The organism is Parahaemophilus parainfluenzae (genome assembly GCF_001055095.1).
Taxonomy (GTDB): domain Bacteria; phylum Pseudomonadota; class Gammaproteobacteria; order Enterobacterales; family Pasteurellaceae; genus Haemophilus_D; species Haemophilus_D parainfluenzae_Z.
The window spans coordinates 1-52,357 of record NZ_JVHG01000018.1; the positions used below are offsets into that span (position 1 = coordinate 1).

General features: G+C 40.2%; 45 protein-coding genes and 4 tRNA genes. 23 read left to right on the forward strand and 26 right to left on the reverse strand.

What is annotated here, in order from left to right; genetic code table 11:
• The 3 genes from ADA56_RS05170 to ADA56_RS05180 all read left to right on the forward strand — a co-directional run.
• On the forward strand, window positions 1-606 hold a 606-nt coding region (locus tag ADA56_RS05170), incomplete at its 5' end, for an Imm49 family immunity protein (RefSeq protein ID WP_049369603.1).
• 181 nt (window positions 607-787) lie between these two features.
• The gene (locus tag ADA56_RS05175) at window positions 788-1,237 is read left to right on the forward strand and encodes a hypothetical protein (RefSeq protein WP_049369670.1); all 450 of its coding nucleotides are present in this window, start codon (window positions 788-790) and stop codon (window positions 1,235-1,237) included.
• 152 nt (window positions 1,238-1,389) lie between these two features.
• Window positions 1,390-1,890, forward strand: a complete 501-nt coding sequence (locus tag ADA56_RS05180) for an SMI1/KNR4 family protein (RefSeq protein WP_049369672.1) — start codon at window positions 1,390-1,392, stop codon at window positions 1,888-1,890.
• A 180-nt stretch (window positions 1,891-2,070) separates the two neighbouring features.
• Here the strand turns inward: ADA56_RS05180 and purT are convergent, their stop codons facing one another.
• The 4 genes from purT to ADA56_RS05200 form a co-directional block, all read right to left on the reverse strand.
• Window positions 2,071-3,252, reverse strand: a complete 1,182-nt coding sequence (gene purT, locus ADA56_RS05185; RefSeq protein ID WP_049369675.1) for a formate-dependent phosphoribosylglycinamide formyltransferase — start codon at window positions 3,250-3,252, stop codon at window positions 2,071-2,073.
• Between the two features lie 9 nt (window positions 3,253-3,261).
• Entirely contained in the window at window positions 3,262-3,765 is a 504-nt protein-coding gene (luxS, locus tag ADA56_RS05190) for an S-ribosylhomocysteine lyase (RefSeq protein WP_049369677.1), read from the reverse strand.
• Between the two features lie 256 nt (window positions 3,766-4,021).
• Complete coding sequence (locus ADA56_RS05195) at window positions 4,022-4,501, reverse strand: YqaA family protein (protein ID WP_049369679.1); 480 nt, start codon at window positions 4,499-4,501, stop codon at window positions 4,022-4,024.
• Window positions 4,501-5,100 (reverse strand): beta-phosphoglucomutase family hydrolase, encoded by a 600-nt coding sequence (locus ADA56_RS05200; RefSeq protein WP_049369681.1) that lies wholly within the window; start codon window positions 5,098-5,100, stop codon window positions 4,501-4,503. Before ADA56_RS05200 ends, ADA56_RS05195 begins: the two co-directional genes overlap by 1 nt.
• A gap of 111 nt (window positions 5,101-5,211) precedes the next feature.
• Between ADA56_RS05200 and ADA56_RS05205 the strand changes: the two genes are divergently transcribed.
• Complete coding sequence (locus ADA56_RS05205; RefSeq protein WP_049369683.1) at window positions 5,212-5,577, forward strand: hypothetical protein; 366 nt, start codon at window positions 5,212-5,214, stop codon at window positions 5,575-5,577.
• Between the two features lie 22 nt (window positions 5,578-5,599).
• Here ADA56_RS05205 and ppx read toward each other — a convergent pair whose 3' ends face one another.
• The 7 genes from ppx to ADA56_RS05240 all read right to left on the reverse strand — a co-directional run bounded on the left by ppx (window position 5,600) and on the right by ADA56_RS05240 (window position 15,376).
• Window positions 5,600-7,144, reverse strand: coding sequence for an exopolyphosphatase (ppx, locus tag ADA56_RS05210; protein WP_049369685.1), 1,545 nt, complete (start codon window positions 7,142-7,144; stop codon window positions 5,600-5,602).
• Between the two features lie 8 nt (window positions 7,145-7,152).
• On the reverse strand, window positions 7,153-11,052 hold the full coding sequence (locus tag ADA56_RS05215) for a translocation/assembly module TamB domain-containing protein (RefSeq protein ID WP_049369687.1): 3,900 nt from the start codon (window positions 11,050-11,052) through the stop codon (window positions 7,153-7,155).
• Window positions 11,053-11,055: 3 nt separating this feature from the next.
• The gene (locus tag ADA56_RS05220; RefSeq protein ID WP_049369689.1) at window positions 11,056-12,792 is read right to left on the reverse strand and encodes an autotransporter assembly complex protein TamA; all 1,737 of its coding nucleotides are present in this window, start codon (window positions 12,790-12,792) and stop codon (window positions 11,056-11,058) included.
• 188 nt (window positions 12,793-12,980) lie between these two features.
• Window positions 12,981-13,415 carry a D-aminoacyl-tRNA deacylase gene (gene dtd, locus ADA56_RS05225; protein ID WP_049369691.1) on the reverse strand — a complete coding sequence of 145 codons (435 nt, stop codon included), beginning with the start codon at window positions 13,413-13,415 and terminating at the stop codon, window positions 12,981-12,983.
• A complete protein-coding gene (locus ADA56_RS05230; RefSeq protein ID WP_049369692.1) occupies window positions 13,412-14,236 on the reverse strand; it encodes a virulence factor BrkB family protein in 825 nt (274 codons plus the stop codon). The genes dtd and ADA56_RS05230 overlap by 4 nt, the downstream gene beginning before the upstream one ends.
• A complete protein-coding gene (locus tag ADA56_RS05235; protein WP_005697987.1) occupies window positions 14,236-14,709 on the reverse strand; it encodes a YchJ family protein in 474 nt (157 codons plus the stop codon). Before ADA56_RS05235 ends, ADA56_RS05230 begins: the two co-directional genes overlap by 1 nt.
• Window position 14,710: 1 nt before the next feature.
• On the reverse strand, window positions 14,711-15,376 hold the full coding sequence (locus ADA56_RS05240) for an MOSC domain-containing protein (RefSeq protein WP_049369695.1): 666 nt from the start codon (window positions 15,374-15,376) through the stop codon (window positions 14,711-14,713).
• A gap of 122 nt (window positions 15,377-15,498) precedes the next feature.
• On the opposite strand from ADA56_RS05240, the gene ADA56_RS05245 reads away from it, so the two are divergent.
• A complete protein-coding gene (locus tag ADA56_RS05245) occupies window positions 15,499-16,998 on the forward strand; it encodes a helicase HerA-like C-terminal domain-containing protein (RefSeq protein ID WP_049369698.1) in 1,500 nt (499 codons plus the stop codon).
• 49 nt (window positions 16,999-17,047) lie between these two features.
• Entirely contained in the window at window positions 17,048-17,806 is a 759-nt protein-coding gene (gene udp / locus ADA56_RS05250) for a uridine phosphorylase (protein WP_049369700.1), read from the forward strand.
• 47 nt (window positions 17,807-17,853) lie between these two features.
• Here the strand turns inward: udp and ADA56_RS05255 are convergent, their stop codons facing one another.
• Genes ADA56_RS05255 through ADA56_RS05275 form a run of 5 tightly spaced genes read right to left on the reverse strand, consistent with a single transcriptional unit; the run spans window position 17,854 to window position 21,512 of the window.
• On the reverse strand, window positions 17,854-18,669 hold the full coding sequence (locus ADA56_RS05255; protein WP_049369703.1) for a shikimate 5-dehydrogenase: 816 nt from the start codon (window positions 18,667-18,669) through the stop codon (window positions 17,854-17,856).
• 9 nt (window positions 18,670-18,678) lie between these two features.
• Window positions 18,679-19,476: a serine O-acetyltransferase gene (gene cysE / locus ADA56_RS05260; RefSeq protein ID WP_005695011.1), complete on the reverse strand. Its 798-nt coding sequence runs from the start codon at window positions 19,474-19,476 to the stop codon at window positions 18,679-18,681.
• Between the two features lie 9 nt (window positions 19,477-19,485).
• Entirely contained in the window at window positions 19,486-20,493 is a 1,008-nt protein-coding gene (gpsA, locus tag ADA56_RS05265; RefSeq protein WP_049369704.1) for an NAD(P)H-dependent glycerol-3-phosphate dehydrogenase, read from the reverse strand.
• Between the two features lie 53 nt (window positions 20,494-20,546).
• Entirely contained in the window at window positions 20,547-21,056 is a 510-nt protein-coding gene (gene secB / locus ADA56_RS05270) for a protein-export chaperone SecB (RefSeq protein ID WP_005695013.1), read from the reverse strand.
• A gap of 9 nt (window positions 21,057-21,065) precedes the next feature.
• Entirely contained in the window at window positions 21,066-21,512 is a 447-nt protein-coding gene (locus tag ADA56_RS05275; protein WP_049369706.1) for a rhodanese-like domain-containing protein, read from the reverse strand.
• A 249-nt stretch (window positions 21,513-21,761) separates the two neighbouring features.
• On the opposite strand from ADA56_RS05275, the gene ansB reads away from it, so the two are divergent.
• The 3 genes from ansB to ADA56_RS05290 all read left to right on the forward strand — a co-directional run bounded on the left by ansB (window position 21,762) and on the right by ADA56_RS05290 (window position 25,029).
• A complete protein-coding gene (ansB, locus tag ADA56_RS05280) occupies window positions 21,762-22,811 on the forward strand; it encodes an L-asparaginase 2 (protein WP_049369709.1) in 1,050 nt (349 codons plus the stop codon).
• Window positions 22,812-22,966: 155 nt separating this feature from the next.
• Entirely contained in the window at window positions 22,967-24,268 is a 1,302-nt protein-coding gene (locus tag ADA56_RS05285; RefSeq protein WP_049365060.1) for an anaerobic C4-dicarboxylate transporter, read from the forward strand.
• A 125-nt stretch (window positions 24,269-24,393) separates the two neighbouring features.
• Window positions 24,394-25,029 carry a hypothetical protein gene (locus ADA56_RS05290; protein WP_049369711.1) on the forward strand — a complete coding sequence of 212 codons (636 nt, stop codon included), beginning with the start codon at window positions 24,394-24,396 and terminating at the stop codon, window positions 25,027-25,029.
• 54 nt (window positions 25,030-25,083) lie between these two features.
• On the opposite strand, the gene ADA56_RS05295 is transcribed toward ADA56_RS05290, so the two are convergent.
• Together ADA56_RS05295 and ADA56_RS05300 are read right to left on the reverse strand one after the other, a co-directional pair.
• Window positions 25,084-26,607, reverse strand: a complete 1,524-nt coding sequence (locus tag ADA56_RS05295) for a YfcC family protein (RefSeq protein WP_049369713.1) — start codon at window positions 26,605-26,607, stop codon at window positions 25,084-25,086.
• Window positions 26,608-26,778: 171 nt separating this feature from the next.
• A complete protein-coding gene (locus ADA56_RS05300; protein WP_049369715.1) occupies window positions 26,779-27,657 on the reverse strand; it encodes a VirK/YbjX family protein in 879 nt (292 codons plus the stop codon).
• Between the two features lie 235 nt (window positions 27,658-27,892).
• Between ADA56_RS05300 and lon the strand changes: the two genes are divergently transcribed.
• The 4 genes from lon (at window position 27,893) to serA (ending at window position 33,528) form a co-directional block, all read left to right on the forward strand.
• Complete coding sequence (gene lon / locus ADA56_RS05305) at window positions 27,893-30,310, forward strand: endopeptidase La (RefSeq protein WP_049369718.1); 2,418 nt, start codon at window positions 27,893-27,895, stop codon at window positions 30,308-30,310.
• Window positions 30,311-30,358: 48 nt separating this feature from the next.
• Window positions 30,359-31,507 carry a radical SAM family heme chaperone HemW gene (gene hemW, locus ADA56_RS05310; protein WP_049369720.1) on the forward strand — a complete coding sequence of 383 codons (1,149 nt, stop codon included), beginning with the start codon at window positions 30,359-30,361 and terminating at the stop codon, window positions 31,505-31,507.
• 109 nt (window positions 31,508-31,616) lie between these two features.
• The gene (gene rpiA / locus ADA56_RS05315) at window positions 31,617-32,276 is read left to right on the forward strand and encodes a ribose-5-phosphate isomerase RpiA (protein ID WP_049369722.1); all 660 of its coding nucleotides are present in this window, start codon (window positions 31,617-31,619) and stop codon (window positions 32,274-32,276) included.
• Window positions 32,277-32,295: 19 nt separating this feature from the next.
• A complete protein-coding gene (serA, locus tag ADA56_RS05320; protein WP_049369724.1) occupies window positions 32,296-33,528 on the forward strand; it encodes a phosphoglycerate dehydrogenase in 1,233 nt (410 codons plus the stop codon).
• A 110-nt stretch (window positions 33,529-33,638) separates the two neighbouring features.
• On the opposite strand, the gene hybE is transcribed toward serA, so the two are convergent.
• The 6 genes from hybE to hybO form a co-directional block, all read right to left on the reverse strand.
• Entirely contained in the window at window positions 33,639-34,148 is a 510-nt protein-coding gene (hybE, locus tag ADA56_RS05325) for a hydrogenase-2 assembly chaperone (RefSeq protein ID WP_049369726.1), read from the reverse strand.
• Window positions 34,149-34,288: 140 nt separating this feature from the next.
• Window positions 34,289-34,768 (reverse strand): HyaD/HybD family hydrogenase maturation endopeptidase, encoded by a 480-nt coding sequence (locus tag ADA56_RS05330; RefSeq protein WP_049369728.1) that lies wholly within the window; start codon window positions 34,766-34,768, stop codon window positions 34,289-34,291.
• On the reverse strand, window positions 34,768-36,477 hold the full coding sequence (gene hybC, locus ADA56_RS05335; protein WP_049369729.1) for a hydrogenase 2 large subunit: 1,710 nt from the start codon (window positions 36,475-36,477) through the stop codon (window positions 34,768-34,770). Before hybC ends, ADA56_RS05330 begins: the two co-directional genes overlap by 1 nt.
• On the reverse strand, window positions 36,477-37,703 hold the full coding sequence (gene hybB, locus ADA56_RS05340; protein ID WP_005695037.1) for a Ni/Fe-hydrogenase cytochrome b subunit: 1,227 nt from the start codon (window positions 37,701-37,703) through the stop codon (window positions 36,477-36,479). The genes hybC and hybB overlap by 1 nt, the downstream gene beginning before the upstream one ends.
• Window positions 37,696-38,736, reverse strand: a complete 1,041-nt coding sequence (hybA, locus tag ADA56_RS05345; protein ID WP_049369731.1) for a hydrogenase 2 operon protein HybA — start codon at window positions 38,734-38,736, stop codon at window positions 37,696-37,698. Before hybA ends, hybB begins: the two co-directional genes overlap by 8 nt.
• A 2-nt stretch (window positions 38,737-38,738) precedes the next feature.
• On the reverse strand, window positions 38,739-39,887 hold the full coding sequence (gene hybO, locus ADA56_RS05350) for a hydrogenase 2 small subunit (protein ID WP_049369733.1): 1,149 nt from the start codon (window positions 39,885-39,887) through the stop codon (window positions 38,739-38,741).
• Window positions 39,888-40,291: 404 nt separating this feature from the next.
• On the opposite strand from hybO, the gene ADA56_RS05355 reads away from it, so the two are divergent.
• Both ADA56_RS05355 and ADA56_RS05360 read left to right on the forward strand, forming a co-directional pair.
• Window positions 40,292-40,849, forward strand: coding sequence for a LemA family protein (locus ADA56_RS05355; RefSeq protein WP_232086147.1), 558 nt, complete (start codon window positions 40,292-40,294; stop codon window positions 40,847-40,849).
• Between the two features lie 11 nt (window positions 40,850-40,860).
• Complete coding sequence (locus ADA56_RS05360; RefSeq protein ID WP_049369735.1) at window positions 40,861-41,748, forward strand: DUF3137 domain-containing protein; 888 nt, start codon at window positions 40,861-40,863, stop codon at window positions 41,746-41,748.
• Window positions 41,749-41,812: 64 nt separating this feature from the next.
• On the opposite strand, the gene ADA56_RS05365 is transcribed toward ADA56_RS05360, so the two are convergent.
• A complete protein-coding gene (locus ADA56_RS05365) occupies window positions 41,813-43,168 on the reverse strand; it encodes an MFS transporter (RefSeq protein WP_049369737.1) in 1,356 nt (451 codons plus the stop codon).
• 196 nt (window positions 43,169-43,364) lie between these two features.
• Between ADA56_RS05365 and gyrB the strand changes: the two genes are divergently transcribed.
• The 3 genes from gyrB to ADA56_RS05380 all read left to right on the forward strand — a co-directional run bounded on the left by gyrB (window position 43,365) and on the right by ADA56_RS05380 (window position 49,440).
• Window positions 43,365-45,791 carry a DNA topoisomerase (ATP-hydrolyzing) subunit B gene (gene gyrB / locus ADA56_RS05370; RefSeq protein ID WP_049369739.1) on the forward strand — a complete coding sequence of 809 codons (2,427 nt, stop codon included), beginning with the start codon at window positions 43,365-43,367 and terminating at the stop codon, window positions 45,789-45,791.
• A gap of 252 nt (window positions 45,792-46,043) precedes the next feature.
• Window positions 46,044-47,789, forward strand: a complete 1,746-nt coding sequence (locus tag ADA56_RS05375) for an ABC transporter ATP-binding protein/permease (protein WP_049369741.1) — start codon at window positions 46,044-46,046, stop codon at window positions 47,787-47,789.
• The gene (locus ADA56_RS05380; RefSeq protein WP_049369743.1) at window positions 47,782-49,440 is read left to right on the forward strand and encodes an ABC transporter ATP-binding protein; all 1,659 of its coding nucleotides are present in this window, start codon (window positions 47,782-47,784) and stop codon (window positions 49,438-49,440) included. The genes ADA56_RS05375 and ADA56_RS05380 overlap by 8 nt, the downstream gene beginning before the upstream one ends.
• A 39-nt stretch (window positions 49,441-49,479) precedes the next feature.
• On the opposite strand, the gene coaA is transcribed toward ADA56_RS05380, so the two are convergent.
• Window positions 49,480-50,415 (reverse strand): type I pantothenate kinase, encoded by a 936-nt coding sequence (gene coaA, locus ADA56_RS05385; RefSeq protein ID WP_005695046.1) that lies wholly within the window; start codon window positions 50,413-50,415, stop codon window positions 49,480-49,482.
• Window positions 50,416-50,630: 215 nt separating this feature from the next.
• Here coaA and ADA56_RS05390 point away from each other — a divergent pair.
• The 5 genes from ADA56_RS05390 (at window position 50,631) to tuf (ending at window position 52,305) form a co-directional block, all read left to right on the forward strand.
• A tRNA-Thr gene (locus ADA56_RS05390) sits at window positions 50,631-50,706 on the forward strand.
• Between the two features lie 30 nt (window positions 50,707-50,736).
• A tRNA-Tyr gene (locus ADA56_RS05395) sits at window positions 50,737-50,821 on the forward strand.
• Window positions 50,822-50,862: 41 nt separating this feature from the next.
• A tRNA-Gly gene (locus ADA56_RS05400) sits at window positions 50,863-50,937 on the forward strand.
• A 3-nt stretch (window positions 50,938-50,940) separates the two neighbouring features.
• A tRNA-Thr gene (locus tag ADA56_RS05405) sits at window positions 50,941-51,016 on the forward strand.
• A gap of 104 nt (window positions 51,017-51,120) precedes the next feature.
• On the forward strand, window positions 51,121-52,305 hold the full coding sequence (gene tuf / locus ADA56_RS05410) for an elongation factor Tu (protein WP_005635637.1): 1,185 nt from the start codon (window positions 51,121-51,123) through the stop codon (window positions 52,303-52,305).
• Window positions 52,306-52,357: the final 52 nt, after the last annotated feature.

The following is a 52,357-nucleotide window of genomic DNA, read 5'->3' on the forward strand; positions in this document are numbered from 1 at the left end:
CTTTCAGATAATCAAAAGTTGATTGATTATTTAATTAAACATCGTGATGAAATTGTGGATATTTCAGTCCCTTATAAACGAACTGATATCAGACCTTTTTTTAATGCGAACACTTTATTGGCGTTAAGTGGCGATTGGCAATTATTAAAAGAGCGCGCACTCACGTTCTTAAATGATGAGAAAAAAGCCCGTAGCGATTTAAAGCGCATTCCCGATCATGAATTTTATGTGGCACTAGCAGATAAAAATATAAAAGGAATGCAAGAAGCTTTAGATAAATTACTCGAACTTAAGCTTGCTAAACGAGCAGCAAAAGGAACACTTTTACATTTTGATTTTTACTTGCAACCGCAAGTTTTAATGTATGCCAAAATCGCAGCAATCCACGGTTTTGATTTGGGTATTGATAGTCCTATAGCACCCAAAGAATTGATTGATATAAATCCATTAGCGGAATATAAAATTCCTTATGATTTTATGAAATCATTTGATTTTGATGCGCCCCATCAAGTTTGGGTAAATTATGTCAAACAAAGAATGGAAGAAGCGAAGCAAAAGAAAGTTGAAAATAAAAAAGGATTTTGGGCTTCGCTGTTTGGTAGATAAATCAGAAATAAGCATTAAAGTGCGGTCAAAAACACAAGCGATTTTGACCGCACTTTTGTATTTTAAATGATGGTGATATTAATCATATGAGAAAATCTTTAATAGATAAAGGTTATGATTCTTTGGCGGTTGAAGAGGCAATAAATGAAATTATTATAAGAAATAAAAGTAGAGGAATTAAATGAAAAAATTTGTGGGTGATATAAATATTTTTTTAAATGCTTTGGGTGAAAAACAAGGTAGTAACTTAATATTAAAAGCTATTTCTATTGTGGCTACGGATTTTGAAGTGGAGTATTTTGAATGCGATAATATTCAACATACTTATTTTCACTTTTTTAAAAGAGGAGTTGACTTTGTTTTTTCTAAAAATAATAATGATGGTGAGTTTTGGGAATCTATATTTTTTTATGTAAATAAATATAACAATGAGTATTATGAGTACCCTTTTTTAGAACAGCTTTTTTTGGAGTTAGATAATAAATTTACTCAAAATGATCTAATTGTGAAATTTGGAAAGCCTGAAGCTTATTCTGATAATTGGATTAGGTATAGTATTAATAATAAGTATGTTCATTTTGAATTTAATGAGTTAAAGGAGCTTTCTCAAATAACATTGTTTATTAAATGAGGTACTCAATATCTCAGGTCTACTGAGGTGTGCTTATATCTAACTAAAAATAAACAAACTGAAATTATTCATAAAAATAGTGAAAATCTGAATCAAATGAAATTGATGTTTAGGCTCGCGTTGGGAAACGCGCGCCATCGTTGGAGCATTAAGTGAAGGACGTTAAAGAAAAGTTTAGAAATATTGATATTTGGTCTTTTGATGGAAAAGGAGATATAAATAATATATTGAAATTTGAATCTATATTTAACATTACTCTTTCAAATACTTATAAAGAATTAATGACTAGGTATAATAATCCTAAGTTTGAACAAGATACTTTTAATTTCTATGATCCCTATCATGAACGAGAATCTTTAGCATCATTTGGATTTGATGGGTTTAATTCCCAATATGAGAATATTTACAATCAATTTATTTATTCAGATGAAGATGGATATGAAAATGTGTATTCATTTGCTCATACATCTGAAGGAAACTGGTTATGTTTTGATTATAGAGATTGCCCCACAACATCAGAACCAAAGATCTCTTTAGTTATTCATGATGAATATAACGATGAAATAGGAAAATGGCTTATTTTACCTGTGGCAAATAATTTTGATGATTTTCTAGATAGTCTTTACGATTTTAATGAGCGCTATCCTGATTAGCAAGGAGCAGCAGTGTTTCTCTAAAAAAATAAATGGTGAAAGCGTCTAAGCTTGTACTAATTAAGAAAGCGATTTAATTAACGCAGTTAAAAGTGCGGTCAATTTTCAAAGGGTTTTAAAACCTCTCAAAAAATGACCGCACTTTTCGTTGTTTTCAACGATGCTTATGTTAAACAAACCTTATAATTTCACATCCAACTTCGCGTAAGCGCGCTCTACCTTTTTCAATGCTTTTTCCACAGAAATATCACGAGCGAGTAAGACACCTAAACGGCGATGACCATTGACTTCGCCTTTGCCGAAAATGCGAATATTGGTGTGTGGTTCAGCCAATACTTCGGCGATATTGCCAAATTGCACGTTTTTCGATTGACCTTCTACCACAATGGCTTTGGAAGCCGATGGGCTAATGAGGGTGATTTCCGGAATAGGTAAGCCTAAAATTGCACGGGCGTGTAAGGCGAATTCGGATAGTTCTTGAGAAATCAGCGTGACCATACCAGTATCATGTGGGCGAGGGGAAACTTCATTGAAGATAACCTCATCACCACATACAAACATTTCCACCCCGAAAATACCACGACCACCTAATGCGGTGGTAATTTTCTCTGCGACCTCTTGGGCTTTTTTCAAGGCTGCATCAGACATGGCTTGTGGTTGCCAAGATTCTCGATAGTCACCATCTTCTTGACGATGGCCGATTGGCGCTAAGAAACTGGTGCCATTGATGTGGCGAACGGTGAGTAAGGTGATTTCATAATCGAATTTAACAAACCCTTCTACAATCACGCGTCCTGCGCCTGCACGGCCACCTTGTTGAGCGTAATCCCAGGCTTTTTGTAAATCGTCTTTGGATTTCAAAATGCTTTGACCGTGACCAGAAGAGGACATAATTGGTTTCACCACGCAAGGAATACCGATTTTTTCAACCGCACTTTGGAAGTCAGCAAAGTTATCGACAAATTGATAAGGTGAGGTTGGCAAGCCAAGCTCTTCGGCAGCTAAACGGCGGATGCCTTCGCGATTCATCGTCAGCTTGGTGGCTTTGGCGGTAGGAACAACATTAAAACCCGCTTGTTCTAATTCCACTAGCGTATCAGTCGCGATGGCTTCCACTTCCGGCACAATGTAATCTGGGCGCTCTTTTTCCACTAAGGCTTTGAGTGCGACACCATCTAGCATGGAAATCGTATAAGCACGATGTGCCACTTGTTGTGCTGGGGCGTTTTCATAACGATCGACGGCAATCACTTCCACGCCTAAACGTTGTAATTCAATCACCACCTCTTTGCCCAGTTCACCGGAACCAAGCATCATCACTTTGATGGCATTCGGGGTTAATGCTGTACCTAGGGTTGTCATGTTGTGTCCTTATTTTAAGAAAGATTCATCAAGCGCTAAATCGTCATTTTTATTAATCCCTACACCGCGAGCAATCACATTTTTAGCAATTTCATGCGCTTCTTCTAAAGAATGCTCGGTGTAAGTTCCACATTGGTATTCGTTTAATTCAGGAATTTGGTTTTGATCTTGCACGGTTAAGATATCTTTCATGGAAGCTAACCATGCATCAGCCACTTGCTGCTCGTTTGGTGTGCCGATTAATGACATGTAAAAACCTGTGCGACAGCCCATTGGGGAAATATCGATGATTTCTACGCTGTCATTGTTTAAATGGTCACGCATGAAGCCCGCAAATAAATGCTCAAGGGTGTGAATCCCTTTTGGTGGGAGAATTTCTTTGTTTGGAATGCAAAAACGGAGATCAAAAACGGTGATGTTATCGCCCTTTGGGGTACGCATCGTTTTGGCAACACGCACGGCAGGTGCGTTCATACGGGTGTGATCCACTTTAAAACTGTCGAGTAATGGCATATTTATTTCCTTGAAAATCAGTGATTTGTAAATTAATTGCAAGTTTTTGTAAATTTTTTTACATTTTTTTACAATTTCTTTGAACTTTTCTTTTTAGCGTCGGTCTTATAGAACAAGCAACTTGCAGTTGTTTTAATAAAATTGGTTCCTTAGGTTATTTGCCCCTTACTCGATAAGGGGCGTTTTTTTATCTGTTGAATATTAATTCGTCTTTATTCTAGCCCACAACCAGGTTATGCACAAAGGCTATTCTCGACTATGACACGAAAGGTAAACTGAAAAAGAGCAAGGCAATATAACGTAGTCCTTTTCCAATCGTCATAAAAATCAAACAACTTAGCCAATTCAATCGAAGCCAACCGGCTACTGCACAAAACACATCCCCGACAATAGGCAACCAGCTTAATAATAAAGTGATGGCACCATAGCGTTGTATTTTGTTTATCACCCATAAAGTGCGGTCATTTTTGCTATCAATTTTCGGAAACCATCGACCAATCCAATAAGTGGTGAGGCTGCCAAGTGTATTGCCTGCGGTTGCCAGAAAAACAAGCCAAAAAATATCCGCACTTAATAATGAACCGATCAATACTTTTGGCACAGCAAGGGAGACAAACACAATTTCTGAATTACCCGGCAAGATGGTGGCACTTAAGAAAGCGCTGAAAAACATCAACCACAAGCCATGGGTTTGCCAAAAATCAGTCAAAAAGCTGAAAGAGAAAATGTCCCACATTAGGCTCTAATAATCTCACGCGTTCTGACATCAAACACATCCATCCCTGCACTTAATCCCGCTTTTACGCCGAGATCGGCATCTTCAAAGACGATGCAACGTGATGGTTCGGCTTTTGCCAGTTCTGCGCAGCGTAAAAAGGTTTCTGGATGCGGTTTATGTTCTTTCACATCATCAGCGCTGACAATGGCGTTAAAGTAATGTTTGATATCTAATTTTTGCATCAACATATCAATGATTCGGCGGTTCGAACCTGAGCCAAGCGCAATTGGTTTTTGTTGATAGTAATGACGCACCACATCAAAGGTCGGGAGTAATTTTGATTCTGTTGGAATCAATTCATAGGAAAGTTTGCGTTTTGCTTGTATCACTTCATTTAAACGTTCTTGTGGCATACCGGCATCTTGCATAATGGCAGAGGCGATAGTGCTCACAGTTGCGCCACCTAAATCATACATAATTTGGCTGTTAAAACGATAACCAAATTGTTCCCCCACCATGTTCCACGCACGGGCGTGTACTGGCATGGTGTCGATTAAAGTGCCATCCATATCAAAAATAAGGCCGTCATATTTTTCAAAAAGTCTGTTATCTATCATTTATTGCTTTCCTAGTTCGTAAATTTTTTCACTTTGTTTCAATTTTGTGATCTGTGCACTGGTAATTTTATGAAATAGCGGTAAAGTTATCCTATCTTAAAAAGGAATGTTATGTCGTTACTCAAACAATTAACCCGTTGGAAAATTCGCGGTCAGATTGATCAGGACGTTATTGATATTATTCTGACTTTGCAAAGTCGCCTAGAACATCATTGGCGCATAGATGTGTCTATTCCGACCGTCATCACACTCTTATTGCATATTGCCAACAGCCTTGCCCGCTTAAAACGAGGGGGTTGCGTTTCCCCGCTTCATCAATCCTTTTATGATGAAATGCAAAGTGCGGCCATTTTCCCTGATGTTTTGGAAATTCACCAAGATTTGCTTTCTTTTATTCCGCAAGACATTCCAGAAGCCGAGCAGAGCTATTATCTCGCCAATATTTATAGCTTGCTGTTGGAGCAAGATAAAAAATAAGGGCACGAAAGCCCCTATTCTATCAGTTAAAAATCAAACTGAGTTCTAAATCTTTGAGTAAATTGCTTTCTAAGCGCAATTCATTCCATACTAACGGATTGTTATCCAAATAATGTTTCTCAAAAGTCAGTTCCCAAGTCTGCAAAGAGCGGTCAATTCTGAGATTAATTTTGTCGGTGCTGTCTGTCGCTTGGCGAGATTTATTTAAAATCACCGAAATGCGTAAAAGAATAAGTAAAACAAGGACATCTTCATCCGCATAACGAGCAAAAATTGGTAAATCATTCTTTTTAAATGCGCCCGTGTGATAACGAACTAAATTCACCAATAAGCGTTGTTGCTCACGATCAAAACCCGGTAATTCCATATTTTGCAGAATATAGGCTGAATGTTTTTGCACATTACGATGATTAATCACAATACCCACTTCCAATAAACGTGCCGCCCAAATCAACAGATTTTTCATCTCATCAGCAAGATGCGGTTTTTGCCAATGGGTGTATTGGTCAATTAAGGTTTTTGCACTATTGGCCACGCGATCGGCTTGCGCCAAATCTAAGTTAAATTGTTCGGCAAGTCCTAATGCAGTACGTGTACGGATATCTGAAACCTGAAAATTTTTTTCTAAGCTGTAAATCACCCCTTCACGCAAAGCGCCGTCAGAATAGCGCATATTTTCTAAGCCAAAAACGTCAAAAACAGCGCTTAAAATGGCTAAGCCTGGCACAAAGACATCCACGCGATCAGGGTTTAATCCTGCGATATTGAGCTCTTCAAAATGAGAAGCTTGTAAGGTTCGCTCGATTAAATTTTGTAAGCGTTCAGCCGTGATGATGCCGTTAGGATCAAGAGTTGCGGTAATCACTTGATAGACGGTTTTGATGGTGCCTGATGAACCTAGCACCGATTGCCAGCCGAGTTTTCGATATTCCCAGCCTAAATCTTCAATTTTATTGACCGCACTTTGGCGAGCTTGCTCGAAGTTTTCTTTTGAAATTTCGCCATTCGGGAAGAATTTTTTGGCAAAGCTCACACAACCCATATGACGACTTTCTGCCACTAAGGGCGTGAAATCATCACCAATGATCATTTCGGTTGAACCACCACCAATATCGATGACCAGTTTACGTCCGCTTTCGGGTTGAGTGTGGCAAACGCCTGCATAAATGGTTTTGGCTTCCGTTTGACCGCTAATGATATTAATCGGATAAGGAAAGACAGTGGCAGCCTGACGTAAAAATTCGTCATTATTGACCGCTCTTCGTAGGGTATAAGTCCCCACCACATTCACATCTTCTGGCGCAAAACCTTGTAAGCGTTCAGCAAAAAGTGCAAGGCAATTTACACCGCGCTCAATGGCTTCTTGGCTTAATACATTGTGATCGTCTAAGCCGTCGGCGAGCCTCACTTTTTGTTTTAAACGAGAAAGCACCTGAATCGAGCCATTGATAATCCGCGCCACAATCATGTGGAAGCTGTTTGAGCCTAAATCAATGGCGGCAATCTCCCGGGCCTCACCTCGGTGATGAGGTTCTGCGAGTTGAGCCAGTTGCTTGTCGTTATGCATGTCCTTTCCTAAAATTCAAATTGATACAATAAATCAAAAACTTGGTTTGTGCTGGAAACTGATTGGAAATAAAGTTGCGGCATTAAGCGGTAACGCAAGGTCACTTCGGCTAAGCCATCAAACAATCCTACACCGTATTTCACTTGTAAGCGTTTACCAATATTACCACTAACTTGTACTTTGGAGCTATCCCCAACACCGGCAGTGCCTAAGTTTAAGTCTTGAATACCAAAGGCTTCGCCAATACCGCCGACTACTTTACCACTTTTCGCCAAACCTAAGCCAAGTAATGCCGCACCGACAGAACCACTGGCACCTGCTTCACCACTGTTTTCTAATGAATGGCCGGTTAATAAATATGAAAGTGCTTGGTCTTGAGATTTAGCCGGATCAGAGAAAATGGTGACTTGTGGGCTGGATGCCAGACCAATCACTTTTACCCCCGCGGTCACTTTACTGTCTTCCATCGCTTCTGGGTTACGAATCGCTTCAATATTTAACATCGGTTGTGAAGGTAAACCAGAGAAGCTGATTTGTCCTTTACGAATTAATAAATCCTGTCCGAAAGAAGCATAACGACCATTTTTTAGGTTAATTTGACCAAATAAACCTAATTTGCCTTTATCCTGTTTCACAGAAAGTAAGCCGTTCAAATTGGTTTTTAAACCATAGGCATCTAAATGCACATCATCACCGATTTTAATTTTTAAATCAGATTGAATTTGCATCCCGGATTTGGTTTCAGAAGCAAATTGGCGATTAATGAGCTCTTCTTTACTTTTTCTTGGGCCATTTAAAATGACTTCATCTTCACTCACCGGTTCAGCATTGTCCGGTAAGCTTTCAATGGCAATTCTTGCCCAAGGGATATCCACATTACCACTCAAATCTAAGAGTTTTGGTGAGGCTTTGACAACCACATTCGGACTGACTTTTAATTTCGCCATGGATGGAATATCAACTTTGAAATTATCTGCTTGCGCTCTAACTTCTGCCGTCCAGTTATCCATGTTAGCCCAGTTAGCTTGTCCATTAATATTGAGTTTGCTATCTGGTGTTTGAACATGACCATTTAAGGTTGAAGAGGTGCCATTAAAGCGAATTGCGACTTGGCCATCAGTCACATCAAAAGGCAGGCTTTTTAGTTTCGTTTTTACATTGCGAATATCGAAATTACCGTTTAATAATGGTTTTTCTAAATTACCACCGAAACTTAAGCGTGAGACCACTTCACCATCTATGCTTTCACCGCTGGAGAAAAGTTGATTGGCTAAGGATAAGCGTAAACCTTCAATGGTAAAGGTACCGCCTAATTGACGACCTTTACTTAAATCATGAATTTTTAAGTCTGTGCCGATTCGACCTTGATTCTGAACGTTAATGTCAGATTTCAAAGTTAAATTGTTATTTTGAATATCGGCATTCACACTTAATTTAGGAATATCTAGCTTAAAGGTGCGGTAGTCTAATTTTTGTGCCACACCAATGTTATTGCCTTCCACTGCCACATTTAGTTGTAATGGTTTATCCGTGAACCACGCCACTTTTCCTCGGCTTTGTAATTGGCCTTTGAGCGTGTCTTGTCCCATCAATTTATTCACTAAATCTAAATTGATGCGTTTAAGTTCAAAAGGGACTTCGCCATTTTTCCCTGCCGTAAATTGTTGAGGAAAACAGAGATCTAAGTCTTGGTTAATCCAGCAGTGTGAACCAATGGTGGCTTGGATTTTGTTATTGTCATAAGTCACCGGAATGGTTTGATTCACTTTAAAATCGCCGATAGGTGAGTTAAGGCTAACTTGGCTTAAATTGCCTTTCCACTGCTGAGAAGTGCGGTCAAAATTACCAGTGATTTGTAAATCAGCTGCAACAGGTTCACCTTTGGATTTTAAGGTAAGCGTATGATGTTTTTCATCACCTGATGCATTCAAATCAATATTATGTAATTTGATGCTGTCACCATAACGGAAGTTTTCCGCTTTGATGGTAAGTTCACCTTTTACTTGAGGTTCACTCACAACATTACCTTTAATTAAGGCTTTGGATAAGTCTAACCCTTGGAAGTGCAAACCTTGTGCCGTTAAATCAGTATTAATGGTTGGCGCAGTAAGCTTACCTAAAATCTGTGCTTTACCAACGACGGAGCCCGATAAATCTTGCCACAGGCCACGTAAGCTTGGTGCGTTGATATCTAAATCTAAGTTTGATTTATCACCCAATGTACCTTTTGCCGCAATGCGGTTATCGCCATAGTTCAGCAATAGATCAGGAATGTTTAATAATGTTTCATTACTTAAAAAGACACTACCTTTTAAGCTTAATGTGCGAGAGGAAAGACTACCGGTTAAATCCACGGTAGGCACATCCACTTTCCAATGATTGGAATCAGCGGAACCTTGTGAGCTCACTTTGCCTGATAATACGGCTGGCATGGCTGGCACATAAGGGCGAATGTTCATTTTGTTTAAATCAGCCGTCACATCCCATTGCGCGCCATCTTTCCAGTTTGAGGAACCCGTTAAACGTGCCGTACCATCGAGGGCAGCAAGTTTTAATTCGTTGAGGGTAACTTCATAGAGTTTACCGTCTGCATTCAAATCAACATGGGTGTGAGGGATATGATCCATACCGTCCAAGCCACCGACAATCTCTGCGTGATAATTCAATAAATCACCCGTGAGTTTGATATCAACATCGTTAATTTTGAGCGGTGCAAGGCTATCTGCAAAAGCGTATTGACCTTTTTTCGCTTTTAACTGCAGATTTAATGGCATTTTATCTTCAGCCAGTTTCACATCACCCGTTAAGGTGGCATCAAGCACTCCCTGTGTGGTTAACGAAAATGCGGTCGTTTTTTTCAAGGAGCCCGATACATTGAGATCAACTTTGCTGGCAGGAAGAATGGTTTTGTCTTTTGATTTAAATGCCTGGAGATCAGATTTTAATGTGAGATCAACTGGAAAATCGTCATTGAGCTGGAGTTGCCCTTGGCTAGAAAGTGTACCAAGAGAGCTGTCAATGTCGAGTTTTTGTAATTTCACTAAATGATCGGTGGCATCTGCTTGCAATTCCACTTTAGGCACAGTGATTTTTTGGATTTCTTCGCCTTTTTCATTGAGCGATTGATATTGCCAGTTTGTACCCAAAAAACTTGGAATGTGCATATCAAAAGGCAAGTTCACCGCATTTAAATTACCTAAAAAAGCCGGTGTGAGTGTTTGCTCAATTTGCGCCCAATCAACGGGTTTAGCGGGTTCTTTTTGCTCGGGCTGAGGGGGATTCGGTTGAGTTTGGGAGACCGTTGAGAAAAGCACGTCTGAAAGCGTGGTGGGCTCAAGGGTAAGGCCAGATTCATTGTTTAAACTGATCGCACTTTGAAAAGACGAAAACGTAATATTGCTTTGATCGAGTTTCATATCAAAGTCAGTAATCGCCACATTTTTCACTAGCACAGAAACCGGTAAATGGATTTTTTCCATTGGACCACTTTCCGTTTGTTTCTCTTCAGAAGGTGGCATTACACTGGTATCAATGGCAATTTTCGGCTGCGTTAAGCTGAGATCATCAACAATAATATCACCCGAAAGTAAACGAGCTAAATTCAGTTGTAATCGCGTTTTAGGGAGCGCCACATCTACGCCGGTGGTTTGAAAACGTAAATTTTCCAAGATCAAACCATCTTGTAAGCCACCGCTGACTTGTTCAATAGATAAGCTATCGAGCATTTTATCCGCAAGTTGAATAAGTGCACGTTGTCCACTATCAAAAGAAAGTGCTGTGACTAAGCCTAAAACAGGGACAAAGATGACCGCACTTCCGACACATAAAATTTTACGGCAGGTCTTTTTCTTTTTAACGGGTTGTGTGGTTTGGTTATCTGGTTGTTTTTCTTGTTCAGACATAGTCATACCCTAAATTTCAGCACCTAAGCCAATGTAAAATTGAATGTTTTTGCTGTTATCTTTATCTCGAATTGGCGTTGCAATATCAAATTTGATGGCGCCAACTGGCGATGCCCAACGTACACCGAAACCTGCGCCGTAGCGTAACTCATTTGCTTTGTAAGCATCTGCGGCTAAGCCTGTATCCGCAAACACCGCTCCCCACCAATTTGGGTAAACTTGATATTGATATTCAAGGCTACCTGTTACTAAGCGAGAGCCACCGACTAATTTCCCTTCTTTATTTTTCGGTGAAATTTTCTTATAGCCATAACCTCGCACGCTGCGATCGCCCCCAGCAAAGAAACGTAATGCAGGTGGAATTTTACGAATATCCGCGGTATTTAAATAACCAATTTCTGCACGGGTAATAAAACGGTGATTTTCTGCGTACGTACGAATCCAGGCAGTAGAAGCTTGAACTTTAAAGAAATTGGCTTCTGACATCCAAAGCTTATTTCCTAAATCGACAGTGATTTTTTGGGTATCTCCCCATGTTGGGAATTGACCACCTCTTAAACGGGTCCGGCTAAAGCCCCCAGTTGGGTAAACCAGGAAGGTTTTATCGGTGAAATCAGCTTGTGTGTAGCTGTCATAACGGACACGAAGACCTGCAAAATATTGCCAACCCTCGCTATTATTCCAATAACGTAATGCAGCGAAGGTGAGGGCTTTGGTATCCGTATCGTTTTTATTTTCTTTTTCATAACCTGTTGAAAATTCATAATAATAGTTTAATGGATTTTTCAATAGTGGCATTTTATAGGTGGCTTCAAAGTTTTGTTTTGGCGCAGAGACGTAAAGATTTGTACGGAAACTATGACCTCGGCTATTAATCCAAGGTTTTGTCCAACCAATTTGGACATGAGGGCCCGTATCGGTTGCAAAACCGACCCCGAGCTCCATTGCGTTTTTCTTGCGTGGATAAAGTAACAGTTCGATATCCACTAATTTTTCTTCTTCGCGGACATGAGGCTGTAAAAGCACTGAGCTAAACCAGTTGGTAGAAGAAAAATCGTTAGTTAATTCAGATAAATCGCTGACTAAATAAGGATCGCCCGATTTAATGTTGAGCATATTTTGCAAATAGTCATCGCGAATTTGGGAATGGTTGAATGTGATGTTGCCGTAATGATAACGCACGCCACTATCAAACAGCATACGCCACCATGCTTCATGGGTTTCAGGGCTTATTTCTAAGCGAGAAATTTGGAATTTTCCGTCAAGATAACCACGAGCAAGGGCAAGGTTTGAAATGCTGCTTTTATAGTCATCGTATTTTTGATGCTCAACTAACTCACCTTGTTTTGGCAAGTTTTTACGGAGTGCTGTGAAGTTTTCGTCTTCTGCCGCTTCTCCTATAATTTCAACGTCTGTTCCCGCAATTTTACTTGGTTCACCTGGTTTTACATTAGCAATGAGTAAGTCTCGTTGACCTTTGCGTTTTTTCAATTCAAAGGTCACGGAAGAACCATAATAACCGAAGACTCGAAGGCCTTTATCGACAGCATCTGAAACTAATTGTTTATAACGATCTGAGCCGTCCATTTCACCTTTATCAATGAGTTTGACATTCATATCAGTATTGCGAATGGCACGTTCACCCTTGATACCGCGGATCTCAATATCCACGGTTTGTTCTGCAAAGGCTGAAAAACTCATCCATCCAAGCAAAAGAGCGGTTGTTTTTAACGAAATTTTTTTCATTTTATTACAAGCTAAACTTTAAGAAGATCCACATCAAACCGCCTTAGTTTACCCATAAAATAAGGGGATTACCAATGCAATTATGGATGGGATTTGAAATTGTTATATGCGTTTGAGCGTTAATACGACAATGCGATCAAAGAAAGAGTTTCCTTTGCTTTGAAAAAAATAGCGATTTTGGTCTTTATTCAGACATTTAACCAAAATGTAACTGGACCATCATTGGTGAGGCTCACTTGCATATCAGCTGCAAATTGGCCGTTGGCAACAGTGACTTTTTCTGCGCATTTTTGCGAAAAATAGCCATACAATTCGTTAGCTAATGCAGGCGCCGCACCTTTTGAGAAACTTGGTCGTAAGCCTTTTTGCGTGTCAGCGGCTAAAGTAAATTGCGATACCACAAGCACTTCACCACCGATTTGCTGCACGTTTAAATTCATTTTGTCATTTTCATCGCTGAAAATACGGTAATTTAATACTTTCTCGGCGAGTTTATCCGCTTTGGCTTGGTCATCTTCTTTTTCCACGCCTAATAAAACCAATAATCCTTTGCCGATTTGCCCCACAATTTGACCTTCAACTTCTACTTTAGCCTGCGTAACACGCTGGATTAATGCAATCATTTTACTTCCTCTAAATTTGTTTGATTCATTGACTGCACTTCTGCAAGCACTGCAGCTAACTGTGCACCGAATAACACCACCGTCCAGCTGATTTGAATCCACAATAACATGATCGGTAGTGTTGCCATGGCGCCATAAATTAATTGATAAGATGGGAAGGTGGTGATGTACCAAGTAAAAGCTTGTTTCCCTAAAGTGAAGAAGATTGCCGCAATTAATGCACCTGCGGCAGAATGTTTGATGCTGACTTTCTTATTTGGCACGACCATATAAATAAGCGTGAAGATAAACCAAGTAGAAAGAAATGGCACAAAACTGAGCAGTTTTAAGCCAAAAGAGAACGTTTCAGATTGCTCGAACATGGCTTTAACATAGGAACTTGCCGCAATGCTAGTACCGATTAAAAGCGGGCCGAGCGTTAAAATGAGCCAATAAATAGCAAATGACGTAAAAATCGGGCGATTACTAGTGTCTTGCCAAATACCATTGAGTGTACGGTCGATGGAGTTAATGAGCATCAATGCCACTAAAATCAAACTCACAATCCCCACGGCACTCATTTGCTTGGAGTTACGGACGAATTCATCAATATATTGTCCCACAACATCACTCGCGGAAGGCGCGAAATTGGTGAAGATGAATTCTTTCAATGCACCGGTTACTTCGTTAAAAACGGGAAAAGCAGAGAAAATTGAAAACACCACCATAATTAATGGCACGATAGCGAGCATGGTGCTGTAGGTGAGTGAACCGGCAGCTTGCGTTAATTTATTTTCTTGAGAACGCTGCCAGAATAATGCGAAAAAAGACGTTAAGGTCATTAGAGCAAGCCTCCGCAACAATGTTTAAATTTCTTCCCTGAGCCACAAACACAAGGCTGTTTATTGCTTGGGAGCGGTACAGTGGGATCAACAAAATACCAACGACCATCAATTTTTACAAAAAGAGAATATTCGTGATGCACTTGCGGCTGTTCGTTGCCTTGAAAATGTGCTTTAAATTCAACCGCACTTTGTGTTTTGGTTAAGGTTTCTGCTTTGACAATATCTAAACCGAGCCATTGCGTTTCATCAGCCCAATCTTGCAGGGCTTTTTCATCTAATAACGTTTGTTGGCTTGGCACAGTGGTTTGCACGATATAAGGAATCTTTTTAAGCACAAACGCTGAATAGCGGGAGCGCATAAGTTGTTCCGCGGTTTCTGGAAACATGTTGCCTGAATGAAAGCGTCCGCAACAATCTTCATAAGAAAGCGAAGATTGGCACGGACAAAGTGCGGTCGTTTTAGCCGACATTTTAGGCTGCCTTTTGTAAATTACGTAATTGTGAATGAATAGAACGTTTAAATGCTGGCGCTAATTCCTCAATGGCTAAGGCTTCTTCTAATTCTGCCACACTTGAAGGGGCAGAAAGTAGCGTGTTTAAACGACGAATAGTCCATTCTGGATAAGGACGGTGTTGCAAGATGAGTTCATCGCCTTGATGAATTTCACCTTCTTCGATCACGCGAACATACCAACCTGTCCAGCCAGACTGACGAATTACCTCTCTTGTATTCTCATTCTTGGTATTATGAGATAAACGCTCGCAAGGTTTACGTGGTTGAGACACTTCTAAAAGCGTAGTGCCAATTTTGTAACGATCGCCTATGCAGACATTATCCTCATGCAAGCCGGATACCACAAAGTTTTCACCATAAATCGCGCTACCGTGAAAATCAAACTTTTCACCAAGTAGCTCGTTTAAAGCGGGGAAAGATACATCAGACATAAAAAATAAGGCTTTATCAACACCACCGTGATGGGCTTTTAAGCCTACATCGTTACCTTCTGCACCCATCGTGTGAATGTTTACCATCGGTACCGGTTTTTTACGGATAGCACTTTCATATGAGCTGCCATCCGAGAAAGTTAATATTTCTACTAACCCTGTTTTAATAATAAGAATTTTTGCGTTTGACATCTATTTTTCCTGCTTTTAATTAGTTTTGAGAAATTATACCGTAAAATCACTTAAATTTTGACCGCACTTCGTTTTTTCCTTATTATTCGTTTAAATAAAACCAACAAAACAAAGGAATCTTTATGCAATATTCTCTTGCGCGTACCGAACAAGGTCAAACTCTTGGTATTACCGCAAAAATGGCAAACCGTCATGGACTGATCGCTGGGGCGACAGGAACGGGGAAAACCGTGACATTACGTAAAATGGCGGAAGCATTCAGTGATGATGGCGTGCCGGTCTTTTTAGTGGATGTAAAAGGCGATTTGTCTGGTTTAGTCAAAGCGGGTGCATTCAGTGGCAAAGTGGCGGAACGCATTGAGCAATTTGATTTAGGTGGTGAGAATTATTTAAATGGCTATCCTGTGTCATTTTGGGATGTATTCGGTGAAACCGGTATTCCGCTTCGTACCACGATTTCTGAAATGGGACCATTATTACTTTCCCGTTTATTAAATTTAAATGCAACCCAAGAAGGCTTATTAAACCTCGTATTCCGAGTGGCAGATGATAAAGGCTTGCTACTCATCGATTTAAAAGATTTACGCGCCATGCTTAAATTTGTAGCAGAGAACGCCAAATCGTTCCAAGTAGAATATGGCAACGTATCAGCTGCGAGTGTGGGTGCGATTCAACGTGCTTTACTGACCCTTGAAAATGAAGGGGCGACAAATCTTTTTGGTGAGCCAGCATTAAATCTTGAAGATTGGTTACAAACCCGTGATGGTCGTGGTGTGATCAATGTTTTAAATTCTGAAAAATTAATTAATTCCCCAAGAATGTATAGCGCATTCTTGCTTTGGTTGATGTCTGAGTTATTTGAACAATTACCGGAAGTCGGCGATCCAGATAAACCAAAATTTGTGATGTTCTTCGATGAAGCGCATTTACTCTTTGATGGTGCACCAAGTGTGTTGGTGGACAAAGTGGAACAAGTGGTTCGTTTGATTCGTTCTAAAGGTGTAGGGATTTATTTTGTGACCCAAAACCCATTAGATTTACCGGATACCGTGTTAGGGCAATTAGGTAACCGTGTACAACATGCGTTACGCGCTTTCACACCACGTGATCAAAAAGCAGTGAAATCGGCGGCAGAAACGTTCCGTTCAAATCCTGCTGTCAATGTGGTTGAAACCATTTCAACTTTAGGTGTGGGCCAAGCATTGATTTCATTCTTAGATGAAAAAGGTATGCCAACGCCAGTTGAAGTGGCTTATGTTTATCCGCCGAAAAGCCAACTAGCCCCGATTACTGAAGAAGAGCGAGCTGCTTGGGTGAAAGACGATGAGCTTTATGCATTCTATAAAGATTATGTGGATAATGAGTCAGCTTTCGAAGTGTTAAATGCTCAAGCAGATTTAGCGGCAGTACAACAAAAACAAGCCGAACAAGCGCAACAAGAGGAAGAAAGCGGTTTATTTGGTAGCTTAAGCCGTATGATTTTTGGAACACAAAAACGTGGGGATAAACTTTCTCCGACAGAACAAATTGTGAATAGCGTGGCAAAATCAGTGGGTCGCAATATTCGTAATGAAGTGACCAAACAAATCATGCGTGGTATTTTAGGCGCATTGAAAAAATAACGAAAATCTGACCGCACTTTGCGGCAAGAATGATAAAAAGGAGATTGTTATGTCTGATGTATTTCACTTAAACCTGACTAAAGCACAACTGAAAGGTGCAACACTCGCTATCGTACCAGGGGATCCTGCACGTAGCGAACGTATTGCTAAAAAACTTGATAACCCTGAGTTTCTTGCAAGTACACGTGAGTTCACTTCTTGGTTAGGCTATTTAAATGGTCAACCGGTGGTGGTGTGTTCAACCGGTATTGGTGGCCCTTCTACGTCTATCTGTGTGGAAGAGCTGGCTCAGCTTGGCGTGCGTACATTCTTGCGTATTGGTACAACAGGTGCAATTCAACCACATATCAATGTAGGTGATGTTCTTGTTACAACGGGCGCAGTCCGCCTTGATGGTGCAAGCCGTCACTTTGCGCCAATTGAATATCCCGCAGTGGCAAATTTTGAATGTACCACGGCACTTTACAATGCAGCTAAAGAAAAAGGCATTGAGCCATTTGTAGGAATTACAGCTTCTTCAGATACGTTCTATCCAGGTCAAGAACGTTACGATACCTACAGCGGCAAAGTGTATCGTGATTACCAAGGCTTGTTAAAACAATGGCAGGATCTCAATGTGATGAACTACGAGATGGAGTCCGCCACATTATTTACGATGTGTAATGCCCTAGGCTTACGGGCAGGTATGGTAGCTGGTGTGATTGTGAACCGTACACAGCAAGAAATTCCAAATGAAGCCACCATGAAAGATACGGAAGACAAAGCAGTATCAGTAGTAGTGGAAGCAGCAAGAAAATTGTTAGCGTAAAACTCAGATAAAAAGAACCGCACTTTTTTAGAAGTGCGGTTTATTTTTTAACTGTTTTTTCGAGCAAAAGCGGCGGCTTCAGCAACGAATTGCTCATCAGGTCGAATGCCTGTGTAGAGCTCAAATTGTTCGACAGCTTGTAGCACAATTACTTCTGCACCAGAAATGGTTTGTTTGCCTTGCTGTTGAGCAAATTGGATAAATGGTGTTTCAGCAGGAATCGCCACTACATCAAAAGCGGTTTGAGCTTGTTGAATAAGATTTTTAGGAAAGGCGAGATCAAATTCTTCTTTTCCACCTTTCATCCCAATTGGCGTAACGTTGACTAAAATGTCTGCCGATTGATTGTCTAAAGATGAGATATATTCATAGCCATAAAGTGCGGCTAAATTTTTACCTGTTTTTTCATTTCGAGCAAAAATCTTCAGATGCTCAAATCCACTGTTTTTAAAGGCCGCAACGACGGCTTTAGCCATACCACCACTGCCTTGTACAATCACGCGACTCTTTTTATCTAATTGATATTCTTCGATAAGTTTAACAATGGCAATATAGTCGGTGTTGTAAGCACGAAGAAAACCTTGATCATTCACAATGGTATTCACAGACTGAATGGCTTGCGCAGAAGGTGAGATTTCATCTAAAAATGGCATGCAGCTTTCTTTAAAAGGCATCGAAACGGCACAACCTCGAATACCAAGTGCACGAATGCCTTTGACTGCACTTTCAATATCCGTAGTCGTAAAGGCTTTATAGATAAAATTAAGCCCGAGTTTTTGATACAGATAGTTGTGGAATGTTGTACCAAAATTGCCCAGTCTGCCAGAAAGGGACATGCAAAGTTGGGTGTCTTTGTTAATCATATTTTGGTCTTAAATATTCAAATTTATATCATCATCAATAAAATATTGATTCATTTCAAAAGCTGGTTTTGCCGCTTTGTCTTTGCCGACAATACGAGCAGGCACACCTGCTGCTGTGGCATATTCAGGCACAGGTTGGAGTACAACAGAATTGGCGCCGATTTTGGCATATTTGCCTACTTCGATATTGCCGAGAATTTTTGCGCCCGCCCCAATCATCACACCTTCTCGTACTTTTGGATGGCGATCGCCGGATTCTTTACCTGTACCACCCAGGGTGACGCCTTGCAAGATAGACACATCATTTTCAATTACCGAAGTTTCGCCCACGACAATACCGGTAGCATGGTCAAACATAATGCCGTGCCCAATTTTGGCGGCAGGGTGAATATCCACATCGAAAGCTACTGAAATTTGATTTTGTAAATAAAGTGCGAGTGCTTTTCGATTTTGGTTCCACAAATAATGGGTAATGCGATAGCTTTGAATGGCGTGAAAACCTTTTAAATAAAGCAATGGGGTAGACCATAATTCCACGGCAGGATCGCGGTGGCGCACGGCTTTAATATCACAAGCAGCACAATCAATGATATTTGGCTCGGCCTGATAGGCTTCTTCAATAATTTCACGCAGCGAAATTGCCGGCATGATCGGGTTAGCCAGTTTATTCGCTAGTAAATAACTCAAGGCACTGCCAAGATTTTGATGTTTTAAAATGGTGGAATGGAAAAAGCTGGCGAGCATTGGTTCGCATTCTGCTAATTCTTTTGCCTCTTGGCGAATGTGTTGCCATACTTCTAACGTCATTTTTTCTCCTTATTCGCCTTTTCGTTCACGACCTAATAAGCTCAGTGAGACTTCTTGTGCACTTTTACCACAAAAGAGCATTTGGTAAATTTGTTCTGTAATCGGCATTTCGACGCCTTGTCGTTGCGCTAATAAATAGGTTTCTTTGGTGTTATAAAAACCTTCTACCACTTGACCAATTTCATCCATGGCTTGTTGGCTATCGGTACCTTTACCAAGCATTAAACCAAACCGACGATTACGGGATTGGTTATCGGTACAAGTGAGCACTAAATCCCCTAAACCAGACATACCCATAAAGGTTTGCGTATTAGCCCCCATGGATACGCCTAAGCGAGTAATTTCCGCAATCCCACGGGTAATCAATGCTGTTCTGGCATTGGCACCAAATCCCATACCATCTGAAATACCTGCACCAATCGCAATTACGTTTTTAATGGCGCCACCTAATTGAACGCCGATCATATCTTGGTTTACATACACCCGAAAATGCTGACTGCAATGAATCCGAGCTTGAAATTCTAAGGCAAATTTTTCATTACGAGAGGCAAGGGTAATCGCCGTAGGCAAACCTTGAGCCAATTCTTTCGCAAAAGTGGGACCTGAAAGCACTGCTGTCGGAATTCCTTTACCTAAGGTTTCTTCCACTACTTCTTGTAGTAATCGGCCTGTGTTGCGTTCTAATCCTTTGGTTGCCCAAATTAAACGATGATCAGGTTTTAAGTGCGGTCGAATTTTTAACAGAATTTCACCAAAAGCATGGCTTGGCACCACAATTAAAATGTCTTTAGCTTGATCAAGCGCTGTTTTCAAATCTAATTCTAAATGCAAACTTTCTGGAAATTCAATATCAGGTAGAAAACGGCGATTTTGACGTTCTTGTTGCATTTGATGAATGTGATCGGGATTGTGCCCCCAAAGATAGGTTGGAGAACCATTGCGAGAAAATGAGATAGCGAGCGCTGTTCCATAAGAACCGCAACCAAGAATGGTAATTGGAGATTGGGATGCGTTCATTTCAATCACCTTTAAAATAAAAGGGCAGACGGTATCGCCTGCCCTTATCACAATTAATGTTGGGTTTCCTGATTTTCTTCTGCTTCCGCTGCTGCTTGCTGCTTGTTCATGTAATCAATGAACAGCGCATCGAAGTTTACCGGAGAAAGGTTTAATGCCGGGAATGTACCACGATTTACTAAGTTAGAAATCAATTCACGAGCATAAGGGAAAAGCATATTTGGGCATTGAGATGTTAAGCAGTGTGCCATTTGAACATCTTCTAAACCGCTGATTGTAAATACGCCAGCTTGTTTCACTTCACAAATAAATGCTACATCACCAGAGTCTTCCATGGTGGTTTCTACGTTGATATTTAACGTGACTTCGTATAAATCTTCACCTACTTGAACCGCTTCAGTGCTTAAGTCGAAGCCGAGTTTTGGTTTCCATTCTTGGTGGAAAATATGAGGAAGATTTGGTGCTTCAAAAGAAACATCTTTTACATAAATACGTTGAATTTGAAGTACTGCTTCTTGTTGCTCTTCAGCTGCTACTTCAGGTTGTTGATTTTGTTCAGACATAGAGGATCCTTACTTATGTTTTTTTACTAATGGTAAATTTGCCCCCGCCCAAGCAGCTAAACCGTCTTTTAACACATAAACTTTTTCAAAGCCTTGTTTGGTTAAAAGTTCTGCGGACGTAGCAGAAGAAACACCGTTAACATCCACAATGATAAGCGGTTTTTCTTTGTGATGTTCAATTTTGCCTACATTTTGATTTTTAATTTCAGTTGGAAGCAAGTTTATGCTACCAATGATATGGCCGCGTTGGAATTCATCAATAGGACGTAAATCAATCACCACGGCTTCTTCGTCGTTCATTAAGCGAACCGCTTCAGGGTTGGTGATCACGCGATATTTTTGTGTCGCACTTTTAAAAAAGGTGAAAAGTGTCATAAAAAGGACAGCAAACCATGCGATCGTTAAAAAAGTGTGTTTTTGAGCAAATTCAATTGCTTGAGGCATAAATTCTTGCATGTTGTTCTCAACTTAATTTTGATTATGAATAAGAGTTTATCTTCAGATGAAATAAGGCTTTAAGTATAACCGCACTTTAGTTATCTTTCAAAAAAATTATCAAGGAAACGCAACGTTGGCGAAAGCTTATACAATCGGATCGATAAAAATGTGATCGGGATCATAAATATCTTATCTTTGTGTTTATTCTACGCCTAATTAAGTAGAGAATAGCCAAACTTAGATGATTAAACGTGAAAGGAGACGCGCATGAAATTAAAAAAATTAACGGCACTTATGATGCTCGGATTCGGTTTTTCGGTCGCACAAGCTGCGGAATTACCTAATATTACAATTTTAGCAACAGGTGGCACGATTGCCGGAAGTGGCGAAACTGCCGTTTCTTCTGCTTATAAAGCAGGGCAACTCAATGTTGATGCACTAATTGATGCGGTGCCCGAAATTAAGCAGCTTGCAAATATAAAAGGTGAGCAAATTGTAAAAATTGGTTCACAAGATATGAGCGATGATGTGTGGTTAAAATTAGCGAAAGCGATTAATGCACAGTGTAAAGATACCGATGGTTTCGTGATTACTCATGGTACCGATACCATGGAAGAAACCGCTTATTTCTTAGATCTTACCGCGAAATGTGAAAAACCAATTGTATTAGTCGGTGCAATGCGTCCTGCGACAGAAAAAAGTGCGGATGGTCCGTTAAACCTTTATAACGCCGTCGTCGTGGCAACGGATAAAAAATCATCTGGTCGCGGTGTATTAGTGGCGATGAATGATGAAGTATTAGGTGCTCGTGATGTGACCAAGATGAGTACTACTGCAGTACAAACGTTCCATTCACCGAACTATGGTACCTTGGGTTATATCCATAACAGTAAAGTGGATTACGAACGCTCACCTGAAAGCAAACATACTGTAAACACACCATTTAACGTAGATAAATTAGACAGCTTACCGAAAGTAGGCATTGTTTATGCTTATTCTAATGCACCAATTGAGCCGTTAAATTCATTATTGGATGCGGGCTATCAAGGCATTGTTTCTGCGGGTGTGGGTAATGGTAACGTGAATGCAGCACATTTAGAACGTTTAGAAAAAGCGGCGAAAGATGGTGTTGTGGTGGTACGCTCATCTCGTGTGCCAACCGGTTACACAACACGTGATGCTGAAGTAGATGATTCTAAATATGGTTTTGTGGCTTCAGGTACATTGAATCCGCAAAAAGCACGTGTGTTATTACAATTAGCCTTAACACAAACAAAAGATCCAAAAGTGATTCAACAATACTTCGAGGATTTCTAGGAAAGTCATTGAAAGTGCGGTCAGAATTTGAATCAAATTTTAACCGCACTTTCGGATAAAATAGACTAATCCAAGTAATAAATATAGATAATGCACTAGTTTGTTGTTAATATATGTTCCGGAATTATTTTTAAAATTAATATGGAGAAAATATTATGATTTGGGCTCAACTTTTAGTCGTCCTACTCTTTATTTACCTAGGGGCTAGATTAGGCGGTATTGGTATCGGTTTCATGGGTGGTATGGGTGTTGTTGCACTTTCACTACTTGGCTTAAAACCGGGTGCCATTCCGTTTGATGTAATTTCAGTTATCATGTCTGTAATCATGGCGATTGCGGCAATGCAAGTTGCGGGTGGTATGGATTTCTTAGTAAAAATGGCTGAAAAAATCCTACGTAAAAATCCAAAATACATCACTTTCCTTGCGCCAACTGTGACTTATTTTATGACTGTACTTGCGGGTACTGGTCACACTGCGTTCTCAACACTTCCAGTGATTGCTGAAGTGGCAAAAGAACAAGGTATTCGTCCTTCACGTCCACTTTCTATTGCGGTTATCGCTTCACAAATTGCGATTACAGCGTCTCCAATTTCTGCTGCGGTGGTATTCCTTTCTGCTGAATTAGAGAAAAACTTTGGTTTAAGTTACTTACAATTATTAGGTATTTGGATCCCAACTACTTACGCAGCATGTATGATTACTGCGGTGATTTGTAACTTCCTTGGTAAAGATTTGAAAGATGATGAAGTTTACCAAGATCGTCTAGCAAAAGGTTTAATTACTATGCGTGGTGAAATGCAAATTGAGATCAAACCTTATGCAAAACGCTCTGTAGCAATTTTCCTTATCGCAATTTTAGTAGTCATGCTTTATGCAACTGCAATCAGTAAAACAGTTGGTTTAATTCAAAACCCAATTCTTTCTCGTGATAACGCCATTATCTCTTTCATGCTTGCAACTGCAGCCATTATCACTATGGCATGTAAAGTGGATACCGCAAAAATTACCAATGCAGCAACCTTTAAATCTGGTATGTCAGCGGTAATTTGTGTGCTTGGTGTAGCATGGTTAGGTAATACTTTCGTTGAAGGTCATATCGATCAAATTAAAGCGGTATCAGCTGAGTTCTTACAACAATACCCTTGGAGTTTAGCGGTAATCTTGTTCTTCGCAAGTACCTTACTTTACTCACAAGCTGCAACTGCAAAAGCATTATATCCAACTGCAATTTTATTAGGTGTTTCTCCGGAAGCAGCGATTGCAGCATTTGCCGCAGTATCAGCATTATTCATTCTTCCTACTTACCCAACCTTAATTGCGGCAGTAGAAATGGATGATACTGGTTCAACTCGTATCGGTAAATACGTATTCAACCACCCATTCTTAGTGCCGGGTGTGATTGCAATCAGCTTATCTGTATTATTTGGTTTCTTAATGGCAGGTGCAGTTTTATAATCCCCCATTAAGCTAACATAAATGAAAACCATCTTGTCTGCAGATAAGATGGTTTTTTTAATGGGGAACTTCTTCTCGCTGTGATACTCTAAAGGGCAACCTATTTTTATATATAAGGAAAACCAATGAAGTTATTTAAAATCCTTTTTGCTGCATTAATTGCTTATGTGCCAACAGCATGGTCTGCGGTGGATTATAATATTAAATACAGTTCCAATTATTTAATGCCGGCGTATGTGCATTTTAAAGCTGATGGTTCACAGTATTCAGTCAATGCAAAAATTAATATTCCGTTGTACAACATTGTGTTTACTTCTCGTGGTTCGCAAACTGCGAGCCAATTTAAAATGGTGAATTATCAAGATGTGCGTAATGGTAAGCCTTATGCTATTTCTAAAATTTCGCCAACAACAATTGAATACGGTAAAGTGAAAAATGGGTTAGAAACCGAACCGTTAACATTACCGACTTTTGACTTATTCACCATGGCATTTCAGTTGAGCTATTACGATAAATTGCCAACCAGTTTCCAAATTACAAACGGTAAAAAACTTTACCCAATGGAAAATGTGAATGTGAAGAAAGTGGAAAAACAGATCCAATATAACAAGCAAACTGTCACTGAAATTACTTATTCATTTAAAACAGGTAATAAGGATATTATGGTGAAGAAATTCTCAGGTGAACAATTTCCACGTTATATCAAATACACCAGAGATGGTGATGATTATGAATTAGAGTTTGATGAGTTTGTCAAATAACATAAGATGATAAAAAGAAGCCACGCTAGATTGCGTGGCTTTTTATTTTATTGCTTAGTGTGAATACATAAATACTTGAACGAGAAGAAGTATCGATGAGATAACAAATTGACAGCCCACGATTGGCATGACAAATTTCAGCCATTTATTGAATGGAATACCAAGCATTTGTAGCGTGACAAGGACTAATCCTGTTGGCGCAAGGAATAACATAATATATTGTCCCCAGTTATAAGCCGATACCACGATATCTCTTGGAATGCCAACAGTATCAGCCAGCGGTGCCATAATTGGCATAGCGAGTACGGCAAGGCCTGAAGAGGAAGGTACAACCAATCCTAAGAAAATGAAGACAATGAGCTGACCAATAATAAAGACGCCGCCATTCATTCCTCCAACAAGATGAGTCATATAATCGAGAATAGTGTCAGAAATCATTCCTTGCTCTAGAATGATATTAACTGCTCGAGCGAGTCCGATAATCAATGCGACGCCGACTAATTCAGAAGCACCATGAGTAAAGCCATTTACGACATCTTTTTCAGGCAATCCACTGATAAACATAATAATGATGGTAATGGCTAGGAAGGAAGCCGCCATTTGAGGGAACCACCAGCCCCCAAACATCACCCCCCATACCATGAGAGGAAAGGCGCCACTAAATAGAATCAGAATCAGTTTTCTTCTAAAGGTAAATTCAACGGTTGCATTCGGATCAATATCTTTCATATAGAGATCATAGAAGGCCCGGCGATCGTCATAAGTATAAGAAAATTCACGATTGGCACGCAGTTTTTTACAGTACCAATACATATATGCTACTACACAGGTTCCACCAAGAATCAGACCCAGTGTGCGAAATCCCATCCCTTCAGTGAATGGAATCCCTGCAGCGTTTGAAGCAATAACAACGGAGAATGGATTGATTGTAGAGAAGGCTGTGCCCATTGAAGCTGCGAGAAATATGGCGCCGACACAGACAATAGAATCATAACCCAAGGCTAAAAAGACAGGAACAAGAATTGGGTAGAAGGCTACCGCTTCTTCTTCAATACCACAAGCCGTACCGCCTAATAGCATTAACACGCAGACAGCAAAGACAACAGAGAATTCATTTCCTTTTGTTTTCTTGGTGAGAGACATTAATCCGGCATTGAATGCTCCAGTTTTGTTTATCACACCAATCATTCCACCGAGTATGAAAATAAAAATCATAATATCCGCGACTTCAATGGTGCCATCCACCATGGCGTGAATCATATCGGTAATGCCTTTTTCGTGTTGTTCAATGCGTTGATAGGTATCGGGGATAGCAATCGGCTTTTTGATAATGCCGTTGGTGAAATTAGAAAGTTGAATTTTGATATTGAGTTGATTAAGGGTTTGTTCTGTTGCTGGATAGCTTTGATCGGGAATTCCGTGGGTTTTGACAATAAAGTGATTTTCGGTGCTGTCGTAGGAAAGTTTAGAGTAGGACCCTGAGGGAATAAGCCAAGTAAGACCAATAGCAATAAGAAGAATAATAAAGAGAATGCTAAATGCGGAAGGGAATTTCATCTTTTTCTTTGATGCTTCCATTATGGAGAACTCCTTGTGTTCGGATTAATCAATAAGCCGAGCGCGTATTCTACACAAAACGAGCAAAAAAGCAAAGGGCGATTTTTGAAAGAATTCAATAATAGCAATGTTGGCAATCGTTTACCTAAGCCAGACTTAATTATAATTAGATCTGGCTTAAGTCTATTTTATTTAGGCAAATTGAGTAATTTTTTCACTCAAATCATCCAACATTTCATAACGTTTTCGGTACATCGAGCGTTTTTTGCTGGCGATTTCTTCGAGTGGTTTGCGAGCACTTTCAAGCGGTAATTGCCAATATTGACCATTTAATTGCCCTTGGTTTTCTTGCCAGAATTCATCGTAATTGAATAGAATTTTACTGCGCGCAGATAAACGGTATTTACCTTGTGACGTGTGAGGGATACCGATTAACTCACATTGCCATTTTTCAGCTAACAAGCGGAAAACATTCATCAACATAAACATTGGACGAACACCATGTAATTCTTTTGTGGCTTGTTTCACGGCTTCTTGAGCGTCTTCATAAGAGGGCCCTTGAATAGAAGCAATAAGTAATTTATTTGGCTTTAAGAAGGTGAAAGAGGCATCATAGATGCTACGTCCATTATTGTCTTTTAAGTTAATGGAAAAATAACCTTCGAAAGGGTCGATCTGGTTGATATTGAAATAAATACCAAGCTGTTCTGTTAATTGTGCTAATAAAAGGGATTTTTCTTGGAGTAGTTTTTTGCAAAATTCTACGCCCATTTTTTCTTCAAGCATTAACAGATTATTGGTAATGGCATTGAGTCGATCGGTTACAGAAAAACGTTTGTCACAATAGGTCGCGAGCAATGCATTAAAACGATATGGATTTTGTTGAAAAAGCGGAATCCAGGTTTGGTGAGTATTTAAGAAATTGACCAATGCATCACATTGTTTTTTAAATAAAAATTTGCGTCCGTAATAACGGGCTTTATCCCTTAATTGTTTTTTTAATGGGTGATTGCAAGAATCGGGTAGTAATTCTTGAAAGGTCGCGAAAGTAATAGTTTGTTTTGCTGTCATAGTGGATAAAGTGCGGTTATTTTTTCAAACGTTTTTTATTGGGTAAAATCATACTGATTTTTGACCGCACTTATTGTACCTGTATTCCATGGTTTTTCCAATTAACCATCAACAAAGGTGGTTCTTTACTTGCCTATTTTTCGATTTCTCCTTAATATGCCAAATCCTACCTTGAATTTATGCAACTCATCCCCATATTCAATGAAATTATAGAATTGATGTAAGAGAGATAATTATGAACGCCAAAAGAACTCAACAACGTACACTTCCTGTATTGCCATTACGGGATGTTGTCGTTTTCCCTTATATGGTGATGCCACTTTTTGTTGGGCGTGCAAAATCGATTAGCGCCCTTGATGAAGCCATGAATGAGGGCAAACAATTATTATTGGTGTCACAAAAGCAAGCGGATTTAGAAGAACCTACCGTTGATGATGTATTCGATGTCGGGACGATTGCGAATATTATTCAATTATTAAAATTGCCAGACGGCACGGTGAAAGTGTTGGTGGAAGGGCAACAACGCGCGAAAATCAATCAATTAAACGATGGTGAAGACCATTTTTCTGCGGAAGTCACACCAATTGAAACCACATTTGGTGATGAAAAAGAATTAGATGTGGTGAAGGCAGCTGTTTTAAATGAATTTGAAAGCTATCTTCAACTCAATAAAAAAATTCCTGCAGACGTTTTAGGTGCATTACAACGCATTGATGATGCCGATCGTTTAGCGGATACCATGGCTGCGCATATTCCAGTAACTGTTCGTCATAAACAAAGTGTGCTAGAACTGGCAGATGTGCAAGAGCGTTTAGAATACTTGCTCGGCATGATGGAGTCTGAAGCGGATATTCTTCAAGTTGAAAAACGCATCCGTGGCCGTGTGAAAAAACAAATGGAGAAAAGCCAGCGTAACTATTATCTTAGCGAACAAATTAAAGCGATTCGCAAAGAAATGGACGAAGGCGAAAGCGAAGATACCATTGATGAAGTTGAGCAACTTCGTCAAAAGGTTGAAGCGGCAGGTATGCCGGCAGATGTGCGCGAAAAGGTAGAGAGTGAGTTACAAAAACTCAAAATGATGTCGGCGATGTCAGCTGAAGCAACGGTGGTGCGTAGCTATGTTGAGTGGATGCTTCAAGTACCATGGCATAAACGTACTAAAGTGAAGAAAGATATCGCAAAAGCACAACAGGTTTTAGATGCGGATCACTACGGTTTAGAACGTGTAAAAGAACGCATTTTAGAATACCTTGCAGTGCAAGCACGTCTAAACAAAATCAAAGGTCCAATCCTTTGCTTAGTCGGGCCGCCAGGGGTGGGTAAAACCTCACTGGGTCAATCTATTGCCAATGCAACAGGTCGCAAATATGTGCGTATGGCATTAGGTGGGGTACGTGATGAAGCAGAAATCCGTGGTCACCGTAAAACCTATATTGGTGCATTGCCGGGTAAATTGATTCAAAAAATGGCAAAAGTTGGTGTGAAAAACCCACTCTTCTTGCTTGATGAAATTGATAAAATGTCTTCGGATATGCGTGGCGACCCAGCATCAGCCTTGTTAGAAGTGCTTGATCCAGAACAAAATACCACCTTCAACGATCATTATCTTGAAGTGGATTACGATTTGTCTGATGTGATGTTTGTGGCAACCTCAAACTCCATGAATATTCCAGGCCCATTGTTAGATCGTATGGAAGTCATTCGTCTTTCTGGTTATACCGAAGATGAGAAACTGAATATTGCGATGCGTCATTTGTTGCAAAAACAAATTGAGCGTAATGGATTGAAAAAAGGCGAATTAACCATCGAAGAAAACGCTATTTTAGATATTATCCGTTATTACACCCGTGAAGCTGGTGTGCGTGGGTTAGAGCGTGAAATCTCTAAAATCTGTCGTAAAGCGGTGAAGAATTTATTGGTCAATCCAAAAGTAAAATCCATTACCGTTAATTCAGATAACTTGCATGACTATCTTGGTGTGAAACGTTTTGAATTCGGTAAAGCGGATACGCAAAACCGTGTAGGCGAAGTAACAGGCCTTGCGTGGACAGAGGTGGGCGGTGACTTACTGACTATTGAAACCGCTTCAGTAGTAGGTAAAGGAAAATTGACCTTCACTGGTTCATTAGGTGATGTGATGAAAGAATCTATCCAAGCGGCGATGACTGTAGTCCGTGCACGTGCTGAAAAATTGGGTATCAATTCTGAGTTCCATGAAAAACGTGATATTCATATTCACGTGCCAGATGGTGCCACACCAAAAGATGGTCCAAGTGCAGGTATCGCAATGTGTACCGCATTGGTTTCTTGCTTAACGGGTAACCCAGTGCGTGCCGATGTCGCAATGACAGGCGAAATCAGCCTACGCGGTAAAGTATTACCAATCGGCGGATTAAAAGAAAAATTACTTGCGGCACATCGTGGTGGCATTAAAACCGTATTAATTCCAAAAGATAACGTGAAAGATTTGGAAGAAATTCCAGATAACGTGAAAGAAAATCTAGCGATTCATGCGGTAGAAACCATTGATGAAGTGTTAGGCTTAGCGTTAGAGAATCCGCCGGAAGGCATTGAATTCGTGAAAGTGGAAACGAAAGCGAAAGCACCTCGCCGTAAAGCTGCGACTAAAACAGCAAGAGCGGTCAATTAATGACTCATTTTTAGGGCTTGTGAAAACAAGCCCTTTTGACTTTTAATTATGCAAAAATTTCCTCCTCTTTCCCTTTATGTTCATATTCCTTGGTGTGTGCAGAAATGCCCTTATTGTGATTTCAATTCGCATGCACAGAAAGGCACAATTCCTGAGCAAGAATATGTACAACATCTGATTGCCGATCTTGAGACAGATTTAGAGAAATATCAGGCTAGTATTCAAAATCGTCCACTTCATTCAATTTTTATTGGTGGTGGCACGCCGAGTTTATTTTCAGCGGAAAGTATCAAGTTGTTATTGGCAGAAATTCAACGTCGTATTCCTTTTTCAGAGAATATTGAAATTACCATGGAGGCTAATCCAGGCACCGTGGAAGCAGAGCGTTTTAAAGGTTATGTGGATGCCGGTGTAACACGTATTTCCATGGGCATCCAAAGTTTTAATGACGATAAATTACAACGTTTAGGGCGTATTCATAATGCGGCGGAAGCTAAAAGTGCGGTCAGTTTGGCGAAAGTTTCTGGGTTAAAAAGTTTCAATTTGGATTTAATGCATGGCTTGCCAAACCAAACGCTTGAGGAAGCCTTAGATGATTTGCAGCAGGCCATTGATCTTGCTCCACCACATCTTTCTTGGTATCAGCTCACGATTGAACCTAATACTATGTTTGCTTATCGTCCGCCTAAATTGCCGGATGATGATGAGCTTTGGGATATTTTTGAGCAAGGTCACCAACTTTTAACCGAAGCCGGTTATCAGCAATATGAAACATCCGCTTATGCGAAACCGGGCTTTCAGTGTCAGCATAATTTGAATTATTGGCGATTTGGGGATTATTTGGCGATAGGTTGCGGTGCCCATGGAAAACTCACTTTTCCTGATGGCAATATTTTACGTTTTTCTAAAACGAAGCATCCAAAAGGGTACCTGCGTGGTGAATACCTTTATGAAGAAAAAAACGTGGAAAAAAATGACCGCGCTTTTGAGTTTTTTATGAATCGCTTCCGCTTACTGGAAGCGGTGCCAAAGCAAGAGTTTGAACATTACACGGGGCTTTCGCAAAGTGCGGTCAAAAATCAAATTGATTTTGCCATTCAACAAAATTATATCGTAGAAAGACCGGATTTTTGGCAGATCACCGAACACGGGAAATTGTTTCTGAACGAGCTGTTAGCGATTTTTTTAGATGAATAAAATTTTTTTATCATAACGAATAAATTTTTACACTTGTTTATTTAATAGTGTCGTATTAAAGTAAGGCAAACGTTTACGTTGTTATCCACGATTTAAAAGGGAGAGAAAAATGGACCAATTAGAAATGAAAAAATTAGCGGCCCGTGCGGCGTTAAAATATGTTAAGCCCGATACCATTGTTGGCGTGGGAAGTGGTTCAACAGTGAATTGTTTTATTGAAGCCTTAGGTGAATTAAAAGATCAAATTCAAGGCGCGGTGGCCGCATCTAAAGCCTCAGAAGAATTATTGCGTAAACAGGGTATTGAAGTATTTAGTGCTAACGATGTATCCAGTTTAGATATTTATGTGGATGGCGCAGATGAAATCAATCCGCAAAAAATGATGATCAAAGGCGGCGGTGCGGCACTGACTCGTGAAAAGATTGTGGCCGCTTTAGCGAAAAAATTTATTTGTATTGTGGATGCTAGTAAACAAGTGGATGTGTTAGGCAGTACGTTCCCATTGCCAGTAGAAGTGATTCCAATGGCTCGTTCACAAGTTGGTCGTAAATTAGTCTCTTTTGGTGGTGCCCCAGAATATCGTGAAGGTGTGGTGACTGATAACGGCAACGTGATTTTAGATGTACATAACTTCGCTATTTTAAATCCAGTGGAAATGGAAAAAGAATTGAATAATGTCGCGGGTGTGGTAACAAATGGTATCTTTGCCTTACGTGGTGCGGATATTGTGATTGTTGGTACTCCAGACGGCGCAAAAGTTATTGATTAATAAAAATAAGGAAGCAAACATGACAAACAAAGTCTCACTCGACAAATCAAAAATTAAATTTGTGCTATTAGAAGGCGTGCACCAAAGTGCATTAGATACCTTACATGCGGCAGGCTACACTAACATCGACTTTTACAAAAAAGCCTTAGATGGTGATGAGCTAAAAGAAGCCATTAAAGATGCGCATTTTATTGGCTTACGTTCGCGTACCCAATTAACGGCTGAAATGATTGAAGCTGCACCGAAGTTGATTGCCATTGGCTGTTTCTGTATCGGTACCAACCAAGTGGATCTTAATGCAGCCAAAATGCGTGGGATTCCTGTATTTAATGCACCGTTCTCTAATACCCGTTCTGTGGCTGAACTAGTGTTGGGTGAGATTTTGCTCTTAATGCGTAATATTCCTCAGGCAAATGCAGATGTGCATCGTGGTTTATGGAATAAATCGGCTGTAGGTTCTCATGAAGTGCGTGGCAAAAAACTCGGTATTGTGGGTTACGGCCATATCGGTTCGCAATTAAGTATTATTGCAGAGTCTCTAGGGATGGAAGTATATTTCTACGATATTGAAAATAAATTGCCATTGGGTAATGCAAAACAATTACACACACTTGAAGAGTTGTTAGGTTCTTGCGATGTGATTTCGCTTCATGTACCAGATTTACCTTCAACTCGTAATTTAATGAGTGCTGAACGTATTGCGCAATTAAAACAAGATTCTATTTTGATCAATGCAGCACGTGGTACGGTAGTGGATATTGATGCTTTAGCAGCTGCGCTTGAACAAGGTAAAGTTCGTGGTGCAGCGGTTGACGTATTCCCTGTTGAGCCTGCATCAATCAATGAAGAGTTTGTTTCTCCACTACGTAAATTTGATAATGTGATCTTAACCCCGCATATTGGTGGTTCGACTGCGGAAGCACAAGAAAACATTGGTTTTGAAGTGGCGGGTAAATTTGTGAAATATTCAGATAACGGTTCAACTCTTTCTTCTGTTAATTTCCCTGAGGTATCCTTGCCTGAACACGTGGGTACAAAACGTTTACTTCATATTCACGAAAACCGTCCTGGTGTATTAAACAAATTGAACCAAATTTTCGTTGAAGCTAATCTCAATATTGCAGCACAATTTTTACAAACCGATCCGAAAATTGGTTATGTGGTCGTTGATATCGAAACAGATGATGCGTCACCATTATTAGCGAAACTCCGTGAGATTGAAGGCACAATCAAAGCGCGTGTGTTGTATTAATTTGAAAAATTAAGCAAAAACTGACCGCGCTTTGTGTGGGATGGAAAGCAAAATGGGCAAAGTAAGTTATTTTACGTTGCCCATTTTTATTAACTATTTGTAGCGTACATTTATTTTATCATGGCCTTAAATAGATTACGGCGATCAGAATTAAATGTCGGCTGTGCGGTTGGGATGGATAAAACCATACGCAAACAATCTTGCGTAAGTTGAACCGCCTGTTCGTTAGTCAGATTTGGGTCAAGTGGTGAATGTAAGGAGCAACTTAAATATTGCGGTACATTTTCAAGACTACTAAAGGTGAAAGTGAGTGCTTTGTAAGGCAGTTGCACAGTGAGTTTATCGCCTAATTCACGTGGTTCCCATTGTTGTTGAGGACCAGGTAGAATCACCACACTCATCATCCACGGGGTTAATACTGTGCCGATCCATTGATCTTCGAATAAAACAAATTTAGGGCAGAAACACTCGATGCCTTTGTGATAAAAAGGGAGATCTTGCATTTCAGGTACAATGTTTTGCATTTCGGCAAGGAAAATCTCCGTTGGGTTTTTTTCAAAGCCAGTAACAGAGGTTAAAAGTTCGGTAGAGTTTTCAGGTGTTTTTTCGTGTCGATACATGGTTTATTTTTCAATATTAATAAGATTAAAGAATTCTGGAGAAACCTTAAAGAAAATTCCCCTCTTTTGTAAAGAGGGGTTAGGGGAGATTTAACAATAGTCTCGATTAATTAAGTCAAATCTCCCCCTGCCCCTCTTTTCTAAAGAGGGGTATCTAGATTTAAGCCGTATTCCCTAATGACTTGATTTAACGTTTCAAAAACCTTTGGCAACACGTTTTGTATTGTTTCCGTTAAACCAATTCCAGACTCTAGCGACTCTGGTTGGATGCCGATAAGACAAAGGTGTTTTGGAAATTCGTCCGTTAATTTCATTGCAGAAAGTACATCACAGATGCCGAGTTGGTGTGGCGAAATTTTGCGAGAGAAAAAGGTGGGCACTTGCTCGTCATGTAACACGACAATCTCACCTGGCTGTTTATTAGCAAGCACGGCATCGACAATAATCAAATACTCGCGATTTGCCATTGCATCCAGTAATTCCATGCCACAAGTACCACCATCGATGACGTCAAAGTGCGGTTGAATTTCAGGGCGTTTTTCAAGCTCCTGCACCACGCGCACACCGACACCTTCATCGCTTAACAAAATATTGCCGACACCAAGAATTAACGGCTTCATTACAACACCTTCACTTCAGTCACTTCGCCGTTTTCGGTATTAACGACATGCACGGCACAGGACATACAAGGGTCGAAAGAGTGAATGGTTCTGACCACTTCCAATGGTTTAGTCGGATCTGCCACCGGTGTACCAATAATGGAAAGTTCATAAGGGCCCATTTGGTCTTGTTCATTACGCGGACCCGCATTCCATGTAGATGGTACAACTGCTTGGTAGTTTTCAATGCGACCGTCTTTGATGACAACCCAGTGAGAAAGCATACCACGTGGTACTTCACCGAAACCAACACCACGGAATTCACCGCTTGCTGGAATATCTGTTTTGATATACGCCGTCATATCACCTTTAGCGATATTATCAATGAGCATTTGCCATTGAGCGCTTAAAATGTCGTTGATCGCACAGCAATGCACGGTACGACCGATAATACGTCCAAGGGTAGAATGTAATTGATCGGTGGTTAACGTGTTGCCAGTCAATTTTTCATAAATGCCTTTTAATTCATTGAAGTGGTTGACAGTTGGCGTGTCATTCGCAGCCAAACCACACATTAAATAGGCGAGAGGACCCACTTCGACAACTTTACCGTAGAAGGTTGGTGCTTTTACCCAAGAGTATTTACCATCATCTTGCCAACCGGTATATTTCGGACGAGTTAAGCCAGCCCAAGGTTCTAATGGCTCATCATCTTCGTACCAAGCGTGTTTACCACTTTCTTTAATGCCTTTTACAACGAACTCATCTTTTTGTTGATCAATTGGGCGGAAAGTCGATAAATCACCGTTTTCGATATAACCACCTTTTAACATGAATTTAGAGTTATCTGCATCAATTGGATATTCAGGTACAGATAAGTAGTTGCCTGATGTTTTACCAAGGCTTAACCATTCAGGATAGTAAGCCGCAAATACTGCCGCATCTACTTTATACACTTGGTTAATGAAGTCAGTTAAGCGATCGATACAAGCTTTCACGAACATGAGACGTTCTTGGTTTAGTACCGCTTGGGAATCTAAGTTAATTGGGTTTGCTACACCACCAATCGCCAAGTTTTGAATGTGTGGTGTCTTACTACCGAGTAATGCGACTACACGGTTAGCATCACGTTGACATTCAAGCGCTTGCAAATAGTGCGCGACGGCAATGAGGTTGACTTCTGGTGGAAGTTTCATTGCAGCATGACCGAAGTAACCGTTAGCGAAAATACCAAGTTGTCCGCTATCCACTAATGCTTGGATTTTTTTCTGTACGTTGCGGAATTCGTTAGCACTGTTTAATGACCATGTAGAGACACCTTTTAGCATGTCTGCTGCTTTTTCAGGATCAGCTTTTAGCGCAGCGGTGATATCCACCCAGTCCATCGCGGAGAGTTGATAGAAATGCACGATATGGTCGTGAATACTGTGTGCAGCAAGAATCATGTTACGAATGTACTGTGCATTGACGGGAACTTTAGCACCAATAGCATCTTCTACGGCACGTACGCTGATAATCGCGTGTACTGTGGTACATACGCCACAGATACGTTGCATAATCATCCATGCATCACGAGGGTCTGCACCTTTTACGATATTTTCCATACCGCGCCACATGGTACCAGATGACCAGGCATTGGTGACGACGCCGTTTTCAATTTCGCAATCAATACGTAAATGACCCTCAATACGGGTAATTGGGTCAATTGAGATACGTTTTTTTTCTGACATTATTCTGCTCCGCTAACTTTTTTGCTGAATGCCGCTTTTTCGGCAATAATTTTTTCTGAGTCTTCGGTATGTTTTTCTTTAAATACCGGTAATACAGGGAATAAACGAATGATTAAAATATAGGCACATACTTCAATAGAAACGAAACCGATTGAAATAAGCAATTCTTCCGCAGATGGGAAATATTGATAGCCGTTGCCCGGATTATACATGATAAGCGAATAGTTCATACGCCATAATGCTGCACCGAGTAACATGCTTAATGCCGAAATAAATAACCAACGGGAATCTGATTTTTTCTCCCCGAGGAAGAGGGTTAGTAATGGTAATACCATCAACCAGACTTCCATCCAGAACATCCATGCTTCAAATTTAGTTAATTTATCGAAACCTACAACCATTTGCAGTTTGTCGTGATAAATCAACTCACCAAAACGCACCGCTAAGAAACAGAAAATTAATCCTGCGGTAACGCGTGCCAATTGAGTAAATAAATGACGTTCATCTGGTGTTTTTCCTGCAAGACCCGCTTTAACTAAAGAACCCTCGAAAATCACAATAGAGAAACCCATAATGAAAGCTGTCAGCAAGGAGAGAATTGGTAGCGCTTCATAGCTTTGCCATACCGGATGGACTTTGTGACCAGCTACAATCATCAAGGAACCCATTGAAGATTGGTGCATCATTGGTAACAAGGCACCCAAGGCAATAATGAAAAACATGATTTTATTCAGTTTATTAAACCATTTTTTCAAGCCGAAGAAACCAAGCCATACAGGGGCGAATTCTAGGGTCACCACGATGATATACACCGTCATACAAAATGCCGTTTCAAATAGAACGGAATTCGTGTTGAACTGACCTGGAATGTAGAAATATGGCAAATGCCAATAACGTCCCATATCAATGGTGATAGATAAACCACCAAGGGAATAGCCGAATAAACTTGCAAGCAATGCTGGGCGAACAAGAGCGTGATATTTCCCTTTATTGAAAATATACACGGTCCAAGCGAGAGCCCAACCACCACAGGCAAATCCTGTACCGACAAGTAAGTCAAAGGCAATCCATAAACCCCAAGGATAACCGCCGTTAAGTGCGGTTACAGAACCGATACCAAACACTAAACGTTTTAAAATTAATAAAACGCAAAGCACGGCAAGTGGTGCAAAAAAGAGAATTGCGGCAGAAACAAGGCGACCGCCTACCGGACGTGGATTACTCATGATGCTCATCCTCCGCTTCTTCCATTTCCTTGCGTGCCTGACGCATGGCTTCTTTTTGTGCTGCTATACGCTCAGCGATTTTATCGCCATGCATATTTTTGTAAGTCATAAAGGTTAAACCGGCAAGTGCCACTAACGGTAAGGCTAAACCGCGATACAAGAAATGTTGTAAATGCGCCGCACGAGAACCTGTCGCGACTTCATCTAAGTCTGGTAAACCAAGATTAGCAAAAGGTACACCACTTAAGGCGAGCACCTGTGTACCACCACCTTCTTTTTCACCGTAGATGTGATATTGATATGCCGGTACGGTAGCACGGTATTTATCTGTACTATTGACGTGTTGACGTGGGTAATCATATTCAGTACCACGTAATAAGCTTAAACGACGTTTAGCTTCAGCCAATAATTCTTCACGTGTACCAAAAATAATGGCGCCAGTTGGACAAACATGACAGCAACCAGGTAATTCGCCTTTATCTAAACGTTCAACACCTTTTTGGTTACAGAGTTCACATTTGCTGATTTCACCGAATGGATTGTCATAGTCGTATTTTGGTACATCAAACGGACAGCCAACCATGCAATAACGGCAACCGGTACAAATATCTGGGTCATATTTTACGATACCGGTTTTTGGATCTTTGGTAAGGGCTTGAACTGGGCAAACCGCAACACAGTTTGGGTCAACGCAATGCATACATTGTTTTTTCACGTAAGCATAGCCGTTTTCTGTTTTGTCTTTATTTGTGCCGTCACCATCACTCCATACTTGAATCACGTTACGAGTAAATGGGGTGAGTTTGTCGTTATTTGACCAAGTTTGATCACCTTTTGGATTCACGGGTGTGTGGTTCACGTTTTGACATTCAGCTACGCATGCTTGACAACCTACACAAAGGGTAGAGTCGTAAAGCATTCCTAGTGCGCCGGGAATAGGCTCAACCGCTTCTGATGCCTGCACATTTGACACAGGCAAAGTAGATGCGATTCCGCCAAGCATACCCGCTTTTAGAAATTTTCGTCTATCCATTATTATTTACCTGCATGTTCTTCTTTCTCTGCAGCTTTAGCTTCAGAACGAGCTTTATGTTGAGCGCTTAATTCGCGTAAGGTCACAACACTCACGCCGGCTAGGATTGCTGCTGCACCACCTAATAAACCAATAGCGGTCATAGTTGCACCTGAACCTTCGGTATTGTTGACATCAGGTTTTTCAACGCGTGGTGTTGGGTTTTCTACGCCCGCTAATTGGAAAATACCTTTGGTAAAGCCCACACCTTTTTCGTTACAACCATAGCAAGGATGCCCGATACCAACCGGCCAGTTATTACCGCCGACATCACAGAATTCTAAAGTAGAGCAGTTGCCGTAAGTTTCTGGCCCTTTACAACCAAGATGATACAAACACCAACCATTTCGGTGACCATAATCGCCGTATTCTTTAGCGAAGCGACCTGCATCAAAGTGCGGGCGACGATAGCAGTTTTCATGAATTAAGCGATCGTAAGCGAATAATGGACGATTTAATTTGTCCATTGCGGGTAGTTTCTTATAAGTAAGAATATAAGCGACAGTTGCAAGGAAGTTGTGTGGATTGGGTGGACAGCCAGGAATATTAATCACTGGTGTACCTTTTGGTAAGACTTCAGATAAGCTGCTTGCGCCAGTTGGGTTACCACCGCTAGAAGGTACGCCACCCCATGCCGCACAAGAACCGATCGCAATAATCGCGGCAGCCCCTTTAGCGGCTTCTTGAATGTGTTCTACAATCGGTTTACCTGCTACCATACAATAGACGCCGCCGTCTTTCACCGGAATAGATCCATCTACGACTAAAACATATTTTCCATAATACTGTTTAATTGCATTGTGTTTATTATCTTCAGCTTGTTCCCCAAAGGCTGCAGAAAGAGTTTCGTGGTATTCTAAGGAAATCATTTCCAATACCAAGTTTTCTACTGTTGGGTGGGTCGCACGTAGCAAGGATTCAGTACAACCCGTACATTCTTGCGCACCAATCCATAATACTGGTGGGCGTTTAGGTTCAGTTAAAGCAGTGGTCATTTCTGCACCCGCTTTTGAACTTAACCCCATAGTCGCCGCAAGTGCGGTACATAACTTCATAAAATCCCGACGGGAAACTTCTGCTAAAGCAGAAAATAATCCATCACTTCGTTGCATATAATCACTCCAATTGGCACGTTACTTGTATGGTTAATCTAGCTATGATATGCCTTGATGCGGGAAATTTATTTGATCGTAATCAAAAATACCCTTATTTTCCTTACAAAATAAGTGGGTAAGTGATTGTTTTTACTTTGTTATTGAGAATGATTGTTATTTATTGGCGCCGCATTCACTTGGAGTCCATTTTTTGTACACTAAATCATAATAATAAAGTAAGGATTTGGGCTATGAAAAGCTTCATGAATATTGACCGCACTTCTGGGTGATATGAATGGGGGAAGTGGATAAAACTAAATTCTTGGTTTTATTGATTTTTATCAACAAAATATTGTCTAAGCAAATAGATTTTATTGTGCTTTTCCCTATACTGAATAGGGAAAATTTTCTATGGAGAAATAATGATGAATATAGTTGTGGGTATTGTCCTTCTCGGTTTAGCTTTCACTATTTCAATGTATAACAAACTGATTAGAAAACGTAATCAGGTGAGTAGTGTTGAAGCCAGTGTGGATGTTCAGTTGAAACGTCGTTATGATTTATTGCCAAACCTTGTCGCCACCGCTAAGGAATATATGTCGCATGAGCGTAGCCTGCTTGAGCGTATTGTGACGTTACGTGAAAGTGCTAAATCAGCCCATTCTACAAGTGAGAAATTCCAACTCAATAATGAGATTTCGGGTTTATTGCGTAATTTACAGGTTCGTCTAGAAAATTATCCGGATCTCAAAGCCAATCAAAATCTTTTGCAAATTCAGACCACACTTAGTGATGTGGAAGAGCAAATTTCTGCAGCAAGACGTACTTATAATTCAGCAGTTGAAGAGTATAACAATGCGGTGGAAATGTTCCCGTCAAATTTAATTGCAAACTTGTTTAATTTCCAGAAAGGAACATTTTTCGATATTCCTCAGAATGAAGCGGAAGTCCCTAATGTGGGTAATTTATTTAAACAATAAGTGGAAAAACAATGAATACACCAAAAGAGATTGAAGGGATTCGTTTTCTTGGATTGGAAAAATTAGATGAGGAACGTTTAGCCATAAAATCACTCATCAATAAATGGATAATTATGCTATGCGTTGGATTATTTTTCCTCATCGGAACGATAGGGAACGGGTATCTATTAAGTACTGCATTGATCCTTGGTGTGCTCATTTATTCTTTTCGTCATTTATTTTTTAAATATAAGCGTTTTATTGCAGAATTTAAAACGCGCGTGATTAATACGATTGTCCAGGAATTTGGTTTCCACTTTAGCGCAGATAGAGGACTGAATATTAGTGATTTCCTCTCCGTTTATGATAGTGGTCCCGCAACATTCCGTAGTGAGGATTTAATTTTTGGTGAGTTTAACCAAACTGAAGTTGAAATCTGTGATTTTTCAGCATTTAACATGTCGTTGAAAGAGAAATCGGTTAAGGCATTAGGTGCTCAGAATTTTCAAGGCATTTTATTTAAAGCCACTTTTCCTAAAGAACTGGCCCATTGGGTTTATGTTTGTGATAAGAAAGAAGCAGGTTTAAGAAAAGAAGGTGAAATTGCATTGATGGATAATCCGTCTTTTAATCGCTATTTTGATGTGTTTACTGAAGATCAAATCTTAGCCAGATATGCTTTAGCGCCTAAGTTAATGGAACGTTTTTGTGGACTGAAAGAGAAATTTAATTGCCCTATTTCGATGGTACTTCGTAACCGAGAAGTGATTATTGCACTTAATTTAGGAAAGAATAGTTTTGAACCGTCCTTTGAAAAGTCATTGTTAGAAGACAATACGATTCGTGATTATATTTCTAGTATCAAAGGCTTTACAGATATGGTGAAAGAACTCGGGTTAAATAACCATATTTGGAAATAAGTGTTAATGTAATAAAAAAGACGAGTTTAAATAATAAACTCGTCTTTTTTTATCTTATGAGTTTTTATGCGTTGTTTGCTGCTTGTGCTTTTTTACGCTCTAAACGTAACACACCTAAATGTGTCATATAGCAACAGAAAATACAGCCTGCTACAGCGAATAATAATAGGTAGAAACCTGCATCCCAACCGAATTTATCAGCCAAAATACCAAATAATGCAGTACCAGAGAAACTACCTAAAATGTAACTTAATAAACCACGTAAACCCGTTGCTGAACCTGCTGCGAAAGAAGGAACTAGCTCGATAGTTTGAAGTGAAGATAAGAACATTGGCACATAAATTAAGCATCCAATAATACCTGCACCGATGGTTACAGTTATTAAGTCACTACCGCCCCAGTAAACGAACATTGCTGCACCCACACCGAATAAGGTGATGATGGCCAGTGGCATACGGCGACCTTTGAAATAAGTATCAGTTAACCAACCAGCTAATAGCGTAGAAGGAATGGCTGCCCATTCAAAGATAGCAAATGCTGTCCCCATTTGAGCTTTAGTGAAACCTTTAGTTTCTAACAAATAAAGTGGTAGCCAGGTTAATACACCAAAACGGATCATGTAAGTGAATACGTCAATGAAAGAAACAAACCATACATTAATATCTTTCATAATGTAATCACGGAAGATTTCCCATGTGGTTAAGTTGACGTTTTCTTCTTTTGTGACAACTAACTCTTCATTCTCATTTTCAAGAATTTTACCAACTGGTGGTAAACCTTCGTTGTAAGTACGACCAGCACCGAAGATATAGAAAATAATCGCAACGATAGTAGCAATTGCTACAGGCACAACAAAGTGTGCAGCTTGCCAATGCTCTTGACCTAACCAAGCGATACTTGCACCTGCAATTGGTGCGACTAAACCACCACCTACGTTGTGAGAGATATTGAAGATAGCGGTTGTTACACCACGAGATTTACGTGGGAACCAGCTTGCTAATACGATATAAGCTGGACCTGCCCCCATCCCTTGGAAGATACCATTAAGTACACAAAGGAATAAGAACGCCCAGAATGATGCGCTAAAGCCCATCATTAAGTTTACCGCTGCCGACATCATTAAGCCGAAAATCATAAAGTGTTTCGGATTTGATTTATCTGCGATTGCAGACATGAAACCTTTACTTAAACCATAAATAATTAACATGGTACCGGAAATAAAACCGATATCTTTTTTGGTGAAACCAAAATCGCTAATTAATTCAGGAGAAGAAAGAAGGAAGTTATTACGTAAAATATAGAATGCCGCATAACCGATAAAGATGCCAAATAATGCATGCCATCTTAAGCGATTATAACGTTCTCTAATTTCCGCATCAGGAACAGGCGTACCTGGATTAGATTTTAGGAATGAAATCATTTAATGATCCTTAAATTTTTAATACAACAAAACTCATTTCTATACAAAAAATGAGGTGGTCAATATAAGGGGAAAAATAGAGATGTCAAATAGTAAATAAAAAATAACAAAAATTTTGACCGCACTTTTATTTCGCAAAATAGTCAGTTTTTTGCTATAATTCCGCACAATTTTCATTACAAAATAGAGAAAAACTATGTCAGAAACACCGGTTACAGAAAATGCTTATGGTGCATCAAGTATTAAAGTCTTAAAAGGGCTTGATGCGGTTCGGAAACGTCCGGGCATGTATATTGGGGATACCGATGATGGAACAGGCCTACACCATATGGTGTTTGAGGTAGTGGATAACGCGATCGATGAAGCGCTTGCCGGCTATTGTTCCGATATTATCGTCACTATTCATGATGATAATTCTGTTTCCGTACAAGATGACGGTCGTGGTATTCCAGTGGATATTCACCCAGAAGAAGGTGTTTCTGCAGCAGAAGTAATCATGACGGTACTTCACGCAGGCGGTAAATTCGATGATAACTCCTATAAAGTATCAGGTGGTTTACATGGCGTGGGTGTTTCGGTAGTAAATGCACTTTCTGATAAATTGCAATTAACCATTCGTCGTCAAGGTCATGTGTATGAGCAATTCTATCACTTGGGTGAGCCTCAAGGACCTTTAACCGTTATTGGTGAAACTCAAGCAACGGGTACAACCGTGCGTTTTTGGCCAAGTCCAGAAATTTTTGCAATTACAACTTTCGATTACAAAATTTTAGCAAAACGCTTACGTGAGCTTTCATTCTTAAATTCTGGCGTATCCATTCGTTTAATCGACAAGCGTGATGGTACGGAAGATCACTTCCATTATGAAGGTGGTATTCAGGCATTCGTTGAATATTTAAATAAAAATAAAAATCCAATTCATCCAAAACCATTCTATTTTTCAGCTGAAAAAGACGGCATTGGCGTGGAAGTCGCATTGCAATGGAATGATGGCGTAAACGAAAACGTTTATTGCTTTACCAACAACATTCCACAACGTGATGGTGGTACTCACTTAGCCGGTTTCCGTGGCGCATTAACCCGTAGCTTAAATAACTACATGGAAAGCGAAGGGTTACTGAAAAAAGAGAAAGTGAGCACTTCAGGTGACGATGCGCGTGAAGGTTTGGTGGCAATTATTTCGGTGAAAGTGCCAGATCCTAAATTCTCTTCACAAACAAAAGACAAATTAGTGTCTTCTGAAGTGAAAAGTGCGGTTGAATCTGCCATGAATGAGCGCATGCAGGAATATCTATTAGAAAATCCAGCTGATGCAAAAATCATTGTAAATCAAATTATTACGGCTGCACGTGCACGTGAAGCGGCTCGTAAAGCACGCGAAATGACCCGTCGTAAAGGCGCATTAGATATTGCTGGCCTTCCGGGTAAATTAGCAGACTGCCAAGAAAAAGACCCAGCTCTTTCAGAGCTTTACCTCGTGGAGGGGGATTCTGCGGGTGGTTCTGCAAAATCAGGTCGTGATCGTAAAACCCAAGCGATTTTACCGCTAAAAGGGAAGATTCTTAACGTTGAAAAAGCACGTTTTGACAAAATGCTTTCTTCTCAAGAAGTGGGTACATTAATTACGGCGCTAGGCTGTGGTATTGGTCGCGATGAATATAATCCAGATAAATTACGTTATCATCACATCATTATCATGACTGATGCGGACGTGGACGGTTCACACATTCGCACTTTATTGTTGACCTTCTTCTATCGTCAAATGCCGGAATTAATTGAGCGTGGTTACGTGTATATTGCTCAGCCACCACTTTATAAAGTGAAAAAAGGTAAACAAGAGCGCTACATCAAAGATAACGACGAAATGGTGCAATATGAATTAATGCTTGCGTTAGATGGTGCCGCGTTGCATATCAGTGCTAATGCACCCGCAATGAATGATTTAGTGTTTGAGAAATTAGTGAGTGAATATAACAATGTTCAGAAATTAATTACTCGCTTAAGTCGTTATTATCCAGAGCCATTATTGCAAGGTTTGGTTTATCAACCACAATTAACCGTTGATTTAATGCGTAATGAAAGTGCGGTCGAAAATTGGGCGAATTCTTTTGTTGCGTACTTAACCGCAAAAGAAACGGAAGCACATTTATATTCGGCAAGAACGCAATTTAACAGTGAACGCCAAGTATATGAAGCCGTCATTACCGTTCGTAAACATGGTATTGATACCGATTACTTCATCAACTTTGATTTTGTAACGGGCAATGAATTTGCAAAGATTACCGCATTCGGTCAGCAAGTGAATGGCTTGCTAGAAGAGGGCGCTTACGTTACTCGTGGTGAAAAAACTCAACCCGTTCAATCATTTGAACAAGCCGTTGAATGGTTGATGAAAGAATCACGTCGCGGCTTAGAAATCCAACGTTATAAAGGGTTAGGCGAAATGAATGCTGAGCAACTTTGGGAAACTACGATGGATCCAAATGCTCGCCGTATGTTAAAAGTATCAATTAAAGATGCTGTTGCTGCAGACCAACTCTTCACCACATTAATGGGTGATGAAGTTGAGCCTCGCCGTGAATTCATCGAAATGAATGCCTTGAGAGCAAATCTAGACGTTTAGTCTAACACTCAAAAATATCACTAAAAATGACTGCACTCTGGGAAACTGAGTGCGGTATTTTTTTACCTAATATATAAATAAAAATAATTTTCAATTAGATCTATTATTTGTTTATATTCTTGACTATAATTTTTGCGACTTATATCGCTTAAAGACAATAATACGAAATAGACTCGTTTTTTGGTTGTTAGATTGGTAGCAAAGTACGCATAGTAATGTGCGTACTTCTTTTTTGTTTTAGGAGCAATCATTATGATGATAGATAAACGCCTAATTAACACGGTGGCTGACAGTAAAAAGTGGATTGGCATCACGGTGTTATGGAATTGGGGGGCGTTAATTGGCGGGATTATTAGTGCCGTCGTGTTTTCTTATATTTTACAGGCGGCTTATTTTAATGAATTGAGCCCGATAAGTGCGGTCATTTTGGGCATCATTTTGGTCGCCGCTTTAGCGTTGCGTGCCTTTGCAGGCAAAAAATCGGTGCAGGCTTCTTATTTTGCCAGTACAAAAGTCAAACATGAGCTGCGTAGTCTCATCTATCGTAAATTGGCTTCCATGCCGCTTAACCAAGTGAATCAACAATCCACGTCAAGTATCATTCAAGTGGCTTCAGAAGGCGTAGAACAACTTGAAATTTATTTCGGACGTTATTTGCCTCAGCTTTTTTATAGCTTGCTTGCACCGCTCACACTCTTCGCTTTTCTGATTTTTTTCAGCTTTAAAACAGCCGTAATTTTGCTGATTTGTGTGCCACTGATTCCGATGTCGATCATTGCAGTGAATAAAATTGCGAAAAAACTCTTGGCAAAATATTGGTCCATTTATGTGGGGTTAGGGAGCAGTTTCTTAGATAACCTACAAGGTTTAATCACGCTAAAAATCTATCAAGATGATGCTTATAAAGCGAAAGCAATGGATGAAGAAGCGGAACATTTCCGCAAAATCACTATGAAAGTACTGACCATGCAGCTTAACTCGGTATCGCTGATGGATTTACTTGCTTACGGTGGTGCGGCAATCGGGATGTTAACGGCTTTGTTGCAATTTCAAGCCGATCAATTAACCGTATTAGGTGTCATTTTATTTATTCTGCTTTCTTCTGAATTCTTTATTCCACTTCGTTTATTGGGGTCTTTCTTCCATGTGGCGATGAATGGTAAAGCGGCTTCAGATAAGATTTTCACATTGTTAGATAGGCCCGTGGAAACCCAAACGCAAGCGGTCGATTTTGCAGCGAAAAATGCCATTCAGGTAGATATTCAAGATCTGCATTTTGCTTACAGTAAAGAGAAACCAGCAATTACAGGCTTAGATTTAAGCATCTTACCAAATCAGCTTACGGTCTTTGTGGGTAGAAGTGGTTGTGGTAAATCTACCTTGGTTTCATTGCTAATGGGCTTTAATAAAGCGCAACAAGGCAAAATTCTATTCAACGGCCAAGAAATTCAATCTATTGACCGCCATTCGTTTTATGAAAAAGTCTCTTTGGTGAGCCATAGTAGTTATGTGTTTAAAGGCTCGCTACGTGAAAATATGACCATGGCAAAAATTGATGCCACAGATGAGCAAATCTATGCCTGTTTAGAACAAGTCAATCTGGCGCAATTCGTTCGAGATAATGGTGGATTAGATATGCCGTTATTAAGTCGTTGCGCAAATTTATCTGGTGGTCAAATCCAACGTTTAGCGTTAGCGCGTGCTTTGTTACACAATGCCGAGCTTTATATTTTTGATGAAGCGACCAGTAACATTGATGTGGAAAGCGAAGAAATTATTTTGCAGTTCATTCAGCAATTTAAACAACAAAAAACTATTGTGATGATTTCCCACCGATTGGCGAATGCCGTAAATGCTGACTGTATTAATGTGCTTGAACAAGGCAAATTGATTGAGCAAGGCACACATAAAGACCTCATGGCAAAACAAGGTGCGTATGCTGAAATGTTCCAACAACAAAAAGATTTAGAACAAATTAGAGAGGTGGCAAATGCGTAAAAATGGTTTTGTTGTAATGGGGCATTTGTTGAAATTAGTGACCCCACTGGCACATATCATGGCGTTTACTATTACCATGGGAACGCTTGGTTTCTTGGCTGCCATCTTTATTATGGTACTTGGAGCGATGGGGTTAGTGAATTTATTAAACTTTGACACCCATTTAAGTTTTTCTGGCATTTTGACCGCACTTATCGTGTTAGCGGTGGCTCGTGGCGCGTTGCGTTATTTAGAGCAAATGTCAGGACACTATATTGCTTTTAAATTGTTGGCCTTATTGCGTGATAAAGTGTTTTCCTCTTTGCGCCGCTTAGCTTTTGTGAAGTTGCAAGACAAACAAGCGGGGCAATTAGTGTCCTTGGTGACTAATGATATCGAATTGCTCGAAGTGTTCTATGCGCACACCATTGCTCCAATTATGATCGCATTTTTTACTTCTGCGATTTTATTGTTGGTTTTTGGGCATCTTTCAGGCTGGTTTGTACTTGTAGCATTAGCCGCTTACTTAACAGTGGGTGTGATTTTACCGATTATCACCACCAAATTGGCACGTGAAGAGGGCAGACGCTATCGTGAATTAGTGGGCGAAATGAATGATTTCTTCCTCGACAGTGTGCGTGGCATGAAAGAAATCCAACTTTTCGGCTATGCGAAACAGCGCTTAGATGAAATTCAACTACGTAGCCAAAAAATTGATACAGCCTTTGAACGTATTAAAGCCCAAGAAGCCAAAGTGCGCGTTTACACAGAAGTAGCGGTATCGGCGTTTAACATTATTATGCTATTCACTGGCTTAATTTTATTTAGCCTAGACAAGATTGATTTTTCAGCCTTTTTAATTGGCGTGATTTTATTGATGTCGAGCTATGGCCCGGTTATTGCGTTAAGTAACCTTTCAAGCAACTTATTACAAACCTTGGCTTCGGGTGAGCGCGTATTGAGCTTGCTAGCAGAAGAACCTGAATTAAAAGACGTAGAAAGTGCGGTCGATTTGAAAGAGGTTTCTCGCATTGATGTTGAGAACGTAAGTTTTGCTTATGGTGAAGAACAAATTTTATCGGATGTCAGCTTATCTGTGAAAAAAGGTGAAATTTTAGGTATTCACGGCAGAAGTGGTAGCGGTAAAAGTACCTTGCTAAAACTGCTGATGCGTTTTTACGATCCTAAATCGGGTAGCATTAAAATTAACGGCGAAACTTTACCGAATATCAACACCCGTAGTTTGCGTGACAATATGGCATACATTACTCAGCAAACCTATATTTTCAACGAAACCATTGAGGAAAATATTCGCCTTGCGCGCCGTGATGCAACGTTAGAAGAAATTATGGAAGCTGCGAAGAAAGCCTCAATTCATGATTTCATTTTAAGCTTGCCAGAAGGTTATCAAACGAAAATGACGGAATTGGGCGGCAACCTGTCTGATGGTGAAAAACAACGTATCGGTATTGCCCGTGCATTCTTACATAATGCACCGATTATTTTACTTGATGAACCGACCAGTAATTTGGATAGCTTAAACGAAGCGATGATTTTGAAATCATTGTTGAACGTGAAAGTAGAAAAATTGATTATTCTCGTGAGTCATCGCCAATCTACCATGGCGATTTGTGATCAGGTGATTGGCATTGAGAATGGAAGAATGTCGTAAGGTAGTGAGAAAAAGAGCGGTCAAATTGACCGCTCTTTTTTATTTTCTTAATTTCACTAACTCAACTTCGTGATTTTCACCTTTTCTAAGAATCAGATTAGCGCGCTCACGAGTCGGCAGAATGTTTTGTTTTAAATTCAATCCATTAATGTTATCCCAAATGTTGCTAGCAGTTTCAATGGCTTCCTGCTCAGAGAGATTGGCATAATGTTTAAAATAGGAATCCGGATTGGTGAAAGCACTTTGACGGAATTTTAAAAATCGCTTGATGTACCATTCTTTGAGCAAGTTCTCGTCTGCATCAACATAAATAGAGAAATCCACAAAATCAGACACGAAGGTTTGATTTGCTTTATTTGAACCTGTTTGGAGAACATTTAACCCTTCTAAAATTAAAATATCCGGTTGATCGACAATATCAAATTTATCAGGAACGATATCGTAAGTTAGATGAGAATAAATAGGCGACTTTACCGATGGCTTGCCTGATTTGATATCAGCTAAAAAACGAATTAATTTGGCCGTATCATAAGAAATAGGGAAACCTTTTTTCTGTAGCAAATCATCTTTTTTCAGTTTTTCTAATGGATACAGGAAACCATCTGTAGTGATTAAATCGACTTTTCGTTCAGTAGGCCAATGAGTTAGTAGCGATTGCAAAATACGTGCCGATGTACTTTTCCCAACAGCAACACTACCCGCGATACTAATGATATAAGGGACTTTAGGGCTTTGTCCGCCAAGAAAACGATTCAAAACGGTTTGGCGGCGAAGGTTTTCGTCAATGTAATAGTTAATAAGACGTGCAAGTGGCAGGTAAATTGTGCTTACTTCATCAAGAGAAAGCTCTTCATTAAAACCTAAAAGCGGTTTGAGATCTTGCTCCGTTAATTTTAGCGGAACAGATTTTCTTAATTCAGCCCATTGTTGACGACTAAAGTTCAGAAAGGGCGTGAGTTGTTCGGTGATTTCCACGGTGTTTTATGTTTAGAGTGAAAAAAAATTGGACAAAATATACCCTATAAATGAGTTGTGATCATTGTTTTTTATTAAAACTGGTGAGATTTAAAGCAAGAATGTGGCTTTTTGCTTGTAAATTAGACGAATAGTTAAAAAAAACGTATTTTTCATAAAAAAAACTTGTCAGGCATAAAATTTTCCATATAATACGCCTCACTTGCTTACAACACGCCGACTTAGCTCAGTAGGTAGAGCAACTGACTTGTAATCAGTAGGTCACCAGTTCGATTCCGGTAGTCGGCACCATCCTTTAGTAAACAAGTATTCATTTAGTGTGGAGGGGTTCCCGAGTGGCCAAAGGGGGCAGACTGTAAATCTGTTGGCTCAGCCTTCGAAGGTTCGAATCCTTCTCCCTCCACCATTTTCTAAATGAATTCTGATGGGACAGATGAATTTAGGACTGCGGGCATCGTATAATGGCTATTACCTTAGCCTTCCAAGCTAATGATGCGGGTTCGATTCCCGCTGCCCGCTCCAAACGCTGATATAGCTCAGTTGGTAGAGCGCACCCTTGGTAAGGGTGAGGTCGGCGGTTCAAATCCGCCTATCAGCACCAGCCTTCAAAATTCCTCTCTCCTTTATTAAGTAGTAATGATCTTATTGGTTAATGTGGTTTAATTTACCCATCGATAACCGTGTCTATTTAGAGGGACTCTTTAAATGTCTAAAGAAAAATTTGAACGTACAAAACCGCACGTAAACGTGGGTACAATCGGCCACGTTGACCACGGTAAAACAACTTTAACAGCAGCAATCACAACCGTATTAGCAAAACACTACGGTGGTGCAGCTCGTGCATTCGACCAAATCGATAACGCGCCAGAAGAAAAAGCGCGTGGTATCACCATCAACACCTCACACGTTGAATACGATACTCCAACTCGTCACTACGCACACGTTGACTGCCCAGGACACGCGGACTATGTTAAAAACATGATTACCGGTGCGGCACAAATGGACGGTGCTATTTTAGTAGTAGCAGCAACAGATGGTCCTATGCCACAAACTCGTGAGCACATCTTATTAGGTCGCCAAGTAGGTGTACCTTACATCATCGTATTCTTAAACAAATGCGACATGGTAGATGACGAAGAGTTATTAGAATTAGTAGAAATGGAAGTTCGTGAACTTCTTTCTCAATATGATTTCCCAGGTGATGATACACCAATCGTACGTGGTTCTGCATTACAAGCATTAAACGGCGTTGCAGAATGGGAAGAAAAAATTCTTGAGTTAGCAAACCACTTAGATACTTATATCCCTGAACCAGAGCGTGCAATTGACCAACCGTTCCTTCTTCCAATCGAAGACGTGTTCTCAATTTCAGGTCGTGGTACAGTAGTAACAGGTCGTGTTGAGCGTGGTATCATCCGTACTGGTGATGAAGTTGAAATCGTTGGTATCAAACCAACAGCGAAAACAACAGTAACTGGTGTTGAAATGTTCCGTAAATTACTTGACGAAGGTCGTGCAGGTGAAAACATCGGTGCATTATTACGTGGTACAAAACGTGAAGAAATCGAACGTGGTCAAGTATTAGCGAAACCAGGTTCAATCACTCCACACACTGATTTCGAATCAGAAGTTTACGTATTATCAAAAGATGAAGGTGGTCGTCACACTCCATTCTTCAAAGGTTACCGTCCACAGTTCTATTTCCGTACAACTGACGTAACAGGTACAATCGAGTTACCAGAAGGCGTGGAAATGGTAATGCCTGGTGATAACATCAAAATGACAGTAAGCTTAATCCACCCAATCGCGATGGACCAAGGTTTACGTTTCGCAATCCGTGAAGGTGGCCGTACAGTAGGTGCTGGCGTTGTTGCGAAAATCATCAAATAATTGATGTATTAACTGTAACAAGTTAGATAAAGAAGGCGTATCGAAAGATACG

What these genes read in the sequence shown, in the direction of transcription:
- ADA56_RS05175 (WP_049369670.1), top strand. Translation starts at nt 788, where the DNA reads ATGAAAAAATTTGTGGGTGATATAAATATTTTTTTAAATGCTTTGGGT.
- purT (WP_049369675.1), bottom strand. Translation starts at nt 3,252, where the DNA reads ATGACAACCCTAGGTACAGCATTAACCCCGAATGCCATCAAAGTGATG.
- luxS (WP_049369677.1), bottom strand. Translation starts at nt 3,765, where the DNA reads ATGCCATTACTCGACAGTTTTAAAGTGGATCACACCCGTATGAACGCA.
- ADA56_RS05195 (WP_049369679.1), bottom strand. Translation starts at nt 4,501, where the DNA reads ATGTGGGACATTTTCTCTTTCAGCTTTTTGACTGATTTTTGGCAAACC.
- ADA56_RS05200 (WP_049369681.1), bottom strand. Translation starts at nt 5,100, where the DNA reads ATGATAGATAACAGACTTTTTGAAAAATATGACGGCCTTATTTTTGAT.
- ADA56_RS05205 (WP_049369683.1), top strand. Translation starts at nt 5,212, where the DNA reads ATGTCGTTACTCAAACAATTAACCCGTTGGAAAATTCGCGGTCAGATT.
- ppx (WP_049369685.1), bottom strand. Translation starts at nt 7,144, where the DNA reads ATGCATAACGACAAGCAACTGGCTCAACTCGCAGAACCTCATCACCGA.
- ADA56_RS05215 (WP_049369687.1), bottom strand. Translation starts at nt 11,052, where the DNA reads ATGACTATGTCTGAACAAGAAAAACAACCAGATAACCAAACCACACAA.
- ADA56_RS05220 (WP_049369689.1), bottom strand. Translation starts at nt 12,792, where the DNA reads ATGAAAAAAATTTCGTTAAAAACAACCGCTCTTTTGCTTGGATGGATG.
- dtd (WP_049369691.1), bottom strand. Translation starts at nt 13,415, where the DNA reads ATGATTGCATTAATCCAGCGTGTTACGCAGGCTAAAGTAGAAGTTGAA.
- ADA56_RS05230 (WP_049369692.1), bottom strand. Translation starts at nt 14,236, where the DNA reads ATGACCTTAACGTCTTTTTTCGCATTATTCTGGCAGCGTTCTCAAGAA.
- ADA56_RS05235 (WP_005697987.1), bottom strand. Translation starts at nt 14,709, where the DNA reads ATGTCGGCTAAAACGACCGCACTTTGTCCGTGCCAATCTTCGCTTTCT.
- ADA56_RS05240 (WP_049369695.1), bottom strand. Translation starts at nt 15,376, where the DNA reads ATGTCAAACGCAAAAATTCTTATTATTAAAACAGGGTTAGTAGAAATA.
- ADA56_RS05245 (WP_049369698.1), top strand. Translation starts at nt 15,499, where the DNA reads ATGCAATATTCTCTTGCGCGTACCGAACAAGGTCAAACTCTTGGTATT.
- udp (WP_049369700.1), top strand. Translation starts at nt 17,048, where the DNA reads ATGTCTGATGTATTTCACTTAAACCTGACTAAAGCACAACTGAAAGGT.
- ADA56_RS05255 (WP_049369703.1), bottom strand. Translation starts at nt 18,669, where the DNA reads ATGATTAACAAAGACACCCAACTTTGCATGTCCCTTTCTGGCAGACTG.
- cysE (WP_005695011.1), bottom strand. Translation starts at nt 19,476, where the DNA reads ATGACGTTAGAAGTATGGCAACACATTCGCCAAGAGGCAAAAGAATTA.
- gpsA (WP_049369704.1), bottom strand. Translation starts at nt 20,493, where the DNA reads ATGAACGCATCCCAATCTCCAATTACCATTCTTGGTTGCGGTTCTTAT.
- secB (WP_005695013.1), bottom strand. Translation starts at nt 21,056, where the DNA reads ATGTCTGAACAAAATCAACAACCTGAAGTAGCAGCTGAAGAGCAACAA.
- ADA56_RS05275 (WP_049369706.1), bottom strand. Translation starts at nt 21,512, where the DNA reads ATGCAAGAATTTATGCCTCAAGCAATTGAATTTGCTCAAAAACACACT.
- ansB (WP_049369709.1), top strand. Translation starts at nt 21,762, where the DNA reads ATGAAATTAAAAAAATTAACGGCACTTATGATGCTCGGATTCGGTTTT.
- ADA56_RS05285 (WP_049365060.1), top strand. Translation starts at nt 22,967, where the DNA reads ATGATTTGGGCTCAACTTTTAGTCGTCCTACTCTTTATTTACCTAGGG.
- ADA56_RS05290 (WP_049369711.1), top strand. Translation starts at nt 24,394, where the DNA reads ATGAAGTTATTTAAAATCCTTTTTGCTGCATTAATTGCTTATGTGCCA.
- ADA56_RS05295 (WP_049369713.1), bottom strand. Translation starts at nt 26,607, where the DNA reads ATGGAAGCATCAAAGAAAAAGATGAAATTCCCTTCCGCATTTAGCATT.
- ADA56_RS05300 (WP_049369715.1), bottom strand. Translation starts at nt 27,657, where the DNA reads ATGACAGCAAAACAAACTATTACTTTCGCGACCTTTCAAGAATTACTA.
- lon (WP_049369718.1), top strand. Translation starts at nt 27,893, where the DNA reads ATGAACGCCAAAAGAACTCAACAACGTACACTTCCTGTATTGCCATTA.
- hemW (WP_049369720.1), top strand. Translation starts at nt 30,359, where the DNA reads ATGCAAAAATTTCCTCCTCTTTCCCTTTATGTTCATATTCCTTGGTGT.
- rpiA (WP_049369722.1), top strand. Translation starts at nt 31,617, where the DNA reads ATGGACCAATTAGAAATGAAAAAATTAGCGGCCCGTGCGGCGTTAAAA.
- serA (WP_049369724.1), top strand. Translation starts at nt 32,296, where the DNA reads ATGACAAACAAAGTCTCACTCGACAAATCAAAAATTAAATTTGTGCTA.
- hybE (WP_049369726.1), bottom strand. Translation starts at nt 34,148, where the DNA reads ATGTATCGACACGAAAAAACACCTGAAAACTCTACCGAACTTTTAACC.
- ADA56_RS05330 (WP_049369728.1), bottom strand. Translation starts at nt 34,768, where the DNA reads ATGAAGCCGTTAATTCTTGGTGTCGGCAATATTTTGTTAAGCGATGAA.
- hybC (WP_049369729.1), bottom strand. Translation starts at nt 36,477, where the DNA reads ATGTCAGAAAAAAAACGTATCTCAATTGACCCAATTACCCGTATTGAG.
- hybB (WP_005695037.1), bottom strand. Translation starts at nt 37,703, where the DNA reads ATGAGTAATCCACGTCCGGTAGGCGGTCGCCTTGTTTCTGCCGCAATT.
- hybA (WP_049369731.1), bottom strand. Translation starts at nt 38,736, where the DNA reads ATGGATAGACGAAAATTTCTAAAAGCGGGTATGCTTGGCGGAATCGCA.
- hybO (WP_049369733.1), bottom strand. Translation starts at nt 39,887, where the DNA reads ATGCAACGAAGTGATGGATTATTTTCTGCTTTAGCAGAAGTTTCCCGT.
- ADA56_RS05355 (WP_232086147.1), top strand. Translation starts at nt 40,292, where the DNA reads ATGATGAATATAGTTGTGGGTATTGTCCTTCTCGGTTTAGCTTTCACT.
- ADA56_RS05360 (WP_049369735.1), top strand. Translation starts at nt 40,861, where the DNA reads ATGAATACACCAAAAGAGATTGAAGGGATTCGTTTTCTTGGATTGGAA.
- ADA56_RS05365 (WP_049369737.1), bottom strand. Translation starts at nt 43,168, where the DNA reads ATGATTTCATTCCTAAAATCTAATCCAGGTACGCCTGTTCCTGATGCG.
- gyrB (WP_049369739.1), top strand. Translation starts at nt 43,365, where the DNA reads ATGTCAGAAACACCGGTTACAGAAAATGCTTATGGTGCATCAAGTATT.
- ADA56_RS05375 (WP_049369741.1), top strand. Translation starts at nt 46,044, where the DNA reads ATGATGATAGATAAACGCCTAATTAACACGGTGGCTGACAGTAAAAAG.
- ADA56_RS05380 (WP_049369743.1), top strand. Translation starts at nt 47,782, where the DNA reads ATGCGTAAAAATGGTTTTGTTGTAATGGGGCATTTGTTGAAATTAGTG.
- tuf (WP_005635637.1), top strand. Translation starts at nt 51,121, where the DNA reads ATGTCTAAAGAAAAATTTGAACGTACAAAACCGCACGTAAACGTGGGT.